Origin of the sequence: Tistrella mobilis (genome assembly GCF_039634785.1) — a bacterium.
In the GTDB taxonomy this organism is placed as follows: Bacteria; Pseudomonadota; Alphaproteobacteria; order Tistrellales; family Tistrellaceae; genus Tistrella; species Tistrella mobilis.
On record NZ_JBBIAB010000012.1, the window covers coordinates 1 to 56071 of the forward strand.

Annotated in this window: 51 protein-coding genes and 1 tRNA gene (1 of these 52 cut by a window edge); 29 read left to right on the forward strand and 23 right to left on the reverse strand. The window is 69.9% G+C overall.

Going from position 1 to position 56071, the window contains the following annotated elements; all coding sequences use genetic code 11:
* The 4 genes from WI697_RS17260 to WI697_RS17275 all read right to left on the reverse strand — a co-directional run.
* Nucleotides 1–345, reverse strand: a 345-nt coding sequence (locus WI697_RS17260) for a calcium-binding protein (protein WP_409351434.1), incomplete at its 3' end; no start/stop codon positions are given.
* Between the two features lie 178 nt (nt 346–523).
* Nucleotides 524–1930, reverse strand: coding sequence for an efflux transporter outer membrane subunit (locus WI697_RS17265; RefSeq protein ID WP_345959306.1), 1407 nt, complete (start codon nt 1928–1930; stop codon nt 524–526).
* Between the two features lie 5 nt (nt 1931–1935).
* Nucleotides 1936–3813, reverse strand: coding sequence for a MacB family efflux pump subunit (locus WI697_RS17270; RefSeq protein ID WP_345959411.1), 1878 nt, complete (start codon nt 3811–3813; stop codon nt 1936–1938).
* 82 nt (nt 3814–3895) lie between these two features.
* Nucleotides 3896–5086: an efflux RND transporter periplasmic adaptor subunit gene (locus tag WI697_RS17275; RefSeq protein WP_455722172.1), complete on the reverse strand. Its 1191-nt coding sequence runs from the start codon at nt 5084–5086 to the stop codon at nt 3896–3898.
* 249 nt (nt 5087–5335) lie between these two features.
* Here WI697_RS17275 and WI697_RS17280 point away from each other — a divergent pair, with 249 nt between their 5' ends.
* From WI697_RS17280 to WI697_RS17290, 3 genes are all read left to right on the forward strand, one after another.
* A complete protein-coding gene (locus WI697_RS17280; RefSeq protein ID WP_345959308.1) occupies nt 5336–6025 on the forward strand; it encodes a response regulator transcription factor in 690 nt (229 codons plus the stop codon).
* Nucleotides 6022–7371, forward strand: coding sequence for a HAMP domain-containing sensor histidine kinase (locus WI697_RS17285; protein WP_345959309.1), 1350 nt, complete (start codon nt 6022–6024; stop codon nt 7369–7371). The genes WI697_RS17280 and WI697_RS17285 overlap by 4 nt, the downstream gene beginning before the upstream one ends.
* A gap of 149 nt (nt 7372–7520) precedes the next feature.
* Nucleotides 7521–9782: a methyl-accepting chemotaxis protein gene (locus tag WI697_RS17290; protein WP_345959310.1), complete on the forward strand. Its 2262-nt coding sequence runs from the start codon at nt 7521–7523 to the stop codon at nt 9780–9782.
* 23 nt (nt 9783–9805) lie between these two features.
* Here WI697_RS17290 and WI697_RS17295 read toward each other — a convergent pair whose 3' ends face one another.
* Together WI697_RS17295 and WI697_RS17300 are read right to left on the reverse strand one after the other, a co-directional pair.
* The gene (locus tag WI697_RS17295; protein ID WP_345959311.1) at nt 9806–10681 is read right to left on the reverse strand and encodes a GNAT family N-acetyltransferase; all 876 of its coding nucleotides are present in this window, start codon (nt 10679–10681) and stop codon (nt 9806–9808) included.
* Between the two features lie 43 nt (nt 10682–10724).
* Nucleotides 10725–11363, reverse strand: coding sequence for a LysE family translocator (locus tag WI697_RS17300; protein ID WP_345959312.1), 639 nt, complete (start codon nt 11361–11363; stop codon nt 10725–10727).
* Between the two features lie 159 nt (nt 11364–11522).
* Between WI697_RS17300 and WI697_RS17305 the strand changes: the two genes are divergently transcribed.
* A complete protein-coding gene (locus WI697_RS17305) occupies nt 11523–12980 on the forward strand; it encodes a GNAT family N-acetyltransferase (protein ID WP_345959313.1) in 1458 nt (485 codons plus the stop codon).
* A gap of 7 nt (nt 12981–12987) precedes the next feature.
* Here the strand turns inward: WI697_RS17305 and sbnB are convergent, their stop codons facing one another.
* Together sbnB and sbnA are read right to left on the reverse strand one after the other, a co-directional pair.
* A complete protein-coding gene (gene sbnB / locus WI697_RS17310) occupies nt 12988–14025 on the reverse strand; it encodes a 2,3-diaminopropionate biosynthesis protein SbnB (RefSeq protein WP_345959314.1) in 1038 nt (345 codons plus the stop codon).
* A complete protein-coding gene (sbnA, locus tag WI697_RS17315) occupies nt 14022–15005 on the reverse strand; it encodes a 2,3-diaminopropionate biosynthesis protein SbnA (RefSeq protein WP_062761264.1) in 984 nt (327 codons plus the stop codon). Before sbnA ends, sbnB begins: the two co-directional genes overlap by 4 nt.
* A 287-nt stretch (nt 15006–15292) precedes the next feature.
* Here sbnA and WI697_RS17320 point away from each other — a divergent pair, with 287 nt between their 5' ends.
* On the forward strand, nt 15293–16744 hold the full coding sequence (locus tag WI697_RS17320) for a GNAT family N-acetyltransferase (protein ID WP_345959315.1): 1452 nt from the start codon (nt 15293–15295) through the stop codon (nt 16742–16744).
* A 2-nt stretch (nt 16745–16746) separates the two neighbouring features.
* Here the strand turns inward: WI697_RS17320 and hutC are convergent, their stop codons facing one another.
* Entirely contained in the window at nt 16747–17481 is a 735-nt protein-coding gene (hutC, locus tag WI697_RS17325; RefSeq protein ID WP_345959316.1) for a histidine utilization repressor, read from the reverse strand.
* Nucleotides 17478–18743, reverse strand: a complete 1266-nt coding sequence (gene hutI, locus WI697_RS17330) for an imidazolonepropionase (RefSeq protein WP_345959317.1) — start codon at nt 18741–18743, stop codon at nt 17478–17480. Before hutI ends, hutC begins: the two co-directional genes overlap by 4 nt.
* Before the next feature lie 96 nt (nt 18744–18839).
* On the opposite strand from hutI, the gene WI697_RS17335 reads away from it, so the two are divergent.
* The 4 genes from WI697_RS17335 to WI697_RS17350 all read left to right on the forward strand — a co-directional run bounded on the left by WI697_RS17335 (nt 18840) and on the right by WI697_RS17350 (nt 24246).
* Nucleotides 18840–20207 carry a formimidoylglutamate deiminase gene (locus WI697_RS17335; RefSeq protein ID WP_345959318.1) on the forward strand — a complete coding sequence of 456 codons (1368 nt, stop codon included), beginning with the start codon at nt 18840–18842 and terminating at the stop codon, nt 20205–20207.
* On the forward strand, nt 20204–21760 hold the full coding sequence (gene hutH, locus WI697_RS17340; RefSeq protein ID WP_345959319.1) for a histidine ammonia-lyase: 1557 nt from the start codon (nt 20204–20206) through the stop codon (nt 21758–21760). The genes WI697_RS17335 and hutH overlap by 4 nt, the downstream gene beginning before the upstream one ends.
* A complete protein-coding gene (gene hutG / locus WI697_RS17345) occupies nt 21757–22569 on the forward strand; it encodes an N-formylglutamate deformylase (protein ID WP_345959320.1) in 813 nt (270 codons plus the stop codon). Before hutH ends, hutG begins: the two co-directional genes overlap by 4 nt.
* Nucleotides 22570–22878: 309 nt before the next feature.
* Complete coding sequence (locus WI697_RS17350) at nt 22879–24246, forward strand: ApeA N-terminal domain 1-containing protein (RefSeq protein ID WP_345959321.1); 1368 nt, start codon at nt 22879–22881, stop codon at nt 24244–24246.
* A 288-nt stretch (nt 24247–24534) separates the two neighbouring features.
* On the opposite strand, the gene WI697_RS17355 is transcribed toward WI697_RS17350, so the two are convergent.
* Nucleotides 24535–25986 (reverse strand): FAD-binding oxidoreductase, encoded by a 1452-nt coding sequence (locus WI697_RS17355; protein WP_345959322.1) that lies wholly within the window; start codon nt 25984–25986, stop codon nt 24535–24537.
* 116 nt (nt 25987–26102) lie between these two features.
* Here WI697_RS17355 and WI697_RS17360 point away from each other — a divergent pair, with 116 nt between their 5' ends.
* Nucleotides 26103–26534: a DUF1489 family protein gene (locus tag WI697_RS17360; RefSeq protein ID WP_041604938.1), complete on the forward strand. Its 432-nt coding sequence runs from the start codon at nt 26103–26105 to the stop codon at nt 26532–26534.
* On the opposite strand, the gene WI697_RS17365 is transcribed toward WI697_RS17360, so the two are convergent.
* Genes WI697_RS17365 through WI697_RS17375 form a run of 3 tightly spaced genes read right to left on the reverse strand, consistent with a single transcriptional unit; the run spans nt 26512 to nt 29260 of the window.
* Nucleotides 26512–27888, reverse strand: coding sequence for a sensor histidine kinase (locus tag WI697_RS17365; RefSeq protein WP_345959323.1), 1377 nt, complete (start codon nt 27886–27888; stop codon nt 26512–26514). The genes WI697_RS17360 and WI697_RS17365 overlap by 23 nt on opposite strands.
* Nucleotides 27889–27929: 41 nt before the next feature.
* Nucleotides 27930–28973: an L-threonylcarbamoyladenylate synthase gene (locus tag WI697_RS17370; RefSeq protein ID WP_345959324.1), complete on the reverse strand. Its 1044-nt coding sequence runs from the start codon at nt 28971–28973 to the stop codon at nt 27930–27932.
* Between the two features lie 26 nt (nt 28974–28999).
* The gene (locus WI697_RS17375) at nt 29000–29260 is read right to left on the reverse strand and encodes a hypothetical protein (protein WP_062761250.1); all 261 of its coding nucleotides are present in this window, start codon (nt 29258–29260) and stop codon (nt 29000–29002) included.
* A gap of 197 nt (nt 29261–29457) precedes the next feature.
* Here WI697_RS17375 and parA point away from each other — a divergent pair, with 197 nt between their 5' ends.
* Nucleotides 29458–30084, forward strand: a complete 627-nt coding sequence (gene parA / locus WI697_RS17380) for a ParA family partition ATPase (protein WP_345959325.1) — start codon at nt 29458–29460, stop codon at nt 30082–30084.
* A 4-nt stretch (nt 30085–30088) separates the two neighbouring features.
* On the opposite strand, the gene WI697_RS17385 is transcribed toward parA, so the two are convergent.
* The 4 genes from WI697_RS17385 to WI697_RS17400 all read right to left on the reverse strand — a co-directional run bounded on the left by WI697_RS17385 (nt 30089) and on the right by WI697_RS17400 (nt 33078).
* The gene (locus WI697_RS17385; RefSeq protein ID WP_062761247.1) at nt 30089–30691 is read right to left on the reverse strand and encodes a regulatory protein RecX; all 603 of its coding nucleotides are present in this window, start codon (nt 30689–30691) and stop codon (nt 30089–30091) included.
* A complete protein-coding gene (gene cysQ, locus WI697_RS17390) occupies nt 30688–31527 on the reverse strand; it encodes a 3'(2'),5'-bisphosphate nucleotidase CysQ (RefSeq protein WP_345959326.1) in 840 nt (279 codons plus the stop codon). The genes WI697_RS17385 and cysQ overlap by 4 nt, the downstream gene beginning before the upstream one ends.
* 95 nt (nt 31528–31622) lie before the next feature.
* Complete coding sequence (locus tag WI697_RS17395; RefSeq protein ID WP_062761245.1) at nt 31623–32333, reverse strand: phosphoadenylyl-sulfate reductase; 711 nt, start codon at nt 32331–32333, stop codon at nt 31623–31625.
* Nucleotides 32334–32412: 79 nt separating this feature from the next.
* Nucleotides 32413–33078, reverse strand: a complete 666-nt coding sequence (locus WI697_RS17400; protein ID WP_345959327.1) for a precorrin-2 dehydrogenase/sirohydrochlorin ferrochelatase family protein — start codon at nt 33076–33078, stop codon at nt 32413–32415.
* 234 nt (nt 33079–33312) lie between these two features.
* Between WI697_RS17400 and WI697_RS17405 the strand changes: the two genes are divergently transcribed.
* Nucleotides 33313–34305 carry a 2-hydroxyacid dehydrogenase gene (locus tag WI697_RS17405; protein WP_345959328.1) on the forward strand — a complete coding sequence of 331 codons (993 nt, stop codon included), beginning with the start codon at nt 33313–33315 and terminating at the stop codon, nt 34303–34305.
* Nucleotides 34306–34457: 152 nt separating this feature from the next.
* Nucleotides 34458–35153, forward strand: a complete 696-nt coding sequence (locus WI697_RS17410) for a fumarylacetoacetate hydrolase family protein (RefSeq protein WP_014745848.1) — start codon at nt 34458–34460, stop codon at nt 35151–35153.
* A 2-nt stretch (nt 35154–35155) separates the two neighbouring features.
* Here WI697_RS17410 and WI697_RS17415 read toward each other — a convergent pair whose 3' ends face one another.
* A complete protein-coding gene (locus WI697_RS17415) occupies nt 35156–37087 on the reverse strand; it encodes a potassium/proton antiporter (RefSeq protein WP_345959329.1) in 1932 nt (643 codons plus the stop codon).
* 191 nt (nt 37088–37278) lie between these two features.
* Here WI697_RS17415 and WI697_RS17420 point away from each other — a divergent pair, with 191 nt between their 5' ends.
* Nucleotides 37279–38538, forward strand: coding sequence for a threonine ammonia-lyase (locus tag WI697_RS17420; RefSeq protein WP_345959330.1), 1260 nt, complete (start codon nt 37279–37281; stop codon nt 38536–38538).
* Nucleotides 38539–38561: 23 nt separating this feature from the next.
* On the opposite strand, the gene WI697_RS17425 is transcribed toward WI697_RS17420, so the two are convergent.
* Together WI697_RS17425 and WI697_RS17430 are read right to left on the reverse strand one after the other, a co-directional pair.
* Complete coding sequence (locus WI697_RS17425) at nt 38562–39509, reverse strand: hypothetical protein (RefSeq protein WP_345959332.1); 948 nt, start codon at nt 39507–39509, stop codon at nt 38562–38564.
* Nucleotides 39510–39571: 62 nt separating this feature from the next.
* A complete protein-coding gene (locus tag WI697_RS17430) occupies nt 39572–39745 on the reverse strand; it encodes a hypothetical protein (protein ID WP_296717586.1) in 174 nt (57 codons plus the stop codon).
* Between WI697_RS17430 and WI697_RS17435 the strand changes: the two genes are divergently transcribed.
* The 14 genes from WI697_RS17435 to WI697_RS17500 all read left to right on the forward strand — a co-directional run bounded on the left by WI697_RS17435 (nt 39738) and on the right by WI697_RS17500 (nt 53451).
* On the forward strand, nt 39738–40259 hold the full coding sequence (locus WI697_RS17435) for a DinB family protein (RefSeq protein WP_062761796.1): 522 nt from the start codon (nt 39738–39740) through the stop codon (nt 40257–40259). The genes WI697_RS17430 and WI697_RS17435 overlap by 8 nt on opposite strands.
* 193 nt (nt 40260–40452) lie before the next feature.
* Nucleotides 40453–41862 carry a phage terminase large subunit gene (terL, locus tag WI697_RS17440; protein WP_345959333.1) on the forward strand — a complete coding sequence of 470 codons (1410 nt, stop codon included), beginning with the start codon at nt 40453–40455 and terminating at the stop codon, nt 41860–41862.
* Between the two features lie 38 nt (nt 41863–41900).
* Nucleotides 41901–43286: a DUF4055 domain-containing protein gene (locus WI697_RS17445; RefSeq protein WP_345959334.1), complete on the forward strand. Its 1386-nt coding sequence runs from the start codon at nt 41901–41903 to the stop codon at nt 43284–43286.
* 12 nt (nt 43287–43298) lie between these two features.
* Entirely contained in the window at nt 43299–43883 is a 585-nt protein-coding gene (locus WI697_RS17450) for a hypothetical protein (protein WP_345959335.1), read from the forward strand.
* Between the two features lie 33 nt (nt 43884–43916).
* Complete coding sequence (locus tag WI697_RS17455; RefSeq protein ID WP_345959336.1) at nt 43917–44894, forward strand: major capsid protein; 978 nt, start codon at nt 43917–43919, stop codon at nt 44892–44894.
* A 22-nt stretch (nt 44895–44916) separates the two neighbouring features.
* Entirely contained in the window at nt 44917–45378 is a 462-nt protein-coding gene (locus WI697_RS17460; RefSeq protein WP_345959337.1) for a DnaT-like ssDNA-binding protein, read from the forward strand.
* Nucleotides 45375–45764 carry a hypothetical protein gene (locus WI697_RS17465; protein WP_345959338.1) on the forward strand — a complete coding sequence of 130 codons (390 nt, stop codon included), beginning with the start codon at nt 45375–45377 and terminating at the stop codon, nt 45762–45764. Before WI697_RS17460 ends, WI697_RS17465 begins: the two co-directional genes overlap by 4 nt.
* Nucleotides 45764–46192 carry a phage tail terminator-like protein gene (locus tag WI697_RS17470; protein ID WP_345959339.1) on the forward strand — a complete coding sequence of 143 codons (429 nt, stop codon included), beginning with the start codon at nt 45764–45766 and terminating at the stop codon, nt 46190–46192. Before WI697_RS17465 ends, WI697_RS17470 begins: the two co-directional genes overlap by 1 nt.
* A 15-nt stretch (nt 46193–46207) precedes the next feature.
* The gene (locus WI697_RS17475; protein WP_345959340.1) at nt 46208–47017 is read left to right on the forward strand and encodes a hypothetical protein; all 810 of its coding nucleotides are present in this window, start codon (nt 46208–46210) and stop codon (nt 47015–47017) included.
* Nucleotides 47014–47166, forward strand: coding sequence for a hypothetical protein (locus WI697_RS17480; protein WP_014745833.1), 153 nt, complete (start codon nt 47014–47016; stop codon nt 47164–47166). The genes WI697_RS17475 and WI697_RS17480 overlap by 4 nt, the downstream gene beginning before the upstream one ends.
* A 12-nt stretch (nt 47167–47178) precedes the next feature.
* Nucleotides 47179–47814: a DUF2460 domain-containing protein gene (locus WI697_RS17485; RefSeq protein WP_062769869.1), complete on the forward strand. Its 636-nt coding sequence runs from the start codon at nt 47179–47181 to the stop codon at nt 47812–47814.
* Between the two features lie 15 nt (nt 47815–47829).
* On the forward strand, nt 47830–48663 hold the full coding sequence (locus WI697_RS17490) for a DUF2163 domain-containing protein (protein ID WP_345959341.1): 834 nt from the start codon (nt 47830–47832) through the stop codon (nt 48661–48663).
* A gap of 2 nt (nt 48664–48665) precedes the next feature.
* Entirely contained in the window at nt 48666–51953 is a 3288-nt protein-coding gene (locus WI697_RS17495) for a phage tail protein (protein WP_345959342.1), read from the forward strand.
* Nucleotides 51954–51996: 43 nt separating this feature from the next.
* Nucleotides 51997–53451 carry a DUF2793 domain-containing protein gene (locus WI697_RS17500; RefSeq protein ID WP_345959343.1) on the forward strand — a complete coding sequence of 485 codons (1455 nt, stop codon included), beginning with the start codon at nt 51997–51999 and terminating at the stop codon, nt 53449–53451.
* 82 nt (nt 53452–53533) lie between these two features.
* Here the strand turns inward: WI697_RS17500 and WI697_RS17505 are convergent.
* A tRNA-Val gene (locus WI697_RS17505) sits at nt 53534–53608 on the reverse strand.
* A 265-nt stretch (nt 53609–53873) separates the two neighbouring features.
* Here WI697_RS17505 and glmS point away from each other — a divergent pair.
* Nucleotides 53874–55700: a glutamine--fructose-6-phosphate transaminase (isomerizing) gene (glmS, locus tag WI697_RS17510; protein WP_345959344.1), complete on the forward strand. Its 1827-nt coding sequence runs from the start codon at nt 53874–53876 to the stop codon at nt 55698–55700.
* Here glmS and WI697_RS17515 read toward each other — a convergent pair.
* Nucleotides 55661–56071: the 3' portion of an ATP-binding protein gene (locus WI697_RS17515; protein ID WP_345959345.1), read on the reverse strand. It continues 705 nt past the right edge of the window; 411 of the gene's 1116 nt are visible here — the last part of the coding sequence; the start codon falls outside the window, past its right edge — the gene reads right to left on this strand; its stop codon occupies nt 55661–55663. The two genes, glmS and WI697_RS17515, sit on opposite strands and share 40 nt — an antisense overlap.

Here is a 56071-nt window from a genome sequence, read left to right on the forward strand (position 1 = left end):
GTCATACTCGCCGATGTCGAGGCGTTCGATGCTGCCGGTGGTTTTGACGGCGAAGCGGGTGCTCCAGGCATCGCCTGTGAGCCGGATGGTGTCGGTGCCGGCGCCGCCGAGATAGGTGTCGATACCGAAGCTGCCTGAGACGATCATGACATCGTCCCCCGTGCCACCATCCATCCTATCGTTGCCGCTGCCGCCGACCAGCTGGTCGTTGCCACTCTCACCGGAGAGCACGTCGTCGCCGCTCCGGCCGTCGAGAATGTCGTTGCCCGCCCGACCCTGGATCAGGTCGTGGCCTGTGGTGCCGGTGATGCGGTCTGCGCCGACCCCGCCGGTGAAGTTTGCCATGGTGAAATGCCTCGAAAGATCATGTCGGTCATCGGGACACGAGGCGTATGCGCCATGGCTGCCGGGGTGCGGAAGAATTGCGGGCCGAGGGCGATCCGACGCTCATCCGGCATGATGACGGCGCCGGATGAGCGGATGGTAACTCTGGTGTGTTTCTGTTTAAAGATGCTATCTGTGGTTATGGGTCGGCAGACGTGGCCGATCCGCCGAGGGCCTGGTAAAGCGTGATCATCGCCCGGATCTCTTCCAGCCGGTTTTCAAGCAGGTTGAGTTCGGCCGTGCGGCGGGTTTCCTGGGAGTCCAGCCAGGACTGGAGGTCGACGGCCCCCGCCCGGTAGCGGGTTTCGTAGATCTGCTCGGCCGCGCGGGCGGCCTCGAGCGCGGCCTGAAGGCGCAGGTCGCGTTCGGCGCGGCGCTGGCGCGCCGACAGGGCGTTTTCGGTGTCGGCGAAAGCCTGGTAGAGGGTCTGGCGGAAATTGACCACCGCGGCCTCGTAATCGGCTTCGGAGGTGCGGATGGTCAGGTCGCGCTCGGTCCAGTTCAGGAAGGGCAGGGTAAGGCCCAGGCCAAGCGTCGCCACCGGGTTGGCGAGCAGGTCGCGCAGTGCGACGCTGCTGCCGCCCAGGCTGCCGGTCAGCGAGAAGGTCGGCAGATAGCTGGCGCGGGTGGCGTCGATATCGGCGAGATTGGCACGCAGCCTGAGTTCCGCCGCCCGGATGTCGGGCCGGCGGGCCAGCACGCCCGCCGGCAGCCCGGCCGGGATCGCCGGGAGCATGCCGTCCGGCAGGCGGTCGCGGGCCAGATCCACCGGCTGGGGCGGGGCATCGAACAGGATCGACAGCGCGTTGTCGTTCTCCACCTGGCTTTGCAGGATCAGCAGCCGCGCGGCTTCCTGCGATTCGACATTCTGCCGGGCCTGGAGCCGGTCGAGATCGGAGACCGCACCCGCCCGCCAGCGCACATCGACGATGTCGGCGATCCGGCGCGCATAGTCCAGACTGGCATCGGCCAGGGCCAGGCGCTGGGTGAGATAGACATGGGTCCAGTAAAGCTCGGCCGTGGTGGCGGCCAGGCTGAGGGCGGTCGCCTGCCGGTCCTGTTCGGTGGCGGCGGCCTCGAAGCGGGCGGCGTCGAGCGTGCGCCCCAGCCGGCCCCAGAGGTCCAGCTCCCAGCTGACCGTGAGGTTGGTGGAATAGCTGGTGGCGCTGGTGTCGTCGGCGAGTTCCCGGTCGCGTGAGACCTGGGTGGACGAGCCGAGCCGGGGCAGGGTGTCGTCTTCCGCCAGCCCCGCCTGAAGCTGGGCCCGGCGTACCGCGATCGCCGCGGCGGCAAGGTCGTTGTTGCGGGCGAAGGCCCGGTCGATCAGCCGGTCGAGTTCGGGTTCCTGGAACACCGTCCACCAGGCATCGGCCTTGACCGATGCGGCATCGAGGGTTCTGGGCAGGGCCCGGTCGGCGGAACTGCCCTGTTGCCAGCCGGCCGGAAGCTGAAGGGCCGGCCGGTCGTAGGGCGTTTCCATCAGACCGCCGCAGCCCGAGAGGGCGGTGGCGACCATAAGGGCGAGGGAGATGCGGAGAGGGGACATGGACGTCATTCCCGCGCCAGGGCCTCGACCGGATCCAGCCGTGCGGCGGAGCGGGCGGGCAGGAAACCGAAGATGATGCCGATCAGGGTGGAGCAGGCGAAAGCCGCGATGATCGAGGTGCCGGAATAGATCATGGCCACGCCGTTCTGCTCCAGCAGGGCGCCGATGCCGAAGGCGAGGCCGACGCCCAGCGCACCGCCCAGCAGGCAGACCAGCACCGCCTCGATCAGGAACTGGCGCAGGATGTCGCCCTGACGCGCGCCCACCGCCATGCGCACGCCGATCTCACGCGTCCGCTCGGTAACCGAGACCAGCATGATGTTCATCACGCCGATGCCGCCGACGATCAGCGAGATGAGCGCGATCATCGAGACCAGCAGGGTCATGGTCTGGGTGGTGCTCTCGATCGTCTGGCGGATGGTGTCGGTGTTCATCATGAAGAAGTCCCGCACGCCGTGGCGTCGGGTCAGCAGCGCCTGGATGTTGCGCTCGGCCACGTCGCTGGCCACCTCGTCGGAGACGCGGACGGTGATCCGCTGCAGATAGTTCTGGCCCAGCACCCGGTTCATCGCGGTGGTGTAGGGGATCCAGACATTGAGCGCATCCGAGCTGCCGAAAGCGCTGTCCTGGGTGTTGGCGACCCCGATCACCCGCACCGGCACGGTGCCGAGGAAGATGACTTCGCCGATCGGGTCGACACCATGCTTGAACACCTCGTCGCGGGTCTTGGTGTCGATCACCGCTTCCTGGGCGCGGCGTTCGACACTGGTGTCGTTGAAGATCTGGCCGTCGGCCATGGTATAGCCGCGCACCCGGAAGAATTGCGGCCCGACGCCCGAGATCGAGGCGGTGAGCGAGACATTGCCGTAGCGCAGCGTCGCCGAACTGGAGACCTGGGGGGTGACGCTGTCGACATAGGGCTGGCTTGCCAGCGCCTCGGCATCCGACGGCAGCAGGGTGCGTACCCGGCCGGCGCGCATGTCGCCGAAGCTTTCGCCCGGCATGACATCGATGGTGTTGGTGCCGATCGACGAGATGCTTTTCAGGATTTCCTGCTGCGAGCCTTCGCCGAGGGCCACCACCGAGACCACCGAGGCGATGCCGATGATGATGCCGAGCATGGTGAGGAAGGTGCGCAGGCGATGAGCCACCATCGCCCGCAGGGCCATGCGGAAGGCTTCGAGATGACGGGCGATGCCGAAACCGCCGCGCCGCCCGGCCGGTGCCAGGCGGTCGCCGGTGGGCGCACCGGCATCTTCCTTGCGGCGGTCGGCGATGATCCGGCCGTCGCTGATCTCGATGATCCGGTCGGCGATCGCCGCCACCTTGGCATCGTGGGTCACGATGATGATCGTGTGGCCCTGCTGATGCAGTTCGCCCAGCAGCTTCAGCATCTCTTCGCCGCTGCGGCTGTCGAGCGCGCCGGTGGGCTCGTCGGCCAGGATCACCCGGCCGCCGTTCATCAGCGCGCGGGCGACGCTGACCCGCTGCTGCTGGCCGCCCGACAGCTGGCTTGGCCGGTGGCCGGTGCGGTCGCCGAGCCCCAGCCGACCCAGCAGTTCCAGCGCCCGCTCCCGCCGGCTGCGCCGGTCGCCGCCGGCATAGACTGCCGGAATCTCGACATTCTCGACCGCCGTCAGCGTCGAGAGCAGGTGGTAGCGCTGGAAGATGAAGCCGAAATGCTCGCGGCGGAGTTCCGCCAGCTCGTCGGGCTCCAGCTCGCGGGTGTCGCGGCCGGCGATGCGATAAGAGCCGGCGCTGGGCCGGTCCAGGCAGCCCAGAATGTTCATCAGCGTCGACTTGCCCGAGCCGGAGGCGCCGATGATGGCGACCATCTCGCCCGCCTCGATGTCGAGGTCGACGTCCTGAAGCACCGCGACCATGCGGTCGCCGGCCGGGAATTCGCGGCGCAGGCCGCGGACCCGGAGCAGGGGTTCCCTGGCTGTATCGGTTCCGGTCACGGGCTCAGAACCCCATCGGGCCACGGGGGCGGCGCGCCTGCATGTTGGTGCCGACGGTGGCGGTGTTGGTGGCGACCACCCGCTCGCCCTCTTCAAGCCCGGTCAGGATCTGGGCCTGAACGTTGTTGTCGATGCCGACCGTCACCTTGCGTGGGGTGATGGTGCCGTCGGCACCCAGCACCTGAACCATATAGCTGCCGTCGGCGGCACGGGTACCGAGCGCGGAGGACGGGATGGTGAGGGCATCAGGGGCCCGGTCGATGATGATCGAGACCTGGGCGGTCATCGAAATCCTGAGTTTGCCGTCGGGATTGGGCACGTCGAACAGCGCATCGTAATAGATCGCCGTGCTGGACGAAGACGACGAACTGCTGGAGGAGGACGAGGAGGTGGTGGAGCTGGAGGTGGTGGCGACCGATTCCGGCGCCGGATAGACCGACCGCAGCTTGCCGGTATAGCGCCGGCCGGGTTCCCCCAGAATGGTGAAATAGACGTCCTGGCCGGGCACGACCCGGGTCACGTCGGCTTCCGAGACCTCGGCGGTGACGGTCATGGTGTCGAGCTGGGCCAGCATCACGATGGTCGGCGCGCTCTGCACCGCGTTCACCGTCTGGCCTTCCTTGGCGACCACGGCCACGATCGTGCCGTCCATGGGTGCCGTGATCCGGGTGTAGCCCAGATCGACCTTGGCCGTGTCGACGGTGATTTCGGCCTGCGCGATCTGGGCTTCCAGCGCGGCGAGTTCGGCCTTTGTGGTGGCGAGCGTCGCCTCGGCGTTTTCGTAATCGGCCCGGGCACCGGCGCGGCCGGCCAGAAGTTCGCGTTCGCGCCTGAAGGCGAGTTCCGCCTGTTTCAGCGCGGCCTGTTTGGCGCGATACTGGGCACGGACATTGGCGAGGGCCGCTTCGGCATTGCGCAGATCGTTCTGCTGGTTGAGCGAATCGATCTCGGCGATCAGGTCGCCGGCCTTGACCTTGTCGCCGACATCGACCGCGAGCGTCTTGATCTGGCCCGAGACCTGGGCGCCGACGCTGACCATGTTGATCGCTTCCAGCGTGCCGTTGGCGAGCACGGTGTCTTCCAGATCCGCCCGGTGGACGGCAACGGTCGGCGGCGGCGCCGGCGGCGCCTCGGGGAAGGCGTAGCGCCAGATGCCGTAGCCGGCAGCGGCGAGGACGAGGAGGAGCACGGGCAGCCGCAGGGCGCGGAGGCGCCGGGCGAAGCCGGAGGCGGGACCGGAGGACGGGGAGGACACGGGATGAACGGCTCGATCCTGGGTGAGGCGGAAGAAGTCGGGCTAGAGCATAACCGAGCGGAAGGCCGCCGTCGGTAAGGCCTGTGTGGATGATACGTAAAACCCCGGTAAAACCGACGCGAGCCCCCTCACGCCCGGTCGCGGACCGGTATATGTTCGGCGCAACGTCATGACGGCACAGAGGGATCCATGTCCGGCCCGCGCATCCTGATGATCGACGACGATGCCGAACTCGGTGCCATGCTGACCGAGTATCTGGCCGGCGAAGGTTTCGACACCACTCTCGTCACCACCGGCGATGCCGGGCTGGAGGCGGCACTCGGCGGCGGTTATGCCGCCGTGCTGCTCGACATCATGCTGCCGCGGATCGGCGGGCTGGACGTGCTGCGCCGGCTGCGCACCGCCAGCCGGGTGCCGGTGATCATGCTCACCGCCCGCGGCGACGATGTCGACCGGGTGGTCGGGCTGGAACTGGGTGCCGACGATTACGTGCCCAAGCCCTGCTATCCGCGCGAACTGGTCGCACGGCTGCGTGCGGTGCTTCGCCGCAGCGAGGCGGCGGCGCTGGTGGCGCCCGCCTCGATCGAGGCGGGGCCGATCCGGCTTGAGACCGAAGCCCGGCGGGTGATCGTGGCCGGCGAGATCGTGGATCTGACCGCCACCGAATTCAATCTGCTGGAACGGCTGATCCGCGCCGGCAACCGGGTGGTGGCCAAGGACGAGCTGTCGCGCGAGGTGCTGGGCCGGCCGCACGAGACCTATGACCGCAGCATCGATGTCCATATGAGCCATCTGCGCCGCAAGCTGGTCGAGCGCGGGGTCGACGAGACCGTGCTGGAAACCGTGCGCGGGGTGGGCTATCGGGTGAACCGTGCATGAGCATACCCGTCCTGGCGGCCGTGAGAGGCCGGCTGTTCTGGAAGATCCTGTTCGGCTTCGGCGTGACCTTCTTCCTGATGGTCGAGACGCTGTGGGTCGCCATGCAGCTGTTCGGCGACCCGCCCCGACCGATCGTGCATCTGTTCGAAGACCGGCTGGCGCCCGTGGAGCTGGCCTCGGCGGCGGCCGCGCTGGAAAGCGGCGGGTTGCCGGCCCTGCACCGTCTGGTCGCCGTCTGGCCCGAGACCGAGCGGGCGGGGCTGGTGGTGCGGCCGGCCGATGCCGGCGCCCTGCCGGACCCGGCGGCCATCCGCCGGGACGACATGCTGATCCGTCATGCCCTGGCGCCCGACGGCACGGTGTGGCAGCTGTCGCGCGATCTGTCGGATCTGCGCATGCCACCCCGCCCGGGCGGGCCGTTTCGGATCCCGCTTGAGATCATTCTGCTGGGGATCGGCGGCGGGCTGGTGTTCAGCACTGCGCTCGCCCGCTATCTGATCCGGCCGATCCTGCGGCTGCGCCGGGGCTTCGACGACATGGCCGGCGGGGATCTCGGCGTGCGGCTGGGCCCGGCGATGGGGCGGCGGCGCGACGAACTGGCCGATCTCGCCCGGGATTTCGACGTCATGGCGGCGCGGCTGGAACAGACGGTGGCGGCGCGTGACCGGCTGCTGCACGACGTCTCTCACGAGCTGCGTTCGCCGCTTGCCCGGCTGCATATGGCGGTGGGGCTGGTGCGCCAGTCGCCCGATCGGGTGGCGGTGACCCTGGACCGGCTGGAGCTTGAAACGGCACGGCTCGACACGCTGGTGGGCGAGCTGCTGACCCTGTCGCGGGTGGAAAACGACGCCCCGCGCCGCGAGGATTATTTCGATCTGCACGGGCTGGTAGCCTCGGTGGTGGCCGATGCCCGGTTCGAGGCCGGGCCCGCCGGGGTGACGGTGGAGAGCCATGTGACGCCGGCGGCAAGCCTTGCGGCCGGCGCGATGCTGATCAAGGGCAGCGCCGAGCTGATGCGCCGGGCGGTGGAGAACATCATCCGCAATGCGCTGAAATTCTCGCCCGCAGGTGGGGTGGTGAGTGTGTCGGTGGATATCGACGCGCGGGCACATCGCCACGTGCTCAGGGTCCGCGACCGGGGGCCGGGGGTGCCGGCGGAGATGCTGGCCACGATCTTCGAGCCCTTCGTGCGCGGCCCCGACGGCAGCCGCAGCCAGGGCTATGGCCTGGGCCTCGCCATCGCCCGGCGCACGGTGGAGGCCCATGGCGGGCGGATCGCCGCCGCCAACCGGACGACGGGCGGGCTGGAGATGACGGTGACGCTGCCCTGGACGATGACCGCCTGACCCCGGGTGCGTGACCGCGGGCGCGTGACCCGTTCGTTAAATGTCATTGCACCGTCATGCGCATGTCATCGCCACCCTATACCTCTTGGCGAATTGGTCGCCCCGGTTCCGGGGGGCCTGTCGTCAATCGGTTCGGGAGCGTGCGTTCCATGACCATCCGTCGCAAGCTGACGATCGGCTTCGCCGTTCTGCTGGTTCTGGCCGTGGCCGGCTTTGGCGCGGCGGTGGTGGCACTGGACCGGGCTGGAACCGGGCTTGCCGCCTATAAGGACGATGTCGGCGCCGCCCGCGCCATGGCCGCGGCCGAAGGTGACCTGGCCGCCGCCGGCGCCGCTGCCGATCTGCTGGTGGCGACGGGCGATCCGGCACGGCTGGAGGCGTTCCGCAGCCATGTCCGCTCGGCCGAAGAGCGGATCGACGCTCTGGGACCGGCGGCGGAGCAGGTGGCGGCCGCAACCCGGGCCTTCGCCCGGGCGGTCGAGGAACTGGCCGAGGTGGAGATCGCCCGTGGCGCGCTGTGGCGGGACCGGATGGAGCCGGCCTTCAGGACCTCGGAAGGCGGGCTGACCGACATCATCCGCGAAAGCTATATCGATCAGGACATCCAGTCGGCCTATCAGGCGGCGGTGATCCAGCGCTTCCTGCTGACGGCGCGGGAAGAAGCGGGCCTGTTCATGGCATCCGGCGACATGGCCCATGCCGACGCGATGGATGCGGCGCTGGCCGAGACCAGGCGGGCGGTGCTGTCGCTGGAACTGAAGATGATGCATCCGGGGCGGCTGGAGACGCTGTCGAAGATTTCCGGCCTGCGCAACGATCTGGCCAAAGGGGCGAAGACCCTGCGCGAGCTGGTGGGGCAGGTCGCCGAACGCCGCACCGAGGCGGTGGAGGTGCTGGGGCCCAGCGCCGCGCAGCTTCTGGCCGACACCCGGCGCAGCCTGACCCAGACCGCCGATGCCCGCGGTGCCGCCGAGGCGGCGGCGACCGCCGATACCCGTTTCGCGATGATCGGGCTGGCCGTGGCGGCGGCGGTTGCGGCCCTGCTTGCCGGGCTGATCATCGGCCGGGCGGTGACGAGGCCGATCGGCGGCATGCGCAAGGTTCTGGCCCGCGCGGCGGAAGGCGATCTGACCGCCGAGCATGACGGCGGCCGGCGCAATGACGAGGTGGGTGCCATGGCCCGCGACCTGGACCATATGCTGGCCCGGCTGCGAGGCGATCTGGGCCGGGTGCGGGATGTCGGCGCCTCGCTGGCGGTGCGGTCGCGCGATCTGGACCGGATGGGTGGCCGGCTGGGCCAGGCCGCCGACCAGACCGAGGGACGCGCGGCCGCCGCCCGCAGCTCTGCCGGCCAGACCATGAACGTGCTGTCGGGGCTGGGATCGATCGCGGAAGAGCTGTCGGCGAGTGCTGCCGCGGCATCGGATGCGGTGCAGCGGATCGTGATGGCCAACCGCAATCTGGACGGCCATGCCCGATCGGTCACCGAGGCGATGCGCGCCGCCGTCGATGAGGGCCGCGAGGTCGGCCGGATCGTCGCCGACGGCGCCGAGGCCGCCCTGGCCGCGACCCGATCGGTCACCCGGCTGGACGAATCGAGCCGGGGCATCGGCTCGGTCAATCAGGTGATCCTGGATATCGCCCAGCAGACCCACATGCTGGCCCTGAACGCGCAGATCGAGGCGGCCCGCGCCGGTGAGGCCGGGCGGGGCTTTGCGGTGGTGGCGGGCGAGGTGAAGCGCCTTGCCGCCCAGTCGGCCGATGCGGCCGAAGAGATCGGGGCCAAGATCGTCGCCAGCCAGGCGGTGGTGGGCGAGGTGGTCGCCGCCATGGCCGATCTGGAAACCCGCATCGGCCGGATCGAGGCCGGCATGGCCCGGATCGCCGAAGCCGTCGGCCGGGCCGATGGTGCGGCGATGGCCATCGCCCAGGCGGTGGCGGAACAGGCGGGGGCGGCCGACGAGATTGCCGGCAGCAGCGCCGAGGTGGCCCGGGCGGCAGGCGAGGTGGCCGAGGCATCCGCCCAGGCCCGCGATGCCGGCGATGCGGTGCTGCGCGAGCTGGAGGCGCTGGGTGCTGCCTCGGCCGAGAACCGCATGGCCGCCCGCACCAGTGCCGTGGCTGCGGCCGAACTGATCGGCGATGCCGACCAGCTGGCCGAGATGGTGGCCGGCTTCCGGATCGACGATCGGGACCTGTCCGCCGCGCCTGTGGCTGCCCAAACCGGGACCGCGGTCGTCGAGACCGCCGCTGCGGTGCAGGAGGTGGTTGAGGTGCAGGACGAGGCATCCGCCGCCCCAGCCGCGCAGATCCCCGCCGGGCGCCCGGTGGTGACCGCAGCCCAGCGCACCCGGCGCAGCAGCGGCCGGCCGATCCCGCTCAAGGCGGCGGCGATGGCCGATCGGGATTGATCCCCGGGCGGCGCGCCGGGGCTTCAGTGCAGCCGATAGCCCTGAAGCAGGGGCTGCGAGCAGAGCTGGTCGATCTGGTGCGCCTCCAGCGTCTTTGAGCGGAACTGTGACGGCACGTCCCGGCCGACCCGCCGGGTGACGCCGGTGAGGGGAACGCCATCGAAGATCGTCTGGTTGGCGATGATCGCCTGCCAGCGGTTGCGCAGGCACAGCCGCCAGGCGATCCGCCCCGCCAGCCGGCCGAAGGCGGCCGGATCGCTGGTATGGATCAGCCGGCCGAAGGGTTCGAACCAGCGTCGGCGCACGGTCTTGAACATGGCATAGACCGGCGGGCCGTCGGGATCTTCGATCGCGACGTGGTGGCAGTCGCGCAGGTCGCGATGGTCCGACAGGATGCGGAGCGAGGCCGGGTCGATCCGGTCCGGCACCAGCCGGTTGCCGACCCGATACTCGGGCCGGCCCAGGCTGGTGGGCAGCGGGTAGAAGGCGACGACGCCGGTTTCCAGATCCTTGAAGCCGAACCGCGCACCGATGTCGTAGACCGTCTGGGTCGGCGTGTGGTTGACGATGGTGCGCTTGCGCATGCCGATCACCGGCAGCAGCAGGTTCAGGCTTTCATCGCGATGGCTGTCGCGGACATACCAGCTGTGGATTTCGCAGAAATCCTGGGGCTGGCCGTCGATCTCGCGGGTGGTGAACAGGGTGCCGAGGAAGCCGGTCACCTCGTTGCCGTCTTCCATCAGGAAGCCGTAATAGCCCTCGTTGCCGCCCCAGACCGGGCGGAACATGCGCCGCCGGGCATCGAGCGGCAGGTTGCGGGCATTCAGGGTCGACGACCGCAGCAGTTTGTAGACCGCAAACATGTCGCTTTCGACCGCGCGCCGGATCCGGACCGCCATGCGCTTGGACCTCCCTTGAGCGAATGCCGGCGCCGGCCGCGGCTCAGCGGACGTCGACGGCGAGCTTGAGACCGAACAGCACCAGCACCCCGCCGGTCACCCGGTCGAGCCAGGCGACCACGGCCCCGCGCCTCAGAACCGAGGCGAGGCTGCGCGTGGCGAGAGTGAGGGCCAGGAACCAGAGCAGGCCCTCGACGGCATGGATGCCGGCGAAAGCGAGGCTCCAGGTGAGCACGTCGCCGCCTGCCGGGATGAATTGCGGCAGGAAGGTGACGTAGAACACGCCGACCTTGGGGTTGAGCAGGTTGGTGAGCAGACCGCGCATGAACCAGCCCTGGCTGCGGCCGCGCGGCATCGCCGCTGCGGCGGTGGCGTCGAGCGCCGCGCCGCCGGTACGGGCGCCGCGGATCATCGAGATGCCCATCCAGATCAGATAGGCGGCCCCCACGATCCTGAGCGCGTCGTAGGCGAGCCTGGACACCGCCAGCACGGCCCCCAGCCCGACCGCGGCGATGGCACCCCAGGCGAGCACGCCCATGCAGATGCCGGCGCCTGCCTGCATGCCGCGCTTCGGCCCTTCGACCGCAGCCGTGCGCAGCACCAGCGCCGTGTCGAGGCCGGGGGTCAGGGTCATCAACAGGGCGGCCAGGGTGAAGGCCAGGGTGGCATCGATCGGCGTCATGCGGGTGGGGCTCCGGGCGGAAAGCGCGAGGGGACCGATCGATGATAGCCGCGACCTCTGACGACAGCACGTCGTTTTGTTGATCAACTGAAAGTAGATATGCCCTACAATCTCCGGCACGTTTTGCAAGGAACGCGACCATCACCGGGGAGGCGTGCCATGACCCTGATCGATCTGCCCGTCACCGGGCGGGCGCCGGAAGCCGCGAGGATGGCGAGTCCGCCGGTCCGGGACCCGGAAGCGGCGGCGGGGCTGCCGCCGCCGCATGCCGTGGCGAGCTTTCTGCATGTCGGCACGGACCGGCTGAACGGGCGGCTGTCACGCGATATCGCCGGCGGCTGGTGTTTCACGGCGGCCGGTGGCCGCCTGCCCGAAACGGTCGCCCGGCGGCTGGCCGATCCGGCGACCGCGGTCGCGACGGTGCCGATGGTCGACCGGCGGCGGCTGCGCCGGCGGCGGCTGGGGCCGCTCAGGATGGCGGTCGCCTCGGTCGATGCCGGGCGGGGCGTGGTGCGGCTGACCGCGGCGCTCTGCGGCCCCGTGGCCGAGCGGCTGCCACGCCCGGCCGAACCGCTGCCGGCGATGCTGGATGGGCGCAGCCTGAACCGGCGGCGGCTGCCGGCCTGTATTACCGCCATCGGCCCCTACGAAGCGGTGGCGGAGGTGACCGGCCCCGCCGCCCTGCTGGTGCCCGGAACCGTGATGACCCTGACGGTGCCGCGGCCCTGGGCCACGCCGTTCCGCCTGCTTGGCCGGATCATCGCGGTAGAGGCGGGCGCGGGCGATGCCGGGGCACGGATCGTGCTGCGCATGGCCGATCCTGCCTCGGTGGACCGGGCGGCGGTGCTGGCCACCTGCACCGCGCCGGGTTTCGGTATCCATGCGCTCTGGACCTATGGGCTGAAGCCCCGTGGGCTGATGCGGCATCTGCGGGTGGTGCCGGTGGCGGGGCTGGCCGACATGGCGACCGTCTACAGGCTGCGGCGGGACGCCAACCAGTTCTATGGCCGCAGGCCCGATGCCCATGACCCGGAGGCCTGGGCCGATCCGCTCGATACCTGCTCGATCCTGTTTCTGGGCCTGCTGGGCGACAAGCCGATCGCCACCGCCCGGCTGGTGGTCAATGGCGGTGACCGGTCCAGAAGCGAATTGCAGGCCCTGGTGCCGGTGCCGGAGGAATTCTGGGAGGGCGGCTTCGTCGAGGTGTCCCGGCTGGTGGTGCATCCGGATTTCCGCGGCAACCGCATCCGCCTCGACATGTTCCGGGAGGTGGAGCGGCTGGCCCTGGGGCTGGGGGTGCGCTATCTGCTGTTCGACGCCATCCCCAAGCTTGCCCCGCTTTACGAGGCGGTGGGCGGCCGCCGGCTGCCGCTGACCAAGAAGCACCAGGACAGCGACGAGATCGAGCAGGTGATGTATGTCGACATGCGCGCGATTCTGGCCCGGGTGAACCGGTTCTCGGCGGTCTGGCTGGCGGGGTTCGGCGGCACGCTGGGCCGGCATCTGGAGATCGCAGGGCGCGAGCCGACCGATGTGATCCTGGGCCCCGCCCGCCGCAGCCCCGCCGCGGCGGTGATCCGCGGCATGGGCCGGCTGCTGGCGCGGACCGGAGGGTGAGAGCCAGTCAGAGGCCGAGGGTCGCGGTGCGCGGGAAGAAGTCCGGCACAACGACCCCGCCGCCCTGGTCGGTGACCGTTTTCCAGACATCCAGACCCAGGGCGAGGTCCAGGATGCCCATGCCGAAGGGGGAGAAGATCCGGGGACGGCTGCGGTCGGGCATGATCCGGCCACGCACCGCATCGGCGATGGTGCCGGCGACGAAACCGCGATCGCCGCGGGCCTTTTCGACCAGATGCAGCGAGGTATCGGCCTTGAGCGCGTGATCGACATCGTCGACCAGGTTCCAGGCCGAGAGGATCACCTCGGGCCCCAGATCACGCAAAGAGATGTGAAGCACGGTCGGGGCATGGGCGAAGAGCCCGGCATCGAGCACATGCGGCCGGCCGGCGGTGGTGGCGAAAATCACCAGATCGGCCTGGCTGATCGCCGCGGCGATGTCGGCGGTGGCCCGGGTGGGGATCCGCCGGCGCAGCCCGATCGCATCGGCGAAGGCCGTCGCGCGGGCGAGGTCGAGATCATGGGCGACCAGTTCGCCCGCCTGCCAGCCGGTGGCGAACAGCATGTCGGTGATGGCGCGCGCGATCGGCCCGGTGCCGATCACCGCCACCTGCCGGGCCCGCTTTTCAGGACCATGGAGCAGTTCGGCCCCCAGCACCGCCGAGGCGGCGGTGCGGGCGGCGCTGATGATCGAGCTTTCCAGGCAGGCGACAGGATAACCGGTCCCGGCATCGTTCAGGACGAGCACGGCCGAGGCACGGTCGATGCCGCGGGCAAGGTTGCCGGGAAAGCTTGCGATCCATTTGATACCCGAGACCGGGTCATCGCCGCCGATCGCCGCCGGCAGGGCGATGATCCGGTCGCCGGGCCGGTCGGGGAAGCGCAGGAAATAGCTGTCGGGATTGACGGTCAGCCCGGCGTCGTGGGCCAGATAGGTGTCGCGCACCAGGGCGACCAGATGATCGGGACGGGCGGCAAGGGCCCGGCGGACGGCCTCGGCACCGATCACGGTGAAGGGGGCCGGCTGAAGCATGCGGTCGGTCATGCGGCAAGGGCCTCGGCAATGTCGGGGGGAAGGTCGGCATAACGGCTGCCGATCCAGGCTGCGTCGTAGAGGGTCGCGGCATAGCGGTCGCCCAGATCGGGCGAGAGTGCGACCACCGTGGCACCGGGCGGGATGGCGCCGGCTGCGGCATGGCGGGCGATGCCGGCCAGCACGGTGCCGGTGGAGGCGCCGATCAGGAAGCCGTGGCGGCGGCGGAAGCGCCAGCAGGCGGTGACGGTTTCGGTCTCGGGCACGATCACCTGTTCGTCCAGCATGGTGGCTTCGAAAAGCGGCGGCTGCTGGCTGGCGCCCAGCCCCGGCAGGTAGCGCCGGCCCGGCGTCTGGCCGAAGGTCACCGACCCGACGCTGTCGACCCCGATCACCCTTGTATCGGGTGCATTGATCCGGAAGTATTCCGCGCAACCCATGGCCGTGCCGGCGGTGCCGACACCGACGAACAGGAAATCCGGCCGGTCGACCCGCCGCCGCACGGCAGGGCCGGTCCAGCGGTGATGGGCCCATTTCGCGGCCGGATTGCCGTATTGATTGGTCCAGACCCAGCCCGAATGGCGGTCGAGCAGGGCGGCGATCCGCCGGAGCCGTGTGCCCAGATAGCCGCCATTCTCGTCGGTTTCGGTCACCGGCTCCATCCGGCCGCCGGTGGCCTCGATCATGTCGCGGGTGGCGGGGGAAATGTTGGGATCCGAGACGCAGACGAACCCATAGCCGAGCGCACGGCAGACGATGCTGAGTGCGAGGCCCAGATTGCCCGACGAGCTTTCGACCACCGTGGCGCCGGGCTTCAGGCGCCCGGATCGTTCCATGTCGGCGATCATCGCGAGCGCGGTCTTGAACTTGATGGACCCTGCGGGGTTCAGCCCTTCGATCTTGAGCAGGATGTCGACACCACCAGCCGCATCGATGCGGACCGGCACAAACACGTCGTCCTGGATCAGGGCTGCGAGGTCTTCTATGTGCATGGCGAACCCTCCGCCGAGGCGCAGGTGGTCGCGGCCGTCCGCGAAGGATGCGCGGACCGTGAGAAAATCATGCCGCGTATTGCGGGCAAGAATATCATTCAATGGTTGATTATCAATCGCCAAACAACCCGGCCCCCGGATGCTGACGACACGGCGTTGCGGCGGAAACCGACAGAATTTGTCTCGTATCGCAATACATAATTTTGATTATCAACCGAGAGTGATTATAATTTACAATCAAAAGTATCGTTATTCAAAAGGTTCAGCCGCGGCTGGGGAGGCGCGCCATGACCCTGATCGATTTGCCCGTCACTGATGCAATGGCCAGGCCCGCGGCAGAGGCGCCGCCACCTGCGCCATCCCCCATGGCGGCGGCCGGATTGTCGCCGCCGCATGCGGTGGCCGTCTGCCTGCATGCCGGGCCGGACCGGCTGAACGGGCGCCTGGTCTGGGATGCCGGGGGCGGCTGGTCCTTCGTGGCGGCCGGCGGGCATCTGCCCGAGGACGTGGCGGGGCGGCTGGCCGATCCGGCCACGGCGGTGGCGGTGGAACCCAGGGTCGACCGGCGTGCGATCCGTCGGCGGCGGCTGGGGCCGCTTCGGCTCGGCTGCCTTTCGGTGGAGGCCGCGCGCGGCATCGTGCGGCTGGATGCCGCGATCCCTGCGCCGGTGGCCGATCAGCTGCCGCGGCCGGCCGAGGCCCTGCCGGCGATGCTGGACGGCCGGAGCCTGAACCGGCGGCGGCTGCCGGCCCTGGTCACGGCCATCGGACCTTATGAGGCGGTGGCGGAGGTGACGGGACCGGCCGCCCTGCTGGTGCCGGGCACGCTGATGACCCTGACCGTGGTGCGGCCCTGGGCCGATCCCTTCCGGCTGCGCAGCCGGATCGTGGCGGTGGAGAGCGGGGCTGAAACCGTGCGCGTCCTGCTGCGCATGGCCGATCCGGCGGCGATCGACCGGGCGGCGGTGCTGGCCGCCTGCACCGCGCCCGGTTTCGGGATCCAGGCGCTCTGGACCCATGGGCTGAAGCCGCGCGGGCTGATGCGGCATCTGCGGGTGGTGCCGGCGGCGGGTGCGGCGGATATGGTGACGGCCCGCGCGCTTCGGCGGGATGCCAACCAGTTCTACGGGCGCCGGCCCGAGGCGCGCGACCCGTCCGACTGGGCGGACCGGCTGGACGGCTCGTCGATCCTGTTTCTGGCCTATCTGGGCGACAAGCCGATCGCCACCGCCCGGCTGGTGGTCAATGGCGGCGACCGGTCGTTGAGCGAGCTGCAGGCCCAGGTGCCGGTGCCGGACAAGTTTTGGGAGGGCGGTTTCGTCGAGGTCTCGCGGCTGGTGGTCCATCCGGATTTCCGCGGCAACCGCATCCGCTATGACCTGTTCCGCGAGGTGGAGCGGCTGAGCCTGTCGATGGGCGTGCGTTTCATGCTGTTCGATGCGATTCCGCGCCTGGTGCCGATGTATCAGGCGGTGGGCGGCAAGCCGTTGCCGCTGACCAAGAAGCACCCGGACAGCGACGAGACCGTCCGGGTGATGTATGTCGACATGCGATCGATCCTGGGCCGGGTGAACCGGTTTTCGGCGGTGTGGCTGGCCGGGTTCGGCAGCACGCTGGGCCGGCATCTGGCGATCGAGGGGCGAGGCCCGACCGATGCCATCCTGGGCCCGAAACGGCGCGGTGTCGGGGCGGCGGTGATCCGCAATATGGGCCGGCTGCTGGCGCGTGCCAGCGGCTGACCTCAGAAGCCCGCCGCCAGCGGCATGGTGCCGGGACCGGCCCGGAAGCGGGTGCCGAGGCGGAAGCGGGTGCCCGGATGGGTGAGGATCGCGAGCGTGACCACGCCGCGATCCACCCAGGTGCGGCGGGTGAGCCTGAGGCAGGGATCGTTGCGGGCGATGCCGAGCCGGGCGGCGATGGCCTTGGGGGCGGCGGTCGCCTCGATCACATGTTCGACATCCGGTGTGGCATGGAGGCCCGACAGATAGGCGGTGGGGGTGATGCGGGTGAAATCCTGGGCCGGATAGTCCGGCGCCAGAACCGGGTTCACCCAGCGCTCTTCATGCTGGATCGGCACGTCGTTTTCGGTGTGCAGCACGATCGAATGCCAGAGCCGGGCCCCTTCGGGCAGGTTCATCTGCCGGGCGAGGGCGGCATCGGCCGTCACCTCGTCCAGCACCTCCACCCGCGCGGCATGGCGATTGCCGCGGGTGGTGATCTCGTCGGCGATCGACCGCAGCTCCACCACCGAAACCCCGGGGCGGCGCTCGGCCACGAAGGTGCCTACCCCCTGAACCCGGGCGAGCAGGCCCTCGTCGGTCAGCTCGCGCAGGGCCCGGTGCACGGTCATCCGGCTGACGCCGAATTCCTCCAGAAGGCGGTTCTCCGACGGCAGCTGGCTGCCTTCGGGCCAGTCGCCCTCGATGACCCGGGCGCGGATCGCCTCTTTGATCCGGCGGTAGAGCGGCTGGGTCATGCGGCGGCTTCCCCTGCAAAGCCCATGCGCGGATCCCGCGGCCGGCCGCCCCGGACGACCTGGATGCAGGGATTGAAGCCGACCATATAGGCCAGTTCGGCCGGTGTGCCGATCCGCCAGAGGGCGAGGTCGGCACGCAGGCCCGGGGCGATGGTGCCGCGATCTTCCAGCCCCAGCGCCCGTGCCGCCACGCGGGTGACGCCGGCCAGCGCCTCTTCGGGCGTCAGGCGGAACAGGGTGCAGGCCATGTTGACCATCAGCAGCAGAGAGGTCACCGGCGAGGTGCCGGGGTTGCAGTCGGTGGAGATGGCAATCGGCACGCCGGCCGCACGCAGTTCCAGGATCGGCGGCAGCTGCTTTTCGCGCAGCATGTAGAAGGCGCCGGGCAGCAGCACCGCCACGGTGCCGGCGGCGGCCATGGCGCGCACGCCGTCGACCCCCAGATATTCCAGATGATCGGCCGACAGGGCACCGAATTCGGCGGCGAGCACCGCGCCCTTCTGGTCGCTCAGCTGTTCGGCATGCAGCTTGACCGGCAGGCCGGCGGCACGGGCCGCATCGAACACCCGGCGGGTCTGGGCGGTGGAGAAGGCGATCCGCTCGCAGAAGGCATCGACCGCATCGGCAAGGCCGGCCTCGGCAGCGGCCGGGATCATCTCGCGCACCACCAGATCGACATAGGCCTCGGCATCGTCGGCGAATTCGGGCGGCAGCGCATGGGCGCCGAGCAGGGTGGTGCGGATCTCGACCGGCCGGCGGGTGCCGAGGGCCCGGGCGGCGCGCAGCATGCGCAGCTCGGTATCGGTTTCGAGGCCGTAGCCCGACTTGATCTCGACCGTGGTCACACCTTCGGCGAGCAGCGCATCCAGCCGGGGCAGGGCATCGGCGATCAGCCGGTCCTGATCGGCGGCGCGGGTGGCGGTGACGGTGGACAGAATGCCGCCGCCGGCCTTCGCAATCTCTTCGTAAGAGGCGCCGTTGAGCCGCAGTTCGAATTCCCGGGCGCGATTGCCGCCATGGACCAGATGGGTATGGCAGTCGATCAGCCCCGGCGTCATCCAGGCGCCGCCGGCATCGATCACCTCGGCCGCCAGCATGTCGGGCAGGCCGGGCAGATCCTGCGCCGGACCGACCCAGGCGATGCGGCCATCCTTCACCGCGACCGCGGCATCGCCGATCGCGCCATAGGGCTCGTCGCCCGGGACCATGGTCGCCACATGCAGGTTCACCCAGATCCGGTCCCAGCGTGTCGCCGTGGTCATGGCCGTCGTCTCCATCTCGGTCGCGTTGAGAACGATCTTGTCAGACTTGTCTAAGCTTGTATAGGCTTGTCTAGGTCGAGACCGGAGCGGAGCCAGATGCAGAGACTGTTCCTGAAGACTGCCCGCCTGCCCGAGGGCTGGGCACGTGATGTTCTGGTCACCATGGATGCGACCGGACGCATCGCCGGCGTCGCGGCCGATGCCGTGCCGCCCGGCGATGCGCTGCGGCTGGACGGCCATGCCGTGCCGGGCATGCCGAACCTGCACGGCCATGCCCATCAGCGCGCCATCGCCGGGTTTGGTGAGCGGGCCGGGGCGGAGGGGGCCGACAGTTTCTGGAGCTGGCGGGCCGCCATGTATCGGGCGCTCGACCGGATGACGCCCGAGGATTTCGAGGCCGTGGCCGCCTGGGGCCAGGTTGAGATGCTGAAGGCGGGCTTCACCGCGCTGGGTGAGTTCCACTACCTGCATCACGATCTGGACGGCAGCCCCTATGCCGACCCTGCGGAGATGAGCCTGCGCGCCGTCGCCGCGGCGCGCGAGACCGGCATCGCGCTGACCATGCTGCCGGTGCTTTATGCCGCATCGGGTTTCGGCGGATTGCCGCCGACCGAGGGCCAGCGCCGTTTCATTCTGGATGCCGATCGCTTCCTGGCCCTGGTCGCGCGGCTGGAGGCCGAAGCCGCGGCCGATCCGCATCTGGTGGTCGGCATCGCCCCGCATTCGCTGCGCGCCGTGCCGCCGGCCCTGCTGGCCGAGGTGCTGGCGGCGCGGCCGAAAGGCCCGGTCCATATCCACATCGCCGAACAGCCGCGCGAGGTGGCCGACTGCCTGGCCGCCACCGGCGCCCGGCCGGTCGACTGGCTGTATGATCATGCCAGGGTCGACGGGCGCTGGTGCCTGGTACATGCGACCCATGTGACGGCGGGCGAGCGCGGCCGGATCGCGCAGAGCGGTGCCGTGGCCGGGCTCTGCCCGGTGACCGAGGCCAATCTGGGCGACGGCATCTTCCCGGCCGAGGCCTTTATGGCCGAGGGCGGCTGCTTCGGCATCGGCACCGACAGCCATGTCTCGATCGGGGTGGCCGAGGAATTGCGGCTGCTGGAATACGGCCAGCGCCTGGTGAGCGGCCGGCGCACCGTGCTGTCTGGCGGCGCCGGCAGATCGACCGGCGAGACGCTGTATCTGACCTCCGCAGCCGGGGGCGCCCGGGCGCTGGGGATTGAGGCCGGGCGCATCGCGCCGGGGGCGCGCGCCGATATCGTGGTGCTGGACGCGGCGGATGCCTCGATGATCGGCCGGCGGCCCGACAGCGTGCTCGACGGCTGGATCTTCGCCGGCAATCGCCCGCTGGTCACCGATGTTTTCGCCGGGGGCCGCCATGTCGTGGCGGGCGGCCGGCATCTCCACGAGGACGCCATCGCCCGCCGCTTCCGGGCCACGCTCGAAAGGCTGCATGCATGACCGAGACCACAGAGACCCTGGTCCTGGCGCCGGGCCGGATCCCGCTCGACGATCTCCGCCGGATCTGGGCGGGGCGGCCGCGTCTGGCGCTGGACGATGCGGCGCCGGCGCGGATGGCGGCCTCGGCCGCGATCGTGGAGCGCATCGCGGCCGGCGAGGAGGCCGTCTACGGCATCAATACCGGCTTCGGCAAGCTGGCGCAGAAGCGCATCGCGGCCGGCGATCTCGCCCGGCTGCAGCGCAATCTGATCCTGTCGCATGCAACCGGCGTCGGGGCACCGCTGGCGGCACCGGTGGTGCGGCTGATCCTGGCGATCAAGGCGGCGAGCCTGGCGGTCGGCGCTTCGGGCGTGCGGGGGGAACTGGTCGAGGCGCTGCTGGCGCTGCACGCGGCCGACATGCTGCCGGTGATCCCGTCCAAGGGCAGTGTCGGCGCCTCGGGCGATCTGGCGCCGCTCGCCCATCTCTGCGGCGTGCTGCTGGGGATCGGCGAGGTGATGGCGGGGGACGAGCGCCTGCCGGCGGCCGAAGGGCTGGCCCGTGCCGGGCTGGCGCCCATCGAACTGGGGGCCAAGGAAGGCCTGGCGCTGATCAACGGCACCCAGGTCTCGACCGCGCTGGCGCTGGACGGGCTGTTCCGGATCGAGCGTTGCTATCGCTCGGCCCTGGTTTCGGGCGCGATCGCGGTCGAGGCGGTGATGGGCAGCCACCGGCCCTTCGACCCGCGCATCCATGCGCTGCGCGGCCAGCCCGGCCAGATCGACGCGGCGGCGGCCTGTCGTGATCTGCTGGCGGCGAGCCCGCTCAACGCCGCCCATCAGGGCCCCGACTGCCACCGGGTGCAGGACCCGTATTCGCTGCGCTGCCAGCCCCAGGTGATGGGGGCGGTGCTGGACCAGATGCGCATGGCCGCCCGCACGCTGACCATCGAGGCCAATGGCGTCACCGACAACCCGCTGGTGATGACCGATACCGGCGAGGTCATCTCGGGCGGCAATTTCCACGCCGAGCCGGTGGCCATGGCCGCCGACCAGCTGGCGATTGCCGCCGCCGAGATCGGCGCGCTGGCGGAGCGGCGGATCGCGATGCTGATCGATGCGTCGATCAGCGGCCTGCCGGCCTTCCTGGTCGCCGATGCCGGGCTGAATTCCGGCTTCATGATCGCCCATGTGACGGCGGCGGCGCTGGCTTCGGAGAACAAGACCCTGGCCCATCCGGCCAGCGTCGACAGCCTGCCGACCTCGGCCAATCAGGAAGACCATGTCAGCATGGCGACCTTTGCCGCCCGGCGGCTGGGCGACATCGCCGACAACGTGTCCGAGATCGTGGGCATCGAACTGCTGGCGGCGGCCCAGGGGCTGGAATTCCACCGGCCGCTCCGCGCGGCGGCCAAGGTTGAAGAGGCGGTGGCGCGGATCCGCGCGGTGGTGCCGTCTTACGACACCGACCGCTATTTTGCGCCGGACCTGACCGCAGCCGGCATGATGGTGCGCGAGGGTCGCTTCTGCGACCTGACCGAGGTGAGCCTGGAGAGGGAGGGCATGGCGGGATGACCGGCGAGACGATGGTGCACGAGGTCTATACCCTCCGCCGCGGCGGCTCGGCCCTGGTGGTGAGCATGCCCCATTGCGGCACGGGGCTGTTCGACGGGCTGGAGGCGCGGCTGACACCCGAGGCGCTGGATCTTGCCGATACCGACTGGCATATCCCCGAACTCTATGACTTTGCGGCGGCGTTCGATGCGACGATCATCGCCGCCCGGCTGTCGCGCTATGTGGTCGACCTGAACCGGCCGTCCTCGGGCGAGAGCCTCTATCCCGGCCAGGCGACCACCGGGCTCTGCCCGACGACGCTGTTCGACGGCCGGCCGCTCTATCTGGCCGGTGCGGAACCGGACGCGGCCGAGATCGCCGGGCGGGTGGCCAGCTATTGGCAGCCCTATCACGCGGCGCTGGCGGCGGAACTGGACCGGGCGAAGGCCGCCCATGGCCGGGCACTGCTCTGGGATGCCCATTCGATCCGGGGCGTGGTGCCGCGGCTGTTCGAGGGACGGCTGCCGGATCTGAACATCGGCACCGCCCACGGCGCAAGCATGAGCCCGGACCGCAGGGCGCGGGTCGCCGCGGCGGCGGAGGCGGCGGCCGGAGCGGCGGGCTATGGCCATGTGGTCGACGGCCGCTTCGTCGGCGGCCATATCACCCGCAGCTATGGCCGCCCGGACCAGGGCGTCGAGGCGATCCAGATGGAGCTGGTCCAGGAGACCTATATGGAGGAGAACGGCCCGCCCTTCAGCTTCCTGCCCGAGCGTGCGGCCCGCATCCGGCCGGTGCTGAAGGCGGTGATGGCGGCCTTCATCGGCTGAGGGCGGCCTTGTCGTATAGGTTGGTAGATTTTAGATAAAATCACGCCCAAAGCGCGATGATCGTCGCAATGGCGACCCTCAGAGACATCGTATTCCTCATTGCTACTGGCCAGTAGGATCACATAATTTTATCGTTATCAAGAGGCTATTTGTATTGTGATCCTAGTGAGTTAGGTTGTTTCACGAAAGCTGGCGATAGCTGGATGGCAGTCATTGAACTGGCGGAAATTGCCATACTGCGACACTAGCGAGTCAGAACTTAAAGCAAATAGCATTGGGTTAGAGGCGTTTCAGATTGGAGGAATTTTCATGGGAATCGAAAGAGAACAGATACAACATTGTGTCGAGATCGTTACCGGCCGCGGGCTAACTGGCAAGCTTCTCGTCGGGGAGCGCGAAATTCGCGCAGAGATATTTTCCTATGATAAGTTCTTTTACATCAAGGGTGATAGTCCTATCCATCTGATCGCGCAGACGGGGGAGACTGTCTCGCTACACGACGTTGTCGTGGTAGGTACATGTGGCGGCCATCCCAGCGCCGTCTATTCTCAATCGTTGATCGCGAACGTTGCAATCGTTGGCCATGATCCTTGGACAGAATCGGACCGCGTGAAGCGCGTCACCTTTTCGGTGACGCACACGATGCCACTCGTTCGCAACAATGAGCGCTTCGAAGGCCTTGGCAGGACGCGTTACCCGAGCGCTGAACATCTCAGCCTCTTTCGCGATAAGGCGAAAGGAATGACACTATGTGCTGGCTACAGCGGCACCTGGAGGCTGGACTTTGATGTACCTAAGGATATTCGGCCGATTTTCGAGATTGAGTTCGATGAGCCGCAAGAAATTAGCTATTATATTCGGCGCGTATATCATTTCGTTTGCTTCCTATCTTTTTGCCTCGGCGTAAAATTGAGGCCACACAACATTATGATCGACCGGCTTTCTCTCGATGAAGCTAGGCAGGTAGAGGAAGATCTCTATCGCCCACCGCATAAAGTTTACTACGTTTGGGCTGAGGCAGAGATCGATTCAGGTGATGTCTGGGGCGGAGCATCCCCCGTTTTGGCCTATGATGAGAAAGAGCTAAACGCCTTTCGCGCATGTCTTATCACGTGGATGGATCGTGAAGCAGAATGGCGCAGCTCTTACGCTATGATGATGTCGAGCTATGCACTTTCAAGGCAAGTTTCAGCGGAACGGCTCATCAATGCGTGCCGCTGGTTCGAGGAGTTGCCGAACGCACGCTCAAAGCCTTCTCTTGCCGAAGAGCATGTTGAAGAAATCGCCGCTGCGGCATCCTTAAAAGCTGTCGAGTTGGGACTTGATGCCGCTCTGCGGGATCGCATCGCGGGCAGTATAAAACGCATTAAGGAAGAAACCGCAGCTGAGCGGTTCACGCGGCTCATTGCGATGGTGGAGGAAAAGTTCGGCAAGGGTGTTCTGCCTGGCGACACACTTAACCACTTGCGTAAAGCGATCCAATTCCGCGGGCGGACAGCGCATGGCCACTTCTACCCCGAGAATGATGCGGACCACCGGGCCTTCTTAAAGGCAACACTCGCTCTGGAGGCGCTTTGCTGCCTACTGACGGCCCATGACCTTCCCATTGCCAAGGCCGGCCTTGAACGCATGCGGGCAAACCCGCCTGTGCGTGACTATTGCAATGCCTATGAGTAAGCAGCCCACAAATCCATCATCTATTCAGAATGCACGCAGAGGGTTCTGTTAACTGGCGAGTGTGCTGCGCTCTTACAAAGCCTGTCAGCGCAATAGCCCTTTTGCGGGATAAAGGAACAGGCTTTCGCCCCCTTTCTCCGGATGTGCAGATCGCTGAGCCAGATCGATTGCCATTTGTTCGTCACGACGTCTTGGCGCCGCCAAAGCCTCGACAACACACATTGAGAAACGACGAGGCACCGTGTTCCCGTGGGAGCATGCCACTGGAACCCTATACTGATCTTGCTATCAAGAAGTCGGTGGCGTTTTGACCTGAGACAGCACCCGGCCGGGGGACATGATGCCGGCCGGGTCGACGACGTCCTTGATCGCGCGCATCAGCCCGACCTCGACCTCGGAGCGATAGCGGGTGAGATCGCCGGTCTTGAGCCGGCCGACGCCGTGTTCGGCCGAGAAGCTGCCGCCCAGCTCGGCCACCAGATCATGCACGGCGGTGGCGACTTCGTGCCACCGGGCCAGGAAATCGGCATCGGTCATGTCGACCGGGCGGCTGACGTTGAAGTGGATATTACCGTCGCCCATGTGGCCGAAGGGGCAGAGCCGGGCGCCGGGGATCAGTTCTTCGACCAGGCGGCCGCCACGGCGGATCAGCGCCGGGATGGCAGAGACCGGCACCGAGACGTCGTGCTTGATGCTGGCGCCCTCGGGCTTCTGGGCCTCGGACAGGCCCTCGCGCAGCGACCAGAAGGCGTTGCGCTGGGTTTCGGACTGGGCGATGGCGGCGTCCTCGATCGCGCCCTCTTCCAGCGCCTCGCCGAGCAGACCTTCCAGCAGATCACCCAGCGGGATGGGGCCGGCCAGTTCGATCAGCACGAACCAGGGCCCGGCGGCATCGGGCAGCGGATCGCCGAGGCCCGGAATGTGGCGGAGGGCGAAGCCCATCGGCGTCGCATTGATCAGCTCGAAGGCTTCGAGCAGGTCGCCCGCATGGGCGCGGGCGCGGGCGAAAAGGTCGAGCGCCGCCTCGGGCGAGCCCATGGCGACGAAGGCCGCCGCCCGGTGGCGCGGCATCGGCACCAGTTCGAGCGCCGCCGCGGTGATGATGCCGAGCGTGCCCTCGGCGCCGGCGAAGAGCTGGCGCAGCGCATAGCCGGTATTGTCCTTGCGCAGCCGGCGCAGCCCGTTCCACACCCGGCCGTCGGGCAGCACCACCTCCAGCCCCAGCACCAGATCGCGCATGCTGCCATAGCGCAGCACATGCACGCCGCCGGCATTGGTGGAGATCAGCCCGCCGATCCGGGCGCTGCCTTCCGAGGCGAGGCTGAGCGGGAACAGCCGGCCGGCCTCTGCCGCTGCGGCCTGAACATCGGCCAGAATGCAACCGGCCTCGGCGACCATGCTGCCGCCTGCGGCATCGACGTCGCGGATCCGGTTCATGCGCGCGAGGCTGATCAGCAGCTCGTCGCCGGTTTCGGTCGGCACGCCGCCGCCGACCAGGCCGGTATTGCCGCCCTGGGGAACCAGCGCGATGCCGGCTTGCGACGCGATCGTCACCACGGCTGCAACCTCTTCCGTGGTTGCAGGCATCACCACGGCGGGGGTCTGGCCCGTCCAGAGGCCGCGCCATTCCTTCAGATGCGGTTCCATCGCCGCCGGATCGTCACGCCAGCCCTTCGGCCCCACCACGGCGCGGATGCGGTCCAGGATCTCGGGAGAGGGGCGGTTGAGCGGTGCGGGCATTGGGGGCGGAGCCTTCCGGGAGGGGGCGGAGCGATCGGGAGAGACGGAGCGATCGGGAGAGGCGGGCGCATGTCAGCCTCTGGCGCAGCGGCACCGGACGGCATAGAGTGCGCGCCATGACGCTGCATCTTCTCAAACTCGCGGTCGGGGTCAACTCGGTCGAACATCTGGCCGAACTCCAGACCGCCCGGCTGGCAGAAGCCCGCGCCGCGGGCCGGCCGCCGCTGCTTGTCCATGTCACCCGCCAGACGCCCAAGGAAACCGCGGCCTTGCTGGATGGCGGCTCGCTCTACTGGGTGATCCGCGGCCTGGTCTCAGCCCGTCAGCGGCTGGTGGCGCTGGAGCCGGTGCAGGGCACGGATGGCGTGCGCCGCTGCGCCCTGGTGCTGGACCCCGACCTGGTCGAGACCGAGACCCAGCCACGCAAGCCGCATCAGGGCTGGCGCTATCTGAAGCCCGAGGATGCCCCCGCCGACCGCCGCAGCGGCAGTGCCGAAGGTGGCGACCCGAAGCTTGCGGCGGAACTCAGAGCCCTCGGTCTGCTTTGAGGACCGGGTCTGCTGTGACGTCTGCCATCGCCTGATCCGCGCGTGCCGGGCGCATGATCGCCCGGTGGGGCAGGGTGACGGTGATGGTGGTGCCGAAGCCGGGCGTGCTGTCGATGGTGAGCCCGCCGCCATGCAGTTCCGCCAGCGCGCGCGACAGCGGCAGGCCGAGGCCGGTGCCGTCATGGCGACGGGTGAGGCTGGAATCGATCTGGCCGAAGCGCGACAGCGCGATCGGGATCTGATCGGCGCTCATCCCGATGCCGGTATCGGCGACCATCATCCGGATGCAGGCCGATTGATCCGGCCCGGGCGGCACATCTTCCAGGATCAGCCGCACCTCGCCGCCGTCGGGGGTGAATTTCACCGCGTTCGACAGCAGGTTCAGCAGGATCTGACGCAGACGGCGGCGGTCGCCGGTGATCATCGGCATCCGCTCCGGCAGGTCGGCGGCAAGGATCACCCCGGCCTTTTCGGCCCGCGGCGCCACCATGCGCAGCGTTTCAGTGGCGAGGCTCGTGGGGTCGACCGGTTCGATGTCGAGCGGCAGACCGGTGGCATCGGCCTTGGCGATGTCGAGCAGATCGTTGATCAGCGACAGCAGATGTTCGGCCGAGGAATGGATGTCGCCGACATATTCCAGATAGCGGGCATGACCGACCGGGCCCAGCATCTGGGTCATTATGATCTCGGAAAAGCCCAGAACCGCATTCAGCGGCGTGCGCAGCTCGTGGCTCATATTGGCGAGGAAGGCGGTTTTGGCGGCATTGGCCCGCTCCGCCTCTTCGACCGCGCGGTCGAGCGCGCGGTTGTGCTCGGCCATGCGGGCGACCAGCCGGCGCATCACGTCCAGCGCCGAGCCGACCCCCAGATAGCGCCCCTGGGCGGTGACCACGAAACCGGCCGAGAAGGCGCCGCCGCCGACGGCGGTGATCTCGGCCCCCAGCGCTTCGATGCCGGTGCCTTCATCGACCACCAGCGGATCCGGCGCCATCAATTCGCGGATCGGGCGGCGGGCATACAGATCGCGGATGAAGGGGCGGGCGAATTCATAGAGCAGATGGGTGCGCCCGACCAGGCCGATCGGCCGTTCCTGGCCATCCACCACCGCCAGGGCGGGCAGGGCCGGATCCCTGAGGAAACGGTCGACCACGTCCATGCAATGGATGGTGGCAGGGATCGGCGCGGCACGCAGCGCAATCGCCCCCGCCCGCCAGTCGCCCGGCGCCGGCAGGTCGCCGACGGCCGCCCCGGCTTCACCCGGTGCGGCGAGCGCAAGCGCAATCAGCCGGTCGAGATCCTGCTCCCTGGATTGCCGCATCATTGTTCCGCCGCTGCGATCGAAAAGATCGCTCACCTTAGAACCTCTCCGTGTCGGGGTGATGACGGCATGACCGGTCAGTCACGAGGCGCGGCCGCACGTCCCAGCCGGTCGGCGAGGGCGGCCAGGATTTCCCCATCGGGGTCGGCGGGGGACACCTGCAGGGGGGCGACCGCAATGCCATCGACATCGAAGCCGTCGGCGGCGCGCAGCAGCGCGTAGAGCCGCCGGGCGGCTTCGCGCGGGCGGGCATCGGCCGACAGCTGCAGCACATGGGCAAAGCCCGGCGGCGGCGGGCCATAGGCGAGCAGCACCTCCCGCTGGCCGGGAAGCGGCGCCGTTGCATCCAGCCGCACCGCATGACCGGGGGCGTAGTGGCTGCCGAGCATGCCGGGCGAGGGCAGGGCCGAGAGGCCGTCATCTGCCGGCAGATCGGCGCCGTCCGCCGGATCGGCCAGATCGTCGGCGCCGAGGGCGGCTCGCAACATCGAGGTGGTGATCGCGCCGGGCCGGAGCACGCGGACCCGTGGCCCTGAAAGGTCGATGACGGTGGATTCGACGCCCACCGGGCAGGGGCCGGCATCCAGCACCGCGGCGATACGCCCGTCCAGATCGGCCAGCACATGATCGGCGGTGGTGGGGCTGACATGGCCCGACCGGTTGGCGCTGGGACCGACCATCGGCACACCCGCCGCCCTGATCAGCGCCCGCGCGGCCGACAGTGCCGGAACCCGGACGGCGACCGTGGGGCCACCGGCGGTGGCGGCATCGGCAATGCGGCAATCCGCCCGGCGCTTCATCACCATGGTCAACGGGCCGGGCCAGAACAGCCCCGCAAGCACCCGCGCCCGATCGTCGGCGCGCGCCACGATCAGCCCCTGTTCGGGATCCGACGCATGGACGATCAACGGGTTGCGGGCCGGCCGACCCTTGGCGGCATAAACCCGGGCGACCGCTGCATCAGAGGTGGCATCGGCACCCAGGCCATAGACGGTCTCGGTCGGGAACGCGACAAGCCGGCCGGCGACGACAAGCGCCGCCGCGTCGTCGATGGCGCGGCGGTCCTCGGCACTGACCGGATCGACCGCAACCTTCAGCCGGCGGGTTGGTTCAGGGGACACGGGCGAAGGGGACACGGGTGCAGAGGTCAGTCCGGCTTGTCGCCGAAGAGCGCCTTCAGATAGGCATGCTGAAGGTCGGCGATGTGGCGCTGAAGATCGGCCAGATCCTGACCGATCATCTCGATGACGGCGAGGTCGTTGTCCATCGACTCGCCGCTTTCCTCGGACCAGTGGTTCGACAGCAGCGTCAACGCGTCATGCGCCGCCCGTTCATGGTGCTTGCTGCCATGCCCGAGGGCATCGATCCGCTCGCGGATGAAGTTGAGGCTCTCTTCGGCGCTGAGCATGTGGTTGTCTCCGCACGAGGGCGGGCACCGGAACCGGCCGGCGCCACAGGGTCGGTATCCGCCGACTATGCCGGTCCGGGGCGCGCGACGCAACCGCGCACGAGGCTTGCGGCCAGCCGTCGCAGAGGTCACGCTTCAGCTCGGATATCGGCGGGTGAGTGCAACGCCGGATGAGGAACGTATCGGGGAGACGGGAGATGATCCTGACCATCGCACAGCAGAAGGGCGGCGCCGGCAAGACGACGCTGGCGGCGCAGCTGGCGGGATGCTGGGCGGCACGTGGCCGCCGGGTGGCGGTGGTGGATATCGACGATCAGGGCAGCCTGGCCCGCTGGGCGGGCTGGCGGGCGGAGCGCAGCCCGAACCGGCCGGCGGTGACCATGCGGGCCCTGTCGGGCTGGCGGCTGGATGGCGAGCTGGCGGGGCTGGGGCGCGAGCATGACGTGGTCATCGTCGACACCCCGCCCGAGGCCGAAAACGATGCCCGCCGCGCGGTGCGTGCCGCCGATCTGGTGCTGGTCCCGGTGCAGCCCAACCCCTTCGATGTAGGGGCGACCCGGCCGACCCTGGACCTGGTGCGGGCCGAGCGGCGGCAGGTGCTGCTGGTGCTGAACCGGGTGGCGCCGCGTGCGCGCCTCGCCCAGGCGATGATCGATGCGGTGGCAGAACTGGGCGCCCCGGTGGCGACCACCCGCTTCGCCAACCGGACGGGCTTTGCGGCCTCGCTGCTCGACGGGCTCGCGGTCTCGGAGACCGAGCCCCGCTCGGCGGCTGCCCAGGAGCTGGAGGCACTTGCCGACGAGATCGAGCGCAGCCTGGGCTGAGCCTTCAATCCTCTGCCGTACTGCCCGGCCGGCGGCGGTCGGGCAGGGCCTCGGCATCGGCTGCCCAGTCGTCCAGGGCATCGACATCGACCGCATCGATCACCCGGCGGGCCAGATCGGGGTAATAGCCGGCGCGGGCCATGGCGGCGATGTCGCGCTGGCGGGTGCCGTCGCGGGCGGCTTCAGGCCGCCAGGGGCCCAGCCGGCGACGGCGGGCATAGGCGATGGCGCCGATCCGGTCGTCGGCGCCGCCTTCATCCTCGGCCATGTCTGAGAGCACGCCCTCGATCCGCGCGGGTTCCAGCCCGCGCAGCGACAGGTCGCGGGCGATGCCGGCGCGGGGCCGGCCGCGATTGCGCAGGCTGCGGGCGCGGAGCCGGGCATAGGCATCGTCATCGACCAGCCCGGCGGCGGCGACCTTGTCCAGCGCCCGGCCCACCATGGTGTCGAGCGTTTCGGGCGGCAGGGCGGCCGCTTCCTGCCAGCGGGTCAGCCGGCTGCGGGCACGGCGTTCCAGATCGGCCCGGCTTGCCGGATGGCGGCCGGCGCTGGCGGTGAGGGCAGAGACCAGGCGGGAAAGCAGGCGGGTGTCGATCTCGCCGGTCATGCGTCCGCCGCCTCGCCGGTGGTCCAGGGACCGCGGGCGAGGAAATGGGGATTGTCGAGCCCCGGCTTGCCATAGGTGAGCGGGGGTCCCGCCAGGGTGTCGACATGACCGCCGGCAGCCAGAAGCACGGCATGGCCGGCGGCGATGTCCCATTCCATGGTGCGACCCAGCCGTGGGTAGAGATCGGCCTCGCCCTCGGCGATCAGGCAGAGTTTCAGGCTGGAGCCGGCCTGGCGGCTGCGCTCCACCTCGTGCGCCGCCAGCCAGTCGCGGGTGCGCGGGTCCAGATGGCTGCGGCTGATCAGAGCCACCGGGCCGTCGGCGGGCACGGGCCGCACCCGGATCGGCCGGCGGCTGCCATCGGCTTCCACCACCACGGCGCCATCGGGACAGCCGGCATAGATCCTGCCGGTGGCCGGCACGCCGACCACGCCCGCAACCGGGCGGCCGTCGACCACCAGGGCGGCGTTGACGGTGAACTCGCCATTGCGCGACAGGAATTCGCGGGTGCCGTCGAGCGGATCGACCAGCCAGAAGGCGGCCGCGGGCGCGCCGGCGGCAAGCTCCGCCTCGGTGACGGCTTCCTCGCTGATCACCGGCAGATCGGGGGTGAGGACGGCGAGCCCCCTGGTCAGCACCTCGTGCGCCGCCAGATCTGCCGCGGTCACCGGGCTTTCATCGGCCTTGGTCCAGCGTTCGACACCGGGGCCGTAGAGCGCCATGATCGCCTCGCCGGCACGGCGCGCAAGATCGACCAGCGCATCGAGCGGCGGCAGGGCGATGCCGGCGTCGGCGCGGTCGGCAGGCAGGTCGGTCGGCACGGGGGCGGGCGGCATGGGGGCGGGGCTCCGGTCTTCAGGGTGCAGGTCGTGCCACCGATCATCCGCGCCCTGCCGGCCGCGGTCAACCGGCAGCGGCCGGTTGCACACGGTCAGATGCCGGCGCCGTCGGACATGGTGTGGATGCCGCATTCGGTCTTGGCCCGGCCCGACCAGCGGCCGCTGCGCAGATCATCGCCCGGCCGGGTGCGGCTGGTGCAGGGGATGCAGCCGATCGAGGCGTAGCCCTGGGACTCCAGCGGATGACGGGGCAGGTCGTGGGCATCGAAATAGCCCAGGATCTGGTCGCGATCCCAGAAGGCGAGCGGGTTGAGCTTCACCCGCCGGCCGTCGCGCTCCACCGGCATCACCTCGGCGCGGCCGCCGCCATGATGGCGCTTCAGCCCCGAAATCCAGCCGTCGACGCGCGAGAGCGCCTTGGCCAGCGGTCGGACCTTGCGGAAGGCGCAACAGGCATCGGGGTTGGTGATCCAGAGCTCGTCTTCCGGATCCTCGCGGGCATGGTCGACCGGATCGGGGGTCTCGGACTGGACATTGCGCAGGCCCAGCCGGTCGATCAGCTGGTCGCGATAGGCCAGCGTCTCGGGGAAAAGCATGCCGGTTTCAAGGAAGATGACCGGCAGGTCGCGGTCGACCCGCGAGACCATGTGCAGCAGCACCGCAGCCTCGGTGCCGAAGGACGACACCAGCGCGAGGCGGCCGCCGAGCGGGCCATAGGCAGCGGCGGCGATCAGTTCGATCCCGTCGAGGCGACCCAGGCGGAAGTTCAACTCGTCGTAGAGCGCATTCTCGATCACGGCCATGGTGATCAGGACCTTTCGCGGTCTTTTGTCGTTCGTCCGGCCCTGACCTCCGTCCCCGGCCTTCCGGGGAGGGGAAGGGTCAGGCCTTCACACGGCGGGGATGGTCGGTCGGGGTGGTTGCAGCAGTATCGGTATCGGTTTCGTCGGAACGCGGTGCGGCGCCGCCGAGGGGCAGCCAGCCTTCGCGCCGGATCATCTCGTCGGTTGCGGACTTCACCGCGGCGGGGGGCGTGCCGGCACCGCGCAGCGCCATGCGCAGGCGGCGGATGGCGGCCGTCCTCTCGGCCCATTCGGGCCCGATCAGCCGGGCGAGTTCACGCTTCATGGCGATGGCGAGGCTGGGGCTGGCGCCGGCGGTGGAGATGGCGATCGCCAGATCGCCGCGGCGCAGCACCGACGGCACCTGCAGCGCGCAGAGCGGCACCACATCCTCGACATTCACCAGCACCTTATAGGCCTCTGCCCGGTCATGAAGCGGCCGGGCGGTCTCGACATCCAGATCGGCGACGAACAGCACCCGCAGATCGTCGAGTTCGGCATCGCTCGGCAGCCGGTCGACCACCACGCCACCCAGCGCCTCTGCCCGGGCGATGAAATCCGCGGGCGCATCCGGTGCGTAGACACGCGGATGAATGGCGCCCGCCTCTATGATCATGGCGAGGCGGGTGAGCGCCTTCTCTCCATGGCCGGCCACGGCGACGGGCAGGCGGCGCAGATCGAGCGAAACGGGCAGCAGCGCGGTCATCGGTCTCCTCCCCACGCCGGTTCCGGCGGGCGGAATGATAAAAACGGATCCGATCTGTTGAATGCGGATCAGCATGTTGGAAAGCAATGTAGGTCCGGTGGATCCCATAAACAACACATATTTAAGGAGTAGTTTTTAAGAACAACAGAACCATGCTGTTGAACACGGGGTGGCGGAGCCCGACGGGCTCGGGATATGCTGCGGACCGTTCCTCAGATCCGGGAGAAATGCCCCATGTCCGCCCCTGCCGATCGTCCGGTCCTGGTCGTCACCCGCCATCTGCCCGACGCCGTGGAGGAGCGGGCGGCGCGCGACTACCGCGTGATCCGTCTGGCCGAGGACCGGCCGATCCCGGCCGCAGAGCTGGCGGCGCTGGCGGCCGACAATGCCGCCCGCGGCATCCTGCTGACCCCGACCGAGCGCATGGACCGGGCGGCGATCGAGGGGCTGCCCGCCTGCGTCGAGGCGATCGCCACCTTCTCGGTCGGCTATGACCATATCGACCTTGCGGCGGCGAAGGCGCGCGGGCTGCAGGTGTTCAACACCCCCGATGTCGTGGCCGAGGCGACGGCCGATATCGCCATGCTGGTCATGCTGGGGGCGGCTCGCCGCGCCTATGAAGGGCAGCGCATGCTGCGCACCGGCGGCTGGTCGGGCTGGTCGCCGACCTTCATGCTGGGCACCGATCTTCGCGGCCGGCGGCTGGGGCTGGTCGGCTTCGGGCGTATCGGCCAGGCGACGGCCCGCCGGGCGAAGGCTTTCGGCATGACCATTCATTATCATCAGCGCCGCCGGCTGGATGAGGCGGCACTGGGCGCCGATCTTGCCGACGCCGTCTATCATGACAGCCTGGACGATCTGGTGGCGGTGGCCGATGTGCTGTCGCTGCACTGCCCGGCGACGCCCGAGACCATCGGCATGATCAATGCGGAGCGGATCGCCCGACTGCCCGCCGGGGCCATTCTGGTCAACACCGCGCGCGGGCCGCTGGTGGACGATGCGGCGGCGATTGCGGCGCTGACGTCGGGCCGGTTGCAGGCGGCGGGGCTCGACGTCTTCACCGGCGAGCCGCAATTCGACCCGCGCTGGGCCGAGCTCGACAACGCCTATCTGCTGCCGCATATGGGCACCTCCACCGTCGAGACCCGGGCCGCGATGGGCTTCCGGGCGCTGGACAATCTGGATGCCTTCTTCGCCGGCGCCACGCCGCGCGACCGGCTGGCGTAACTTTCGGACGCAAAATCACCGGGATATATCACAAACGCTTAACATGGACCGGGTGCGGACGTATCTTTCTCGCCCCGGTGGCGAGGGCGGCCTGCACCCGCACCCATGACCCTGCGCCCCGGGACGAGATCGATCCAAGGGGGGGAGGGAGCATGACCTACGGTCTGGCGGTGGCATCCTGGGAGGCGCCGACATTGCCGATACGCGGCTCGGCGATCCGGTTTCCGGTCCGCCGCGTGTTCTGCATCGGCAAGAACTACGCGGACCATATCCGCGAGATGGGCGGCACCGATGTGAGTGCCGAGGCGGCGGTGTTCTTCATCAAGCCGGCCGATTGCGTGGTTGCCGACGGCGCAAAGGTCGCCTATCCGCCGATGACCGCCAACCTGCATCACGAGGTAGAGCTGGTGGCGGCGATCGGCCGCGAGGGCGCGAATGTGCCGGCCGATCAGGCGCTGTCGCTGGTCTACGGCTATGCCGTGGGCGTGGACCTGACCCGGCGCGACCTTCAGAACGCGGCCCGTGACCGCGGCGGCCCCTGGGACATGGCGAAGAGCTTCGACCAGGCGGCGCCGGTGGGCGCGCTTGCCCGCGTCGAGAGCTTCGGCCATCCGCAGCGCGGCCGGATCTGGCTGGAAGTCGACGGCCAGATGCGCCAGCAGGCCGACCTCAACCAGATGATCCGCACCACGGCCGAGGTGATCGCCGAACTGTCGCGCTATATCGCGCTCAAGCCCGGCGACATCGTCTTCACCGGCACCCCCGCCGGTGTGGGCCCGATCGCCCGCGGCCAGAAGGTCCGCTGCGGCATCGAACATGTGGGTGAGCTGACCTTCGACGTGGTGTGACCTTACTTTTCGCCACGCCTGAGCATCCGCCGCAGGCGCTCCGCCAGGCCGCGGCGGGTGCTGTCGGCGGGCCGGGCGGCGACGGGGGTGGCGGTGGTGCCGCGGCTGCGGTCGCGCAGGCGGCGGACGGCCCGGGCGGGGCCCGGGCCCAGATGGCGGGCGGCGCGGACCAGTGTCGGCCAGTCGGGCAGGAAGGGGACGCGGGGCGCGCGGCGCTTCAGCCCGTCGAGATCGAGGCCGACCTTCGTGACCCGGCCGGTCTCGTCGCGTTCGCGTACGATCAGGGCGACATTGCCGAGGAAGACCACATCGCCGACCACGGGCGCCCGGTTGAACTGGCGATCGATGAAATCGGCCAGCGTCTCGCGCAGCGCCTCGGCCGGCACCGGCACGCCATAGGCATCGCCCAGCCCCGACAGCCGGGCGTCGCCGTTCAGGGTGAAGGCACCGAAGAAGGCGGCATCCTCTTCCGCCCGGCCGCCGAAGACCGCGTCCAGATCCGGCAGTTTCCAGGGCGGCGCCAGCAGATAGAGCGTGTCGCCGACAGCCAGGCGGAAGCCCGGCGCAGGGGTGGTCAGGGTCTTTTCCCGCACCAGAAGCAGCGGCTGCGCCCAGGGCGGCAGGCGCGGATGGCGATCGACCAGCGGGCTGTCGTCCTCGATCGCATAACCCACGATCTCGTGGTCGGGCAGTTCGGGCAGTGAGATTTCGATACGGTCGATCGGGCCGGATTTCGACGGGATCTCCAGCTTCAGCCAGCGGGCAAGCGGGGTGATCGTCCAGCCCTGGATGGTGAGCGAGACCACGACGACCCAGAAGGCGATGCCGAAATAGAGCGGGCCGACATCGAGCCCGGCGGCCGTGGGGAAAAGGGCGAGAACCATCGGCACTGCGCCGCGCAGGCCCACCCACGAGATGAAAGCCTGTTCCGCCTTCGAAAAGTTGAAGGGCAGCAGCGACACCCAGACGGCGATCGGGCGCACCACCAGCATCAGCACGAAGGCGAGCGGCAGGGCGAGCGGCGCGATCGCGATCAGCCCCGATGGCAGCACCATCAGCCCCAGCATCAGGAACATCACGATCTGGGCGAGCCAGGTGAGCCCGTCATGGAAGCGCATGATGTTGTGGAAGCCCTGAAGCTTCCGGTTGCCGAGCATCAGCCCCATCAGATAGACGGCGAGGAAGCCGCTGCCGCCGAGCACCGCGGTCAGGCCGAAGGTGAAGAGGGCGCCCGCCAGCGCCAGCAGCGGATAGAGGCCCGAGGCGAGGCGCAGCCGGTTGATGCCCAGTCCCAGCACATGGCCCGCGACCAGGCCGAAACCGGCCCCGAGCCCCATCTGCAGGACGAAGATGCCGGCGAGTTCGACCACACCCAGGCCGTTGCCGCCTGCGGCACCGGCCACCAGCAGCTCGACCAGGCCGATGGTGAGGAAGACCGCCATCGGATCATTGCTGCCGCTTTCGATTTCGAGCGTGGCGCCGACCCGTTCCTTCAGCACCAGCCCGCGGCTGCCGAGCAGGAAGAACACCGCCGCGGCGTCGGTGGGGCTGAGGATGGCGCCGAGCAGCAGGCCGGCCATCAGCCCGAGCTGATCGAACAGCGCCCAGCCGATCAGGCCGGTGAGGCCGGCGGTGATCAGCACGCCGATGGTGGCGAGCGATGTGGCGGGCCAGAGGGCGACGCGGAAATTCTCCCCCTTGGTCTTGAGGCCGCCGTCGAACAGGATCACCGCCAGGGCGAGCGAGCCGATCAGGGCGGCGGAATCTATGTCGGCGAAGACGATGCCGCCCAGACCCTCCGGCCCGGCGGCAAGGCCGAGCAGAAGGAAGACCAGCAGCAGCGGCATGCCGAAGCGGGAGGAGACCAGGCTGGCCCCGATGCTGATCAACACGAGGGCGGCGCCTACGAAGATCAGCTGGTTGGCGAGTTCCATCGGCGGTCCTCCACGCGTCGAACAGGGGGACAGCGCTGCCGCGGCGCCGCCACCATTCCGCTTATAATCACGGCGGATCATCGAAGGTGTGAGCTTTTTTCGCCGGAGCCTTGCGGAGCGGGCCGATGGTCGGCGCCGGGCCGGGCGTGATATATGCTGGGGCCTTCTGTCCCGCTTCAGACGGCGATGCCATGCCCTTCGACCCGGACCGCCCGACCTCGACCACGGCCGCTTCGTCGGCCTATGCCCCCGGTCCCAAGCCTGCCGCGCGGCCGCTGAGTGCGGCGGCGCGGGCGCGTGCCGGCGTGCCGCTGGAGCCCGCGCTGAACCTCTGGGGCGGGCTTCGCCGTCCGGAAGAGGCGGTGGATCTGCCGGTGATCGATGCCGACCGCACCGGCACCGTGATCCTGCCCCCGCGGGCCCGGCCGAGCCTGCAGCAGATCCAGGCGTCGAACTGGCCGACCCTGTCGATGCTGCGGCGGACCTGGATCCGCATGCGATCGTCGATGATCGAGACGCCGCTGCTGCGCTCCGCCCGCGTGGATGCCGAACTGGGCGGGCGGCTGCTGGTCAAGGCCGAGGTGCTGCAGCACACCGGCTCGTTCAAATATCGCGGTGCCTATAACCGGCTGGAGCTGATGTCGCCCGAGATGCGGGCACGCGGTGTGGTCGGCTATTCCTCGGGCAATCATGCCCAGGGGCTGGCCGCGGCGGCGCAGGAATTCGGCGCACCGGCGGTGATCGTGATGCCGGCCGATGCGCCGCGCACCAAGATCGAGGGCGTGCTCGCCTATGGCGCCGAGATCGTGTTCTACGACCGGTTGTCGGACGACCGGGTGGGGATCACCCGCCGGATCGGCGCCGAACGCGGCATGACCGTGGTCTCGGCCTATGACGATCGCGACGTCATCGCGGGGCAGGGCTCCATCGCGGTCGAAATGCTGGATCAGGCCGAAAGCCTGGGGCAGCGGCCCGATGTGGTGGTGGTGCCCTGCGGCGGCGGCGGGTTGGCGGCGGGTACGGGACTTTGCCTGCAGGCGCTGCCCGACCGGCCGGCGCTGGTGATCGCCGAGCCTGCCGGCCATGACGATACCGCCCGGTCGATCGCCGAAGGACGCCGGATCGGCAATGCGCCGGGCGTGCGCACGATCTGCGATGCGCTGGCGACCCCCATCCCCGGCGCGCTGACCTTTGCAATCAACGCCCAGGTGGTCGATGCCGCCGTGGCGGTGACCGATGCCGATGTGGCGCGCGCCATGCTTTACGCTTTCGCGCGCTTCAAGCTGGTGGTGGAACCGGGCGGTGCCGCAGCCCTTGCGGCGGTTCTGGCCGGCCGGGTGCCGATCGCCGGGCGGACCGTGATGGTGGTTCTGACCGGCGGCAATGTCGATCCGGACACCTTTGCGAAGGCGCTGACCGAAGCCCAGGCGGATCGCGGCCAGCCCATCTGAGGTGGCCTTGATCCGGGGACGGCTCAGAACCGCGCATCGCCATCGACACAGTCGAAACGCGCGCCGTGACGCGGCTGGCGGCCGCCATCGTCGACGAGGGTTGCGACCGCCAGATCGACCGGATCGTCGGGCAGATCGGGTGCAGGGGCCCAGCGGGCGGCGAGCATCGGCCGGCGCGCGGTCTGGGCGCAATGGCTGGCGGCCGCCTGGCGGGCATCCGAGAGGCTGTCGCCGCGCGGATCGTAGAGCACGGTGATCGTGTCGGGCGAGGCCCGCCGCCGGCCGGTATAGAGGCCGCGATCGCCGTCGCGGATCAGATAGACCCGGTCGGTGGCGGTGATATAGCGCGTGCCGTCCAGCACCCGCACCCCCAGCACCAGTTCCGTCGAGGGGGTGGGCCGCTCCGCCCAGTTGGCGAGATCGGCGGCAAGGCCGGCACCGATCAGCCAGCCCGGATTGGCGACGAGATCCACGCCCTCGCGGCCGGCTTTTTCGAGCAGATAGACGCCGGTGGCGAGCAGAGTGTAGTGGCCGGCTTCCAGCAGGCTGCGGGTATCCTCGGCATCGTGGCCGACCGCGGTGATGCGGATTTCGACCCGAAGCAGGCCGATCGATCCATCGGCCGGTGGCAGATCGAAACCGGGGGCGGATGCCTGGACCAGAGGGGCCGCATCGCCGGGCGGCGCCGACCAGACCGCGAACCCCTGGCGGATGAACGCCGCGGCAAGCAGGTCGGGCAGCCGGTCGGCGAAGGCGCTTCGGCGGTCGGGTGCTGCGATCATCAGCCGTGCGCCGGGCGGCAATCCGGCCCCGATCTGCAGGGCGGCATCCTCGGCGATGCCGCGCCACTGGGCCGCACGCTCCACCACCGGGCTTGGGGCGGCGGGCAGATCCGGTGCATCACTGCCGGCGCAGCCGGGCAGGGCCAGCATCAGCAACAGAAGCAATGCCCGTCCCGTCCGTCGATGCATGACACGCCTCCCGGATTGCCGTGTGAGGCGAGACTAGAGGATATGCGCGCAATGAGGCAAGATCATTCGATGATATGCGCGTATTGGTGATAAATTTCGATGTGATATCTCGTTAGAGATGTTTTCCTTTCGCGATTTTCTTCGACCCCGCCATATCCCTGCGCGTGGCGGCGGGTCATGATGGCCGCCATGGTTCCGCCGCCCACCGCCAGTCGGAGTTGCACCCTTATGGACATGCCCAGCTATTTCGGCATCCTCGCCCGCTACAATGCCTGGGCCAATCTCAGGCTCTATGACGCGGTGGCGCGCCTGCCTGTGGTGGAGTTCGAACGGCCGCGGGCGGCGTTCTTCGGCAGCATCCGCGGCGTGCTCAACCACATGATGGTGGTCGACGAGCTGTTCCTGGCCCGGCTGAACGGCACCACGGCGCCCGACCGGCCGCTGAACGCCCAGCCCTGGGCCCATTTCAACGAGTTGCGCAACGCGCGCGCCGGGCTGGATCAGCGCATTCTGGGGACGATCACCGCCCTGCCGCTGTCGCGCTTCGCCGAGCCCTTCACCTACACCACCACCCGCGGCGACCGGTTCTCGGACCAGCTGGCCCTGTTTCTGGGCCATTGGTTCAACCACCAGACCCATCATCGCGGTCAGGCCCACGACATGCTGACCCAGACCGAGGTGGCACCCCCGCCGCTTGATTTCCTGATCTTTCAGCGCATCCATGGGTTGTCCGAGGCCGCGGCCGGCTGACCCGGCGGCCAGCGTGGCGTTGCAACAACTTCCCATGCAACCATTAGCCGATTTTGATGTAACTATTTCACCATGATGGCGAGTTGCCCGCGGCGAAGCGGGCGGTTTTCCGCCATCTTCACCCTGTTCTTCCACAATAGCCGGAGACGCACATGACGGGTTTTCTGCGGCCGCGCAGACGCCGTTTCCCGAGGTGACACCCCCGGGGAACGCGCTGGAGCTGCTTGCCGCGCGCCACTTCCCCAGCTTCCTTGCCCGATGTTTCAACACCGTCGACCCCGGCAGCAGGTTTTTCGGCAACTGGCATATCGACCTGATGGCCGAATATCTGGAGGCGGTGCGCCGGGGCGAGATCCGGCGGCTGATCGTCAACGTGCCGCCGCGCTCGCTCAAATCCCTGACCATTTCCGTGGCCTACCCGGCCTGGCGGCTGGGGCATGATCCGGCCCTCAGGGTCGTCGTCGCCTCTTATGCCCATGAACTGGCGCGGCGTCATTCGCTCGACACCCGCGAGGTGATGAAGAGCGACTGGTACCGCAGCCTGTTCCCCGCAACCCGTATCCGCCGCGGCCGCGACCGCGCCCAGCGCTTCAGCACCACCGCCAACGGCTTCCGGTTTGCAACCTCCGTCGGCGGTACGCTGACCGGCGATGGCGGAGATCTGCTGATCGTCGACGATCCGCATGATCCGCGCCGCGCCCAGTCGGCGGCGCTGCGCGAGGCGACGCTGACCTGGTTCGACCAGACCTTTTCCACCCGGCTGAACGACAAGCGCCGGGGTGCGATGATCGTGGTGATGCAGCGCCTGCACGAGGCCGACCTTTCGGGCCATCTGCTGGCCCGTGGCGGCTGGACCCATCTGTCGCTGCCGGCCGAGGTGGAGAGCGCTCAGCGCATCCATTTCGGCAGGGTGCAGATGGTGCGCCATCCGGGCACGCCGCTGCATCCCGAACGCGAGGGCGGCGATGAACTGGCCGAGGCCCGGCGCATGCTGGGCGAGGCAGGCTATGCCGCACAGTATCTGCAGCGACCGGCACCGGCCGCGGGCGGGCTGATCAAGGCTGCCTGGCTGCGGCCTGCGGCCATGCCCGATCCGGCACGGGTCCGGCGGGTGCTGCAGAGCTGGGACACCGCTTACAAGGCGGACGCGCTCAACGATCCGAGCGTCTGCCTGACGGTCATCGAGCATGAGGACGGGCTGCATCTGGCGGAGGTGTTCCGCGAGCGGCTGGAATATCCGGCGCTGCGGCGCGAGGCGGCCCGCCTGGCCGCGCGCTGGCGGCCCTCGGTGATCCTGGTCGAGGACAAGGCGTCAGGCCAGTCGCTGATCCAGGATCTGAAGGCCATACCCGGTCGCCTGCCGGTTCAGGCGGTGCGGCCGGTGGCCGACAAGCTCACCCGGCTGGCGGTGACGACACCGCGGCTGGAGGCGGGCGGCTTCACCATCGAGGCGGGGGCGGGCTGGGCCGATGATTTCGTCCGCGAGGCGACGATCTTCCCCAATGCCGCCCATGACGACCAGGTCGACGCGTTGAGCCAGCTGCTGTCCTGGCTGGATGCCGAACGCGGGCGCGTGGTCCGCCTCAAGCTGGGCGGTCTTTGAGACCACCCCCCTTTTCAGACATGTCGAGGACAAATCCGATGACGACATTCGGACCGGGCCCGCCCGGTGTGCCGGGTGCTGCCGACCGCGTCCATCCGGCCCATGCCGCCCGCCGGGCCGCCTGGGCCCGCTGCCGCGACGTTGCGGCGGGGCAGGAGGCCGTGCATGCCGCCGGCGAACGCTATCTGCCGCGGCTGGACGGCCAGAGCGAGACGGCCTATCGCGGCTATCGCGACAGGGCGCTGTTTTACAACGCCACCGCCCGCACCATCGACGGGCTGAGCGGTCTGGTGTTCCGCAAGCCGCCCGAGATCGAGGCGGCACCGGGGCTCGCCCCCGTGATCGCCGATCCGACCGGCAGCGGCGACGGCTTCAGGCGCCTGGCCGAGCATGTGGTGGCGGAACTGCTGACCACCGGCCGGATCGGCCTGCTGGTCGACCATCCGCCCGGCGAGGCGGGGGGGCCGCAGAGCAGGGCCGCCGCGGCCGAGGCCGGGCAACTGCCCTATCTGGCACCCTATCCGGCCGAGGCGATCCTGGACTGGCGGCTCGATCGCGGTCATGGCCGCGCGGGCCGGCATCTGGTCCATGTGCTGCTGGACGAGGGCGAGGACGAGGCGGGCATCCGGCGCCGCCGGAGCCTGGATCTGGACCCCGACGGCATCTATCGCCAGCGCCTCTGGGCGAGCGGCGGCGGCGAGCGGCCGAGCCTGGTGGCAGAGATCGAGCCACGTGCCGCCGGCCGGCCACTCGGCCGGATCCCCTTCCTGTGCATCGGCCCGCGCGGGCCGGGGCTGGAGGTGGCGCGGCCGCCGCTGCTCGACCTGGTCGAGGTCAACCTCTCCCACTACCGCACCAGCGCCGATCTGGAGCATGGCGCCCATTACACCGGGTTGCCGACCGCGGTGGTCACCGGCCAGCGTTTCGACGGCACGGAACCGCTGGCGATCGGGGCCGGTGAGGCCTGGGTGCTGGAGGCGCCCGAGGCCAGGGCCTTCTTTCTGGAATTCCGCGGCGAGGGGCTGGGCGTGCTCGAACGCCTGCTCGATCGCAAGGAAGCCCAGATGGCCGCGCTCGGCGCCCGCATGCTGGCGCCTGAGAAGAAGGTCGCCGAGGCGGCGCTGACCGCCGAAATCCACCGGCAGGGCGAGAATTCGGCCCTGTCGGCCCTTGCCCAGGCGGCCGGGGACGGGCTTGGCCGCGCACTCGACCTGGCGAAACCGTGGCTCGGCATCGAGCCCGCGACGCCCACGCGCGTGGCGCTGAACACCGACTATTGGCCCCGGCCGATGGCCGCCGACGAACTGACGGCGCTGGTCGAGGCCTGGCAGAGCGGGGCGATCGCCCGCGGCGAACTGCGCCGGGCGCTCACCCGCGGCGAAATCCTGCCGGCCGGCGCCGCATCCGGCACCGCCGGCGTTTAAGGACATCCGATCATGACTGACCAGACCCGGGAGGCACCGCCGGTGCCGCCCCAGGACACCCGCTTGCCCGAAGCTTCCCCCATGCCCGCGGAGCCCAGCCTGACCGAGAGCGGCGAGGCCGCTTCCGAAGAAGCCGCGGCCCTGGCTGCGCTGCGCGCCCGGCTGGATCGCCGGCACCGCGCCGAACTCGCCAGCCTTGCGGCCGGCATGGAGCGCGAACGCGGCGAGCTGCACCGCCTGCTCGTCGATCAGGGGCTTGAAACCGCGCTTGCCCGCGCCGGCGTGGCGCCGGCGCTGGTTGCGGGGGCCGCGGCCCTGCTCCGCCCGCTGATCGAGGTGGCGGGCGACGAGGGGGCCCGCCTGCTGACCGCCCGGCTTGCCGACGGCAGCACGCGGCCGCTTGCCGACTTCGTCACCGACTGGGCCGCGGGCGAGGGGGCCGCCTATCTCGCCGCCCCCGACAGCCATGGCGGCGGCGCCCGTCCTGAAGCCGGTGCCGGCCGCCATCGCCGCCGCGCCGATCTGGGCGGGCCGGCCGAACGTGCCCGCTTCATCCGCGAGCATGGCCGTGCCGCCTATCTCGACCTCGATCCCTGATCTTCAGACCCTTCACACGAAAGACGTCACGACATGACCATTGGAACCCGGCAGGACTTCCGCATCGCCCCCGAAGAATTCTTCGGCGGCATGGTGGAGGTTGTGGAACAGAACGCCGACGCCTTCAACGCCGCCTCGGGCGGGGCCATCCGGCTGGTGCCGGAACGCCGCCGCGGCCATTACGCGGCCGAGAGCTTCATCTCGCGCGTCGCCTCGCTCGTCACCCGCCGCGACATCGACGGGGTGGGTGGGGTTGCCGACACGCCGCTCGCCCAGGCCGAGACCGTCGGCATCAAGATCAACCGCCGGATCGGTCCGGTCGCCAACACCCTGGACAGCCTGCGCAAGCTGGGCCGCGACCCGGGCGAGATGTCCTTTCTGCTTGGCCGGCAGATCGGCAAGGCGGTGGCGGTCGACTATGTCGACACCGCACTCAGGGCCGCCTCAGCCGCGCTGTCGGGGGTGGGCGCGCTCGATCTCGACGTCTCGGGCGAGGCCGATCCCGGTCTTGCCCATGGCACGCTGGTCCGGGCCATGGCCCGGCTGGGCGATGCCGGCGGTCGCATCTCGTGCTTCGTGATGCATTCCAAGCCCTATTACGACCTGATGGCCCAGAGCGTCGCCGACAAGGTGTTCGAGGTGGCCGGGGTGACGATCTATCAGGGGACGGTCGCAAGCTTCGGCCGGCCGACCCTGGTGATCGACAGCCCGGCGCTGGTGACGCCCGGCACGCCCGACCGCTACCGGGTTCTGGGGCTGGTCGAGGATGCGATCGAGGTGGCCGAAAGCGAGGAGCGTTCGATCGTCTCGGACGTGATCACCGGGCTCGAGAACCTGGTGATGCGCATTCAGGGCGAATACGCCTTCAACGTCCGGCTGCGCGGCTTCGCCTGGGACGTGGTGGCCGGCGGCATCAATCCGACCGATGTGGCGCTGGAGCAGAAGACCAACTGGCAGGTTGCCGCGGCCGACGTCAAGAGCCTGGCCGGCGTGCGGCTGACGGTGGCCTGAGGCACGACGGGAGGATCGTGCGATGACCGTCGCCACCTATGCCGACCTCGCCCAGGCCGATGCCCATCACGCCGCCCGCGGCCGGGCCGTCTGGGCCGATGCCGATGCCGGCCGCCGTCTGGCGGCACTGGTCGAGGCGACGGCCCATATCGATGCCTTCCACGACTTCATCGGCCAGCCGGCCGATCCCGGCCAGCCTCTGGCCTGGCCGCGGGTTGCGACCGGGATCGGGCTCGACGGCGTCGCCGTGCCGGCCCCGGTGGCACAGGCCTGTATCGAACTGGCGCTGGCGGCGCTGGACCGGCCGCTTGCCGAACAGGCGGCCGGCGGTGCCGCACGGCGGCTGACGCTCGGCGATATCGCGATCGATTACGGCGAAACCCCGGGCGAGGCGGCGGGGGCCGGTGGTGCGCTGGCGCTTGCCGCCCGTCTGCTGGCGCCTCTGGCTCCGGTGCGGCACCGCCGCCGGCTGGTGCGGACATGACCCGGATCGATGCCGTGCTCGGCCGGATGCTGGGCGATCTGCTGGCGGGGGCGGGCGGGCTTGCGCTCGACTGCGCGCTGGACCGGGTGACCGCCGCCTTCGACCCGGCGAGCGGGAGGACGACCGAGACCCGCACCCGGCTGGCGGCCGGGCGGTTGATCTGGGGGCGCGATCCCGTTGCCGCCGGGCAGTTGCCCGATCTTTCGGCCGCATCGGGCCCGCGCCGTCCGGCCCTGGTCGAAGGTCTGGGCGTCGCACCTGCCCCCGGCGACCTGATCGTGATCGGCCTCGCCGACTGGCGGGTGGGTGAGGCGATCCGCCCGGTGGCGGTGCTGGACCTTTGGCGGTTGCAGCTCAGCGCGCCGGCCGGCGGGGAGGGCGGGTGATGACCTCGCTCGCCCCGGATGTGCAGACGCGGCTGCGTGCTGCTTTCGATGCCCGGCTGGGGGCGGCGGCCGCCACGGCCGGCCTGCCGGTGCGCTGGCCCAACACCCGCGGCGGCCCCCCGCCCGCCGCGGGTGCCTGGCTGGTGCCGTCTCCGGGGCCGATGGAGGCGGCGATCGCCGGTACCGGCGGCCATGCGGCGCTGACCGGCCGCCAGACCGTCGAGGCGGTAGCCCCGCCCGGCACCGGCATGGCGGCGCTGGATGCCGCCGCCGATGTCGTGCTGGCGGCCTTCCCACCCGGCACGGCGCTGGAGGCGGGGGGCGGGGTCGTGGCCGGCCTGACCGGTCTCAGCCGTGCCGCCCTGACGCTGGATGCCGAGGGCGCCAGGCTGACCCTGGCGGTGTTCTGGCGCATCGACGGCGCCTGAGGAGGGGGAGATGACATGCAGATCCGATCCCCGGCACCGCTGGCGGTGCGGCTGGAGACGATGGCCGGCGCCGGTCTGGTGCCGGTGGTGACGGCGCTCCACCTGGAGATGACACGGCCCGTCCGCACCGGTGCCGATCCGGCAGAGCCCGGCCAGCCGGTTCTGGCCGGGGGGCCGGTTGCGCCGATGCTTGAACTTGAGATGCCGGCGAGCCTTGCCCTGCTCGACCTGCTGGTGCCGTCGATGGGCGGGGGGCCGGCCCTGAGCGTGCTGATTGCCCCGGCTGCCGGCGGGGTTGCGAGCCGGGTCACCGGCGCCCGTCCGGCGCGACTGACGCTCGACCTGGACGAGACCGGCCCGCCGCGGCTGGGGGTGCGGCTCCGCGGGCTCCCGGCTGAGCCCGAGACGGTTGCGGTATTCGGGCCGGCGGACACCTCGCCGCGGATCACCCTTGGGGATGTCGGGCTGTGGATCGACGGGGTGGCACTGGCGCCGCTTCGGCGCTGCCGGCTGACCCTGGCAGCCCGGCTTCACGGCCAGACGGCCCCGGATCGACCGGCGCCGGTCGCCTGGCTGGGCGGGGGCGTGACGCTGACGCTCCGCTTCGAGCCCGGGGTGACGGCGGCGACGCTCGCCGGCCGCCTCGCTCTGGCCGGGGCGGTATCGGTGATCCTGGATCTGGGGCGGGCCGGCGCCGGGCGGCGGCTGGTGCTGCCACCCGGGCTGATCAGCGCCAACGGCTTCGACGGCACGGCCGTCGCCCTGGAACTCACCGCGGCCGCCCCCCCCTGTCTGCATGGAATTCTGAGGAGAAACGAGACATGACCGAGACGGTCGATACCACGCCGCGGCCTGCCGCGGCCGACGAACTTGCCGGCCGGGCCGGACGGCGTGACCGGCTGGAGCCGGGCCGGGCCTGGGCGGCCCGTGCCGCGGCAGAGGCGGCCGAACGCGCGCGCCGCCGCGATGGTTGATGGTCGGATGCGATGATCGAGGATTTTCACGACATCCGCTTCCCCGAGGACATCGCCTGGGGGTCTGCGGGCGGGCCGGTATTTTCCACCGATGTCGTGGTGCTGGCTTCGGGCCATGAGCGGCGCAATGCCGACTGGGCCGAGGCGCGCGCCCGGTACGACATCGCCATGGGCGTGCGCGGGCTTGAACAGCTGGCCCGGCTGATCGCCTTTTTCCGCGCCCGCCGTGGCCGGGCCTGCGGTTTCCGCTTCAAGGACTGGACCGATTGCAGCAGCGATGCCGGCAATGGTCCGCCCGGGCCGCTGGACCAGCCGCTGGGCCAGGGGGACGGCAGCACCACCGGCTTTCAGCTGATCAAGCGCTACGAGACGCCGCCCTGGCATGTGGACCGGCGGATCGTGAAGCCCGTCGCGGGCAGCGTGCGGGTGGCGGCGGACGGGGCGGAACTGCCCCCGGCGGCCTTCGCCGTCGATGCCGCGACCGGCCTGGTCAGCCTTGCCGTGGCGCCTGCGGCAGGGGTGGTGCTGACGGCCGGCTTTGCTTTCGACGTGCCGGTCCGCTTCGACACCGACCACCTGCCGGCGACGCTGGAAGACTATGGCATCGGGGCCCTGCGTGCGGTGCCGCTGGTCGAGATCCGGCTTTGAGGGAGGGGAGACACCATGCGCACGACCTCGGCGGCGCTTGCCGCTGCACTGGCCCGACCGCTCGGCAGTCTGGCCCGGCTCTGGCGGGTGGAACGCCATGACGGCGCGGTCATCGGCCTGACCGATCATGACCGCGATCTCGTGGTCGAGGGCACGCTCTACCGCGCCCGCGCCGGTATGGTGCCGGGGGCGGTGGATGCCCGCACCGGGCTTGGGGTCGACGGGCTCGATGTCGGCGGGCCGCTGGATGACGACGCGGTCTCGGCCGCGGATATCGCCTGCGGGCGGTTCGACGATGCCCGGGTGGACTTCGCCATTACGGACTGGACGGCGCCCGAAGCCGGGCGGCTGCTGCTGGCGGCTGGCCGCATCGGCGAAATTTCCATCACCGGCAGCCGCTGGCGGGCAGAGCTGCGGGGGGTGTCGCAGCGCCTGCAGCAGGGCATCGGCATCGCCTATGGTCCGGATTGTACGGCCGATTTCGCCGACGCCCGCTGCGGCGTGACGGTGGCGGGCACGGGGTTCGAGGTCGAGGGGGTGATCGCCGCGGCAACCGCCACCGCGATCGCCGATCCCGCCCGGACCGAAACGGCCGGCTGGTTCGACGGCGGCCGCCTGACGATCCTGGACGGCGCACTCGCCGGCCTTGTGGCCGATGTCGCGATCAGCACGCCCGGCGGGATCGTCCTTGCCAGGCCGCTGCCGACGGCACCCCCGGCCGGCTGCGGCTACCGGCTGCGGGTGGGCTGCGACAAGCGGATGGCGACCTGTGCGACGCGCTTCGACAATGCCGCCAGTTTCCGCGGCTTTCCCTTCACACCCGATCCGGGCGCGCTGGAGGCGGAGTGATCATGGCCGGGTTCTTTCTCACCTCGCTGATCAGCGGGTTGCTGCCCTCGGGCGGGCTGGGGGATGCCTTGGGCAGCCTGGCGCGCCGGGCGGCGAGCGGCGGGTTCGAGCCGCGCGAGGGGCCGCGGCTGCAGGATCTGGCGGTCCAGACCACCGGCCATGGCCGGGTCATTCCACGGGTCTATGGCAGCGTACGGCTGGCGGGCAACATCATCTGGGCGCGGCCGATCACCGAACGTCGCCGCATCATCCCCGTCACCACATCCGTCGGCGGGGTGTTCGGCATCCTGGGCGCCGGCCGGCTGCTGTCGGCCGGGCGGGTGGAGTACGAGTACTTCGCAAGCTTTGCCGTGGGTTTCGCCCAGGGGCCGATCCTGGGCATCCGGCGGATCTGGGCCGACGAGACGCTGATCTGGTCGGCCGATCCCGCGGCGGGGCTGGCCGGCATTGCCGCCTCTGCCGCGCCCGGCCGGTATTTCCGGCTGTATCGAGGGACCGCCGATCAGGCGCCGGATCCGCTGATCCTGGCCCATGAAGGGGCGGCCGCGACACCGGCCTTCCGCGATCTTGCCTATCTCGTCTTCCAGAACCTGCCGCTTGCCCCCTATGGCAACCGGGTGCCGCTGATCGAGGCCGAAATCGTGCGCGGCAGCCCCGTGGTGGCGGGGGTGGATCCCGCCGCCTTTGCAAGCGTCACCCCGGTTGCTCGCGATGGCCTGCGGCGGCTGCCCTCGCTGATCGCAGGCGCGCCGATCGACGCGCTGACGGGGCCTGCGGGCGGGATTGCCGGCGACAATGCCTATGCCTGGACGGATACCTGTACCTCGACGGATGGCGGCGCGGAGGATGGGGCGATCGCCCGTCATGTGACCGCGAGCGACATGGCGAACCGGGTCCGCCATGTTGCCCGCCAGCGCAGCTCCGGCGGTCGCTGGCTGGCGGAGGAACGCTGGAGCCACGCGATCCCGCTGACCTCGGCCCGGCGTGGCTGCGCCTGGGCGCCGGCCGACCGGCCGGTGCAGCTTTATGCGCGCGACGGCGAGGCGGCGGCTGTGTTCGTGGAAATCGAGACCGGCCGCCATCGACTGGTGGCACTGCCCGGGATGGTGGCGGGCGACGTCCGCGGTGTCAGCGCCTGGGGCACGCGGATCTGGATTCTGGGCGGCCGACCGGGCGGCCTGCTGGCGCTTTGGGCGCTGGATGACAGCGGCAGCGACGTGGAGGCCACGATGATCCTGGACGGGTTGCCGGCGGCACGGACGCTGATGCGCGGCGACGACGCCGGCCTGCTGCTGCTGTCGGCTGCGCGGCTGCGTCATCTTGCCGGGCTGACCGCCACGGCCGACCGGGACCAGACGCTCAACCCCTGGCCGGATCAGCGGCCGGTCGGCCTGCACCAGGCAGCGGACGGCATCGTCGTCGTGGTCTTCACCGACCGGGTGGCGCTGATCGATCGGGCGGGGCGGGTGGCGACGACACCGGTCGAGATCGAGCCCGGCCATGTGGTCGGCTTCGCCGCGGGGGGCGGGCGGCTGATGGCGGTGCCCTGGGTGCCGGCGGGCGACAATGCCGCCTGGATCGACCGCTGGCTGGCGCTGACCCGGCCGGCGGAGACGGCGGATCTGGGGGCGGTGATCGCCGATCTGGCCCAGGCTGCCGGTGTGGATCCGGACGAACTGGACCTGACCGGCGTCAGCGGCATGGCACTGCGCGGATATGTCGTCGCCCGCCAGGGCAGCGCGCGCGAGGCGCTGGAGCCCTTGCTCGCCAGCTGGTTCGTGGATGCGGTGGAGCGCGACGGCCGACTGGCCTTCGTGCCCCGCGGCGGGCCGGTCGCCGCCGTGATCGACCCGGGACGGCTGGGGGCACATGGTGCCGGCGACGAGCCGCCGCCGCTGGTGGAGCGCACCCGCATCCAGCAGGCCGAGATGCCGCGCGAGATCGGTGTCGCCTTCATCGACGGTGCCGCCGATGGTCGGCCGGGTCTGGCCCGGGCCCGGCGCAGCCTTGCCGGGGCCGAGGATCGCCAGGCGGTGGAACTGCCGCTGGTGCTGACGGCGGACGAGGCGGCGCGCATCGCCCGCACGCTCGCCGACGAGACGCTGGTGGGGCGCGACCGCTGGCGCTTCCGGCTGGGCTTCGGCGATCTGCTGCTGGAGCCGGGCGACGTGATCGCGCTTGCACCCGATCCGCGCCTGCCGATGATGCCGGCCCGGCTTCGGATCGAACGCATGGCCTTCGGCACGCCCGGGCTGATCGAGGTGGAGGCCGTGGCCGACCATGACGGTCTGCATGCCACCGCCCGCCCTGGTGCCGATGACATCCCGCCGGTGACCACGGCCCCGGCACGCGCCGAAGGCCTGGCCGAGGTGACGGTGCTGGACCTGCCGCCGGTGGTGGAACCCGCCCCCGATCCCGGGCTGGTGGTGATGGTCACCGGCGGTGGTGGCGGCCTCAGGGCGGCGCGGGTGGAGGTGGCCGACAGGGCCGACGGCCCCTGGCGAGAGGTGGCGGTGCTGGCGCCTGCCGCGAGCGGCACGGCAACCACCCTTCTGGCGACGGGCCCGGCGACGCTCCGCGACGACCTGGCCAGTGTCACGGTCGATTTCGGCGACGATCTGCGGGTCGATGCCGGGATCACCGAGGCCGATGCCGAAAGCGGCCGCAGCCTTGCCCTGGTCGGGGCCGAGATCCTGAGCTTCGGGGCGATCGAGCGGTTGTCGGCCGGTCTCTGGCGGCTGTCGCGGCTGCGGCGCGGGCTGCGCGGCACCGAGGCGGCGATCGGCGCCCATGCGATCGGCGAAACCGTTCATCTTCTGGATCCCGAGCGGCTGGCGGTGATGGGCTGGCGGCCGGCCGATATCGGCGCCGTGCTGCATTTCCGGGCGGTGACGCCTGCGGGTGCGATCGGCCCCACCCGCATCCACAGCCTGACCGGCGCCGGGTTGCGGCCGTTCCGGCCGGTCGATCTTCAGGCGAAGCGGCAGACCGACGGCTCGGTGCTGATCCGCTGGCTGCGCGCCGACCGCCTGGCCGGCTGGACCGACGGCGCCGACGAGCCGATGAGCGAGACGGCCGAGCGCTACCAGCTGGACATCCTGGCGAGCCCGATCGAGACGGCAGCCATCCGCCGCACGGTGATCGTCGAGGGCGCCGGCAGCTGGAGCTATTCCGCCGCCCAACAATACGCCGACTTCTTCACCTCACCCGCCACTCTTGGCCTGAAGGTCGCACAGATCGGTGCGGCGACCGGGCCCGGCCCGGCGCGCTATGCGACCGTGGTGCCCTGAGGGCGCGTTCCGTCTTTTCCGTCAGATCCTGAAAGGTCCGGCCATGGCCGATGCCACGCCGCGCCTGGGGCTGCCGCTGCTTGCGGCCGCCCAGGCGCAGAAACACGTCACCCATAACGAAGCCCTGACCGTGCTGGATGTTCTGGCGCAGATCGCGGTCAAGAGCCGCAGCCAGACCCTGCCGCCCGCCAACCCGGCCGAGGGCGATGCCTATCTGATACCGTTCGGGGCCTCGGGCGCCTGGGCCTGGCGCGACGGGCAGCTTGCGCTCTGGACCGCGGGCGGCTGGCGCTTCATCACCGCCCGCGACGGCTGGGTGGTGCTGGTCGAAGCCGAACAGGCCTTCGTGGTCCGCCGGGCCGGTGCCTGGACGGCGACCACCATGCTGGCCCACAGCCATGCCACCACCGAAGTCACCGGGCTGGATGCAGCACTTGCGACCCGGGTTTCGAAAGCCGGCGACGTCATCACCGGCCGGCTGGATGTCGGCCAGAAGCTGGTGGTGGGCGACAGCAGCGCGGTCGATGCCGAAGGGCTGGTGGTGCGCCATCCGACCGCGGCCACGGTTTCGGCCCATGTGAATGCCGGCGGCGAAGCGGCGCTGGCGCTGCGCGAGGCCGGCAGCCGCAAGGGGGGCCTGGCCTGGCAGGGGGGCAATATGCGGTTGCGGACCGACATTGCCGCACCGCTGGTGCTGGCGACCCAGGGGGTGGACCGGCTGACCGTGCCGGCCGATCGGGCGGCACTCGGCATCGGCACCGCGGCGCCGGCACAGGGGCTGCATCTGGCCGGTTCGGCCGTGGGGTTGCGCCTGCAGGCGACGGGCGGGGCCGCGCGCAGCTGGGATCTGATCCAGACCGCCGACGGGCATCTGGAGGTGATGGATGCAGGCGTCGGCACCGCCATGATCAGGCTGCGCAGCGTGACCGCGGCCGAAGGGGCGGAGGCCGTGATGATCGGCGGCCATGCCGGGGTCAGCGCCCGGTTCTACAATGTCGCCGGATCGGGCGGTGGCCCCGCCTGTGCGCTGGCGCTGGGTGTCAACGGCACGACCGGGCGCTCGCTGAACGCCGCCGGCACGATCAACGCGGCCGGGGCGGATTTCGCCGAATATGTTCCCCTGGCGCCGGACTGCCGGGCGGTGACGCCCGGCGCGGTGGTCGGCATCGATCAGGACGGGCGGGTCACCGACCGATTCGAGGCCGCTATCGCCTTTGCCGTGGTCTCCACCGCACCGGCGCTGGTCGGCGGCGATACGGGGGGCGACGAACCGGCGGCCCGGATCGCCTTTGCCGGCCGGGTGCCGCTGCGGCTGGCCGGACCGGTGGTGCCCGGGCGGGTGGCGGTTGCGGCGGCCGCCATGACCGGGGGCATTCTGGCCCGCTGCCTGGGCCCTGACGAGCGGCTGAGCGATGCCTGCGACCCGCATATCCTGGGCCGTATCTGGCGCAGGCTGGGGGCCGATACGGTCGAGATCGCGGTGCGGGCGGGGGCCTGACAGGCACGAGACCCGGCCGCGAAAAGCGGCCCGGAATGAACAAGGCCCCCGGCATCCGAAGATGCAGGGGGCCTTGTCGAATTGGTGGGCGCGACAGGGATTGAACCTGTGACCCCACCCGTGTGAAGGGTGTGCTCTACCGCTGAGCTACGCGCCCGCAGGATCGGGTCGGTGCCGGCTTTCGCCGTCCCGGCCGCCTGAGGTGGGCGCTTTATATGGCCCTGCATCATGGCTGTCAAGCGGGTGATCGCAGGCAGATTGCAGTTTCGTGATGGGCCATCCGCCGACCGCCGCAGGCGGTGCGTCTGCAACATTCCGTAACGCGAAGTGATTGGCAGCGGATGGGTGGCTCTGCTACCCCCTGAGATCGGAACCGCGGTCTGCCGGCCGCGGGATGACCTGACAAGCACGGAGTTGGCCTGATGTGTGGCATCGTTGGTGTCGTTGGTGTTGCGGATGCGGCGGCGGTGTTGATCGAAGGGCTGCGCCGGCTGGAATATCGCGGCTATGACAGCGCCGGCATCGCCGTGCTGGATGCCGAAGGCCGGATCGAGCGGCGCCGGGCGGAAGGGCGCATCGCCCGGCTGGAGGCGCTGCTTGCCGAGCGGCCGGTTCCGGGCATGACCGGCATCGGCCATACCCGCTGGGCCACCCATGGCGCACCGACCGAGGCCAATGCCCATCCCCATGCCACCGGCCGGGTGGCGGCGGTGCATAACGGCATCATCGAGAATTACCGCGATCTGCGTGCCGAGCTGCAGGCCGCCGGCCGGGTCTTCGCCAGCCAGACCGATACCGAGGTCATTCCCCAGCTGATCACCGCGCTGATCGAACAGGGGCTGGCACCGGTGGAGGCCTGCAAGGCGGCGCTGAAGCGTTTCGAAGGCGCCTTCGCCCTGGGGCTGGTCTTCGCCGGCGAACAGGAACTGCTGATCGGCGCCCGCCGCGGCAGCCCGCTGGCGGTCGGCCATGGCGAGGGCTGCATGTATCTGGGCTCCGACGCCATGGCGCTGGTGCCCTTCACCCGCGAGATCACCTATCTGGACGAAGGCGACATGGTGGTTCTGACCCGCGCGGGCATGACCATCTACGATGCCGGCGGCGCCGAGGTCGTGCGGCCGCGGCGGCGGACGGAGCTTTCCAGCGGCGCGGTCGGCAAGGGCGGCCACCGGCACTACATGCTGAAAGAGATCTACGAGCAGCCGGCCGTCATCGGCGACAGCCTCAGGACCTATCTCGACCCCGGCCGCGGTACGATCGAGATGAAGGAGATGCCCTTCGACCCCAAGGCGCTGACCCGCATGATGATCGTCGCCTGCGGCACCTCGGCCTATGCCGGCATGGTGGCCAAATACTGGGTGGAGCAGCTGGCGCGGCTGCCGGTCGATGTCGACATCGCCTCGGAATTCCGCTACCGCGACACGCCGCTGATCCCGGGCGAGGTGGCGGTGTTCATCTCGCAGTCGGGCGAGACGGCGGACACGCTCGCCGCCATGCGCCACGCGAAGGCCGCCGGGTTGATCACCATCGCGGTGGTCAACGTGCCGGAAAGCAGCATGGCGCGCGAGGCGGATCTGGTGCTGCGCACCAAGGCCGGCCCCGAGATCGGCGTGGCCTCGACCAAGGCGTTCACCTGCCAGCTGGTCACGCTCGCCTGCCTCGCCATCGGCCTGGGGCGCGCCCGCGGCACCATCGATGCCGCCCGCGACCAGAAGCTGACCCAGGCGATCGCCGAGGTGCCGTCACGCGTGGCCGACGTGCTGAACAATGACGACCGGATGCGCAGCATCGCCGAAAGCCTGGTCCATGTGACGGGCGTGCTCTATGTCGGCCGCGGCACCGCCTTTCCGATCGCGCTGGAAGGGGCGCTCAAGTTCAAGGAGATCAGCTATATCCACGCCGAAGCCTATGCGGCGGGAGAGCTGAAGCACGGCCCGATCGCGCTGATCGACGACGGCCTGCCGGTGGTGGCGCTGGCGCCCTCGGGCCCGCTGTTCGAGAAGACGGCATCGAATGTGGAAGAGATCGTGGCCCGCCGCGGCCGGGTGATCCTGATCACCGACGAGGCAGGGGCCGGGCGCCTGGCCGATCTGGTGGCGGAGGTGGTGGTGCTGCCGACCGTCGACCCGGTGGTGGCACCGTTGCTCTATGCCGTGCCGGTCCAGCTGCTCGCCTATCACACCGCCGTGCTGAAGGGCACGGATGTCGATCAGCCGCGCAATCTGGCGAAATCGGTGACGGTGGAGTGATGGCGGGCAGCACCCGACATCACCGGCCAGCCGAGATCGAAGACGGTCCCGCCCATGGCTGACGGACGGCAGGTCACCTCGCCGCCATGGGCACGGGCGATCGCCTGAACCACGGCCAGCCCCAGGCCGCTGCTGCGGCCCTGGGGATCGCCGCGGCGGAACGCCTTGAAGATCTCGCCCGCCATCCCCTCGGGCACGCCGGGGCCGCTATCCTCCACCATCAGGTGACAGACCCCGTCCGTGCAGACGGTCGTGATGCGCAGCGGCCCCGGCGTCGCGTGGTGTCGCGCATTTTCCAGCAAGGCCAGCAGCGCCTGCCGGATGCGGACGGGGTCGCAGTCGACCGGCGCCGTCACCCCCGGCGCACAGGA

Excerpts from the sequence above, each read along its gene's own strand:
- WI697_RS17265 (WP_345959306.1), bottom strand. The coding sequence starts at position 1,930 with ATGTCCCCTCTCCGCATCTCCCTCGCCCTTATGGTCGCCACCGCCCTC.
- WI697_RS17270 (WP_345959411.1), bottom strand. The coding sequence starts at position 3,813 with ATGGTCGCGGTGCTTCAGGACGTCGACCTCGACATCGAGGCGGGCGAG.
- WI697_RS17280 (WP_345959308.1), top strand. The coding sequence starts at position 5,336 with ATGTCCGGCCCGCGCATCCTGATGATCGACGACGATGCCGAACTCGGT.
- WI697_RS17285 (WP_345959309.1), top strand. The coding sequence starts at position 6,022 with ATGAGCATACCCGTCCTGGCGGCCGTGAGAGGCCGGCTGTTCTGGAAG.
- WI697_RS17290 (WP_345959310.1), top strand. The coding sequence starts at position 7,521 with ATGACCATCCGTCGCAAGCTGACGATCGGCTTCGCCGTTCTGCTGGTT.
- WI697_RS17295 (WP_345959311.1), bottom strand. The coding sequence starts at position 10,681 with ATGGCGGTCCGGATCCGGCGCGCGGTCGAAAGCGACATGTTTGCGGTC.
- WI697_RS17300 (WP_345959312.1), bottom strand. The coding sequence starts at position 11,363 with ATGACGCCGATCGATGCCACCCTGGCCTTCACCCTGGCCGCCCTGTTG.
- WI697_RS17305 (WP_345959313.1), top strand. The coding sequence starts at position 11,523 with ATGACCCTGATCGATCTGCCCGTCACCGGGCGGGCGCCGGAAGCCGCG.
- sbnB (WP_345959314.1), bottom strand. The coding sequence starts at position 14,025 with ATGACCGACCGCATGCTTCAGCCGGCCCCCTTCACCGTGATCGGTGCC.
- sbnA (WP_062761264.1), bottom strand. The coding sequence starts at position 15,005 with ATGCACATAGAAGACCTCGCAGCCCTGATCCAGGACGACGTGTTTGTG.
- WI697_RS17320 (WP_345959315.1), top strand. The coding sequence starts at position 15,293 with ATGACCCTGATCGATTTGCCCGTCACTGATGCAATGGCCAGGCCCGCG.
- hutC (WP_345959316.1), bottom strand. The coding sequence starts at position 17,481 with ATGACCCAGCCGCTCTACCGCCGGATCAAAGAGGCGATCCGCGCCCGG.
- hutI (WP_345959317.1), bottom strand. The coding sequence starts at position 18,743 with ATGACCACGGCGACACGCTGGGACCGGATCTGGGTGAACCTGCATGTG.
- WI697_RS17335 (WP_345959318.1), top strand. The coding sequence starts at position 18,840 with ATGCAGAGACTGTTCCTGAAGACTGCCCGCCTGCCCGAGGGCTGGGCA.
- hutH (WP_345959319.1), top strand. The coding sequence starts at position 20,204 with ATGACCGAGACCACAGAGACCCTGGTCCTGGCGCCGGGCCGGATCCCG.
- hutG (WP_345959320.1), top strand. The coding sequence starts at position 21,757 with ATGACCGGCGAGACGATGGTGCACGAGGTCTATACCCTCCGCCGCGGC.
- WI697_RS17350 (WP_345959321.1), top strand. The coding sequence starts at position 22,879 with ATGGGAATCGAAAGAGAACAGATACAACATTGTGTCGAGATCGTTACC.
- WI697_RS17355 (WP_345959322.1), bottom strand. The coding sequence starts at position 25,986 with ATGCCCGCACCGCTCAACCGCCCCTCTCCCGAGATCCTGGACCGCATC.
- WI697_RS17360 (WP_041604938.1), top strand. The coding sequence starts at position 26,103 with ATGACGCTGCATCTTCTCAAACTCGCGGTCGGGGTCAACTCGGTCGAA.
- WI697_RS17375 (WP_062761250.1), bottom strand. The coding sequence starts at position 29,260 with ATGCTCAGCGCCGAAGAGAGCCTCAACTTCATCCGCGAGCGGATCGAT.
- parA (WP_345959325.1), top strand. The coding sequence starts at position 29,458 with ATGATCCTGACCATCGCACAGCAGAAGGGCGGCGCCGGCAAGACGACG.
- WI697_RS17385 (WP_062761247.1), bottom strand. The coding sequence starts at position 30,691 with ATGACCGGCGAGATCGACACCCGCCTGCTTTCCCGCCTGGTCTCTGCC.
- cysQ (WP_345959326.1), bottom strand. The coding sequence starts at position 31,527 with ATGCCGCCCGCCCCCGTGCCGACCGACCTGCCTGCCGACCGCGCCGAC.
- WI697_RS17395 (WP_062761245.1), bottom strand. The coding sequence starts at position 32,333 with ATGGCCGTGATCGAGAATGCGCTCTACGACGAGTTGAACTTCCGCCTG.
- WI697_RS17400 (WP_345959327.1), bottom strand. The coding sequence starts at position 33,078 with ATGACCGCGCTGCTGCCCGTTTCGCTCGATCTGCGCCGCCTGCCCGTC.
- WI697_RS17405 (WP_345959328.1), top strand. The coding sequence starts at position 33,313 with ATGTCCGCCCCTGCCGATCGTCCGGTCCTGGTCGTCACCCGCCATCTG.
- WI697_RS17410 (WP_014745848.1), top strand. The coding sequence starts at position 34,458 with ATGACCTACGGTCTGGCGGTGGCATCCTGGGAGGCGCCGACATTGCCG.
- WI697_RS17415 (WP_345959329.1), bottom strand. The coding sequence starts at position 37,087 with ATGGAACTCGCCAACCAGCTGATCTTCGTAGGCGCCGCCCTCGTGTTG.
- WI697_RS17420 (WP_345959330.1), top strand. The coding sequence starts at position 37,279 with ATGCCCTTCGACCCGGACCGCCCGACCTCGACCACGGCCGCTTCGTCG.
- WI697_RS17425 (WP_345959332.1), bottom strand. The coding sequence starts at position 39,509 with ATGCATCGACGGACGGGACGGGCATTGCTTCTGTTGCTGATGCTGGCC.
- WI697_RS17435 (WP_062761796.1), top strand. The coding sequence starts at position 39,738 with ATGGACATGCCCAGCTATTTCGGCATCCTCGCCCGCTACAATGCCTGG.
- WI697_RS17430 (WP_296717586.1), bottom strand. The coding sequence starts at position 39,745 with ATGTCCATAAGGGTGCAACTCCGACTGGCGGTGGGCGGCGGAACCATG.
- WI697_RS17445 (WP_345959334.1), top strand. The coding sequence starts at position 41,901 with ATGACGACATTCGGACCGGGCCCGCCCGGTGTGCCGGGTGCTGCCGAC.
- WI697_RS17450 (WP_345959335.1), top strand. The coding sequence starts at position 43,299 with ATGACTGACCAGACCCGGGAGGCACCGCCGGTGCCGCCCCAGGACACC.
- WI697_RS17455 (WP_345959336.1), top strand. The coding sequence starts at position 43,917 with ATGACCATTGGAACCCGGCAGGACTTCCGCATCGCCCCCGAAGAATTC.
- WI697_RS17460 (WP_345959337.1), top strand. The coding sequence starts at position 44,917 with ATGACCGTCGCCACCTATGCCGACCTCGCCCAGGCCGATGCCCATCAC.
- WI697_RS17465 (WP_345959338.1), top strand. The coding sequence starts at position 45,375 with ATGACCCGGATCGATGCCGTGCTCGGCCGGATGCTGGGCGATCTGCTG.
- WI697_RS17470 (WP_345959339.1), top strand. The coding sequence starts at position 45,764 with ATGACCTCGCTCGCCCCGGATGTGCAGACGCGGCTGCGTGCTGCTTTC.
- WI697_RS17475 (WP_345959340.1), top strand. The coding sequence starts at position 46,208 with ATGCAGATCCGATCCCCGGCACCGCTGGCGGTGCGGCTGGAGACGATG.
- WI697_RS17480 (WP_014745833.1), top strand. The coding sequence starts at position 47,014 with ATGACCGAGACGGTCGATACCACGCCGCGGCCTGCCGCGGCCGACGAA.
- WI697_RS17485 (WP_062769869.1), top strand. The coding sequence starts at position 47,179 with ATGATCGAGGATTTTCACGACATCCGCTTCCCCGAGGACATCGCCTGG.
- WI697_RS17490 (WP_345959341.1), top strand. The coding sequence starts at position 47,830 with ATGCGCACGACCTCGGCGGCGCTTGCCGCTGCACTGGCCCGACCGCTC.
- WI697_RS17495 (WP_345959342.1), top strand. The coding sequence starts at position 48,666 with ATGGCCGGGTTCTTTCTCACCTCGCTGATCAGCGGGTTGCTGCCCTCG.
- WI697_RS17500 (WP_345959343.1), top strand. The coding sequence starts at position 51,997 with ATGGCCGATGCCACGCCGCGCCTGGGGCTGCCGCTGCTTGCGGCCGCC.
- glmS (WP_345959344.1), top strand. The coding sequence starts at position 53,874 with ATGTGTGGCATCGTTGGTGTCGTTGGTGTTGCGGATGCGGCGGCGGTG.